51 protein-coding genes, 1 other RNA gene and 1 riboswitch (1 of these 53 running past the window's edge) are annotated in these 57,671 nt (G+C 59.8%); of the genes, 10 read left to right on the forward strand and 42 right to left on the reverse strand.

Annotated elements, in window-relative coordinates; genetic code table 11:
- Positions 1-477 precede the first annotated feature (477 nt).
- Both rnpB and rpsA read right to left on the reverse strand, forming a co-directional pair.
- An RNA gene (gene rnpB / locus DXB53_RS09060) (RNase P RNA component class A) lies at positions 478-839 on the reverse strand.
- 340 nt (positions 840-1,179) lie between these two features.
- Positions 1,180-2,346, reverse strand: a complete 1,167-nt coding sequence (gene rpsA / locus DXB53_RS09065; protein ID WP_022095232.1) for a 30S ribosomal protein S1 — start codon at positions 2,344-2,346, stop codon at positions 1,180-1,182.
- A gap of 315 nt (positions 2,347-2,661) precedes the next feature.
- Between rpsA and DXB53_RS09070 the strand changes: the two genes are divergently transcribed.
- Positions 2,662-3,420 (forward strand): HAD family hydrolase, encoded by a 759-nt coding sequence (locus DXB53_RS09070; protein ID WP_117584203.1) that lies wholly within the window; start codon positions 2,662-2,664, stop codon positions 3,418-3,420.
- A 303-nt stretch (positions 3,421-3,723) separates the two neighbouring features.
- Here the strand turns inward: DXB53_RS09070 and DXB53_RS09075 are convergent, their stop codons facing one another.
- A complete protein-coding gene (locus DXB53_RS09075) occupies positions 3,724-5,043 on the reverse strand; it encodes a serine dehydratase subunit alpha family protein (protein WP_117584204.1) in 1,320 nt (439 codons plus the stop codon).
- A 271-nt stretch (positions 5,044-5,314) separates the two neighbouring features.
- Here DXB53_RS09075 and rpiB point away from each other — a divergent pair, with 271 nt between their 5' ends.
- Positions 5,315-5,782, forward strand: a complete 468-nt coding sequence (rpiB, locus tag DXB53_RS09080; protein ID WP_117564619.1) for a ribose 5-phosphate isomerase B — start codon at positions 5,315-5,317, stop codon at positions 5,780-5,782.
- A 176-nt stretch (positions 5,783-5,958) separates the two neighbouring features.
- Here rpiB and ndk read toward each other — a convergent pair whose 3' ends face one another.
- From ndk to DXB53_RS09095, 4 genes are all read right to left on the reverse strand, one after another.
- Positions 5,959-6,363 carry a nucleoside-diphosphate kinase gene (gene ndk / locus DXB53_RS09085; RefSeq protein ID WP_055251725.1) on the reverse strand — a complete coding sequence of 135 codons (405 nt, stop codon included), beginning with the start codon at positions 6,361-6,363 and terminating at the stop codon, positions 5,959-5,961.
- Between the two features lie 377 nt (positions 6,364-6,740).
- Positions 6,741-8,171 (reverse strand): argininosuccinate lyase, encoded by a 1,431-nt coding sequence (gene argH / locus DXB53_RS09090; RefSeq protein ID WP_117584205.1) that lies wholly within the window; start codon positions 8,169-8,171, stop codon positions 6,741-6,743.
- A gap of 118 nt (positions 8,172-8,289) precedes the next feature.
- Positions 8,290-8,460, reverse strand: a complete 171-nt coding sequence (locus DXB53_RS09985) for a hypothetical protein (RefSeq protein ID WP_158548956.1) — start codon at positions 8,458-8,460, stop codon at positions 8,290-8,292.
- Positions 8,461-8,693: 233 nt separating this feature from the next.
- Positions 8,694-9,920 (reverse strand): argininosuccinate synthase, encoded by a 1,227-nt coding sequence (locus tag DXB53_RS09095; RefSeq protein WP_117584206.1) that lies wholly within the window; start codon positions 9,918-9,920, stop codon positions 8,694-8,696.
- Between the two features lie 553 nt (positions 9,921-10,473).
- On the opposite strand from DXB53_RS09095, the gene DXB53_RS09100 reads away from it, so the two are divergent.
- Positions 10,474-11,301, forward strand: coding sequence for a Cof-type HAD-IIB family hydrolase (locus DXB53_RS09100; RefSeq protein WP_117584207.1), 828 nt, complete (start codon positions 10,474-10,476; stop codon positions 11,299-11,301).
- 211 nt (positions 11,302-11,512) lie between these two features.
- On the opposite strand, the gene polA is transcribed toward DXB53_RS09100, so the two are convergent.
- Entirely contained in the window at positions 11,513-14,263 is a 2,751-nt protein-coding gene (gene polA, locus DXB53_RS09105) for a DNA polymerase I (protein ID WP_117584208.1), read from the reverse strand.
- 166 nt (positions 14,264-14,429) lie between these two features.
- Between polA and DXB53_RS09110 the strand changes: the two genes are divergently transcribed.
- Positions 14,430-15,827, forward strand: a complete 1,398-nt coding sequence (locus DXB53_RS09110) for an aminopeptidase (RefSeq protein WP_117584209.1) — start codon at positions 14,430-14,432, stop codon at positions 15,825-15,827.
- Between the two features lie 103 nt (positions 15,828-15,930).
- Positions 15,931-16,740, forward strand: coding sequence for a YaaA family protein (locus DXB53_RS09115; RefSeq protein WP_117584210.1), 810 nt, complete (start codon positions 15,931-15,933; stop codon positions 16,738-16,740).
- A 23-nt stretch (positions 16,741-16,763) separates the two neighbouring features.
- Here the strand turns inward: DXB53_RS09115 and DXB53_RS09120 are convergent, their stop codons facing one another.
- Positions 16,764-17,285, reverse strand: coding sequence for a hypothetical protein (locus DXB53_RS09120; protein WP_117584211.1), 522 nt, complete (start codon positions 17,283-17,285; stop codon positions 16,764-16,766).
- 63 nt (positions 17,286-17,348) lie between these two features.
- Positions 17,349-17,464: riboswitch (TPP riboswitch) on the forward strand.
- Here DXB53_RS09120 and thiC point away from each other — a divergent pair.
- The gene (thiC, locus tag DXB53_RS09125) at positions 17,457-18,791 is read left to right on the forward strand and encodes a phosphomethylpyrimidine synthase ThiC (protein ID WP_117584212.1); all 1,335 of its coding nucleotides are present in this window, start codon (positions 17,457-17,459) and stop codon (positions 18,789-18,791) included. (Overlaps the previous riboswitch by 8 nt.)
- A 178-nt stretch (positions 18,792-18,969) precedes the next feature.
- Positions 18,970-19,800, forward strand: coding sequence for a bifunctional hydroxymethylpyrimidine kinase/phosphomethylpyrimidine kinase (gene thiD / locus DXB53_RS09130; RefSeq protein ID WP_117584213.1), 831 nt, complete (start codon positions 18,970-18,972; stop codon positions 19,798-19,800).
- A 252-nt stretch (positions 19,801-20,052) separates the two neighbouring features.
- Here the strand turns inward: thiD and DXB53_RS09135 are convergent, their stop codons facing one another.
- The 4 genes from DXB53_RS09135 to DXB53_RS09150 form a co-directional block, all read right to left on the reverse strand.
- Positions 20,053-20,712, reverse strand: a complete 660-nt coding sequence (locus DXB53_RS09135; RefSeq protein ID WP_117584214.1) for an SGNH/GDSL hydrolase family protein — start codon at positions 20,710-20,712, stop codon at positions 20,053-20,055.
- A gap of 78 nt (positions 20,713-20,790) precedes the next feature.
- The gene (locus DXB53_RS09140) at positions 20,791-21,930 is read right to left on the reverse strand and encodes a TIGR02452 family protein (RefSeq protein WP_117584215.1); all 1,140 of its coding nucleotides are present in this window, start codon (positions 21,928-21,930) and stop codon (positions 20,791-20,793) included.
- Positions 21,931-22,071: 141 nt separating this feature from the next.
- A complete protein-coding gene (locus DXB53_RS09145; RefSeq protein ID WP_117584216.1) occupies positions 22,072-22,767 on the reverse strand; it encodes a Bax inhibitor-1 family protein in 696 nt (231 codons plus the stop codon).
- Between the two features lie 84 nt (positions 22,768-22,851).
- Positions 22,852-23,190, reverse strand: a complete 339-nt coding sequence (locus DXB53_RS09150) for a hypothetical protein (protein WP_117715971.1) — start codon at positions 23,188-23,190, stop codon at positions 22,852-22,854.
- 250 nt (positions 23,191-23,440) lie between these two features.
- Between DXB53_RS09150 and DXB53_RS09155 the strand changes: the two genes are divergently transcribed.
- The 3 genes from DXB53_RS09155 (at position 23,441) to DXB53_RS09165 (ending at position 25,995) form a co-directional block, all read left to right on the forward strand.
- Positions 23,441-24,490 carry an inorganic phosphate transporter gene (locus tag DXB53_RS09155; protein WP_117584218.1) on the forward strand — a complete coding sequence of 350 codons (1,050 nt, stop codon included), beginning with the start codon at positions 23,441-23,443 and terminating at the stop codon, positions 24,488-24,490.
- A 67-nt stretch (positions 24,491-24,557) separates the two neighbouring features.
- Positions 24,558-25,181, forward strand: a complete 624-nt coding sequence (locus DXB53_RS09160) for a DUF47 domain-containing protein (protein WP_117584219.1) — start codon at positions 24,558-24,560, stop codon at positions 25,179-25,181.
- Positions 25,182-25,464: 283 nt separating this feature from the next.
- Positions 25,465-25,995: a nitroreductase family protein gene (locus DXB53_RS09165; protein ID WP_117584220.1), complete on the forward strand. Its 531-nt coding sequence runs from the start codon at positions 25,465-25,467 to the stop codon at positions 25,993-25,995.
- A 165-nt stretch (positions 25,996-26,160) separates the two neighbouring features.
- Here the strand turns inward: DXB53_RS09165 and DXB53_RS09170 are convergent, their stop codons facing one another.
- The 29 genes from DXB53_RS09170 to argF form a co-directional block, all read right to left on the reverse strand.
- Positions 26,161-26,835: a DivIVA domain-containing protein gene (locus DXB53_RS09170; protein ID WP_006234242.1), complete on the reverse strand. Its 675-nt coding sequence runs from the start codon at positions 26,833-26,835 to the stop codon at positions 26,161-26,163.
- Positions 26,836-26,896: 61 nt separating this feature from the next.
- Entirely contained in the window at positions 26,897-27,184 is a 288-nt protein-coding gene (locus DXB53_RS09175; protein ID WP_040358293.1) for a YggT family protein, read from the reverse strand.
- 15 nt (positions 27,185-27,199) lie between these two features.
- Entirely contained in the window at positions 27,200-27,922 is a 723-nt protein-coding gene (locus DXB53_RS09180) for a cell division protein SepF (protein ID WP_089571591.1), read from the reverse strand.
- 59 nt (positions 27,923-27,981) lie between these two features.
- Positions 27,982-28,719: a YggS family pyridoxal phosphate-dependent enzyme gene (locus DXB53_RS09185; protein WP_117584221.1), complete on the reverse strand. Its 738-nt coding sequence runs from the start codon at positions 28,717-28,719 to the stop codon at positions 27,982-27,984.
- A 119-nt stretch (positions 28,720-28,838) separates the two neighbouring features.
- Positions 28,839-29,696 carry a PhoU domain-containing protein gene (locus DXB53_RS09190; protein WP_117584222.1) on the reverse strand — a complete coding sequence of 286 codons (858 nt, stop codon included), beginning with the start codon at positions 29,694-29,696 and terminating at the stop codon, positions 28,839-28,841.
- 92 nt (positions 29,697-29,788) lie between these two features.
- Positions 29,789-30,592: a phosphate ABC transporter ATP-binding protein PstB gene (gene pstB / locus DXB53_RS09195; RefSeq protein WP_089571588.1), complete on the reverse strand. Its 804-nt coding sequence runs from the start codon at positions 30,590-30,592 to the stop codon at positions 29,789-29,791.
- A 12-nt stretch (positions 30,593-30,604) separates the two neighbouring features.
- Positions 30,605-31,510 (reverse strand): phosphate ABC transporter permease PstA, encoded by a 906-nt coding sequence (gene pstA, locus DXB53_RS09200; RefSeq protein WP_055251684.1) that lies wholly within the window; start codon positions 31,508-31,510, stop codon positions 30,605-30,607.
- 3 nt (positions 31,511-31,513) lie between these two features.
- Positions 31,514-32,440 (reverse strand): phosphate ABC transporter permease subunit PstC, encoded by a 927-nt coding sequence (pstC, locus tag DXB53_RS09205; RefSeq protein ID WP_117584223.1) that lies wholly within the window; start codon positions 32,438-32,440, stop codon positions 31,514-31,516.
- Between the two features lies 1 nt (position 32,441).
- Positions 32,442-33,278, reverse strand: coding sequence for a phosphate ABC transporter substrate-binding protein (locus DXB53_RS09210; RefSeq protein ID WP_099431531.1), 837 nt, complete (start codon positions 33,276-33,278; stop codon positions 32,442-32,444).
- Entirely contained in the window at positions 33,275-34,075 is an 801-nt protein-coding gene (locus tag DXB53_RS09215; protein ID WP_117584224.1) for a polyphenol oxidase family protein, read from the reverse strand. Before DXB53_RS09215 ends, DXB53_RS09210 begins: the two co-directional genes overlap by 4 nt.
- Positions 34,076-34,285: 210 nt before the next feature.
- Complete coding sequence (ftsZ, locus tag DXB53_RS09220; RefSeq protein ID WP_055251674.1) at positions 34,286-35,440, reverse strand: cell division protein FtsZ; 1,155 nt, start codon at positions 35,438-35,440, stop codon at positions 34,286-34,288.
- A 199-nt stretch (positions 35,441-35,639) separates the two neighbouring features.
- A complete protein-coding gene (locus DXB53_RS09225) occupies positions 35,640-36,428 on the reverse strand; it encodes a cell division protein FtsQ/DivIB (protein ID WP_231501570.1) in 789 nt (262 codons plus the stop codon).
- A 424-nt stretch (positions 36,429-36,852) separates the two neighbouring features.
- Complete coding sequence (gene murB, locus DXB53_RS09230; RefSeq protein WP_117584225.1) at positions 36,853-37,764, reverse strand: UDP-N-acetylmuramate dehydrogenase; 912 nt, start codon at positions 37,762-37,764, stop codon at positions 36,853-36,855.
- Between the two features lie 5 nt (positions 37,765-37,769).
- Positions 37,770-39,188, reverse strand: coding sequence for a UDP-N-acetylmuramate--L-alanine ligase (gene murC / locus DXB53_RS09235; RefSeq protein WP_117584226.1), 1,419 nt, complete (start codon positions 39,186-39,188; stop codon positions 37,770-37,772).
- A 97-nt stretch (positions 39,189-39,285) separates the two neighbouring features.
- Positions 39,286-40,401 (reverse strand): undecaprenyldiphospho-muramoylpentapeptide beta-N-acetylglucosaminyltransferase, encoded by a 1,116-nt coding sequence (gene murG, locus DXB53_RS09240; RefSeq protein WP_117584227.1) that lies wholly within the window; start codon positions 40,399-40,401, stop codon positions 39,286-39,288.
- Complete coding sequence (ftsW, locus tag DXB53_RS09245; protein ID WP_055251664.1) at positions 40,391-41,884, reverse strand: putative lipid II flippase FtsW; 1,494 nt, start codon at positions 41,882-41,884, stop codon at positions 40,391-40,393. The genes murG and ftsW overlap by 11 nt, the downstream gene beginning before the upstream one ends.
- A gap of 36 nt (positions 41,885-41,920) precedes the next feature.
- Positions 41,921-43,327, reverse strand: a complete 1,407-nt coding sequence (gene murD, locus DXB53_RS09250; RefSeq protein WP_089571580.1) for a UDP-N-acetylmuramoyl-L-alanine--D-glutamate ligase — start codon at positions 43,325-43,327, stop codon at positions 41,921-41,923.
- Between the two features lie 9 nt (positions 43,328-43,336).
- The gene (gene mraY / locus DXB53_RS09255; protein ID WP_006234262.1) at positions 43,337-44,356 is read right to left on the reverse strand and encodes a phospho-N-acetylmuramoyl-pentapeptide-transferase; all 1,020 of its coding nucleotides are present in this window, start codon (positions 44,354-44,356) and stop codon (positions 43,337-43,339) included.
- Between the two features lie 3 nt (positions 44,357-44,359).
- Positions 44,360-45,784, reverse strand: a complete 1,425-nt coding sequence (gene murF, locus DXB53_RS09260; protein ID WP_117584228.1) for a UDP-N-acetylmuramoyl-tripeptide--D-alanyl-D-alanine ligase — start codon at positions 45,782-45,784, stop codon at positions 44,360-44,362.
- Positions 45,785-45,912: 128 nt separating this feature from the next.
- The gene (locus DXB53_RS09265; RefSeq protein ID WP_338134613.1) at positions 45,913-47,613 is read right to left on the reverse strand and encodes a penicillin-binding protein 2; all 1,701 of its coding nucleotides are present in this window, start codon (positions 47,611-47,613) and stop codon (positions 45,913-45,915) included.
- Between the two features lie 182 nt (positions 47,614-47,795).
- On the reverse strand, positions 47,796-48,266 hold the full coding sequence (locus tag DXB53_RS09270) for a hypothetical protein (RefSeq protein WP_117584230.1): 471 nt from the start codon (positions 48,264-48,266) through the stop codon (positions 47,796-47,798).
- Positions 48,267-48,356: 90 nt separating this feature from the next.
- Positions 48,357-49,322, reverse strand: coding sequence for a 16S rRNA (cytosine(1402)-N(4))-methyltransferase RsmH (rsmH, locus tag DXB53_RS09275; protein ID WP_117584231.1), 966 nt, complete (start codon positions 49,320-49,322; stop codon positions 48,357-48,359).
- 20 nt (positions 49,323-49,342) lie between these two features.
- Complete coding sequence (locus DXB53_RS09280; protein ID WP_006234269.1) at positions 49,343-49,777, reverse strand: division/cell wall cluster transcriptional repressor MraZ; 435 nt, start codon at positions 49,775-49,777, stop codon at positions 49,343-49,345.
- 462 nt (positions 49,778-50,239) lie between these two features.
- Positions 50,240-51,181: a site-specific tyrosine recombinase XerD gene (xerD, locus tag DXB53_RS09285; protein WP_117584232.1), complete on the reverse strand. Its 942-nt coding sequence runs from the start codon at positions 51,179-51,181 to the stop codon at positions 50,240-50,242.
- A 2-nt stretch (positions 51,182-51,183) separates the two neighbouring features.
- Positions 51,184-52,845 carry a CTP synthase gene (locus DXB53_RS09290; RefSeq protein ID WP_117584233.1) on the reverse strand — a complete coding sequence of 554 codons (1,662 nt, stop codon included), beginning with the start codon at positions 52,843-52,845 and terminating at the stop codon, positions 51,184-51,186.
- A 178-nt stretch (positions 52,846-53,023) separates the two neighbouring features.
- Positions 53,024-53,362, reverse strand: a complete 339-nt coding sequence (locus tag DXB53_RS09295) for a hypothetical protein (protein ID WP_040358312.1) — start codon at positions 53,360-53,362, stop codon at positions 53,024-53,026.
- Between the two features lie 256 nt (positions 53,363-53,618).
- Positions 53,619-55,100: a DUF1846 domain-containing protein gene (locus DXB53_RS09300; protein WP_006234276.1), complete on the reverse strand. Its 1,482-nt coding sequence runs from the start codon at positions 55,098-55,100 to the stop codon at positions 53,619-53,621.
- Between the two features lie 714 nt (positions 55,101-55,814).
- The gene (locus DXB53_RS09305) at positions 55,815-57,302 is read right to left on the reverse strand and encodes a YfcC family protein (protein WP_369831459.1); all 1,488 of its coding nucleotides are present in this window, start codon (positions 57,300-57,302) and stop codon (positions 55,815-55,817) included.
- Positions 57,303-57,440: 138 nt separating this feature from the next.
- On the reverse strand, positions 57,441-57,671 hold the 3' portion of the coding sequence (gene argF / locus DXB53_RS09310; protein WP_117584234.1) for an ornithine carbamoyltransferase. It continues 765 nt past the right edge of the window; the window shows 231 of its 996 coding nt (coding positions 766-996); its start codon lies off the right edge, out of view — the gene reads right to left on this strand; it ends in the stop codon at positions 57,441-57,443.

Here is a 57,671-nt window from a genome sequence, read left to right on the forward strand (position 1 = left end):
AGGCGAACGCGGCCACCGCGGCCGAGCTCGTGAGGTGGCTGTGGGCCCTCGGCGCGATGTGCCGGGAGGGCGCGGATAGACATAAGCCCCCGTCCCGGCGAGCCGGGCGGCCTTCGGGGACACCCCCGTTCTCGCTGTGCGCGCGGCGGCCGCCGCATGCGCGAAGACAGACTAGGGGAACCCCGCCGAAGGAGAGGATTGCGGGCCGCCGGAGCGGTATCCGCGGATATGAGACTGAGCCGAAGGCGTCGATGACATGCCGGGGGCGGACCGGGACGGGTTTAACGGCAGGCCCCGCCGACCGATTGCAAGCGGTCGGCGGGGCCATTGTGGCCCTTGACAGTGGATTGGGTCATATGAGCGAGACGGCGTCAGCTGAGTCGATTTGGCCCGAAAGAGGAGGGAGCACGCCTTATGGCGGCGACCGACGAATGAGCGCCAAATCGGCCAGCTGACGTCGTCGCAGCGTCAACAAGAAAGCTGAGTGAGCCTGTAAGCCGGGTTCTGTCGTGAACGGTCATTTATCTTGTCTGCACGTTACCGTGCAGCTCCACGCACGCTACCCGAACGCGGACCGGGCCGGCCCATAGCGTTCCTATTCGCGCTTGCTCCGGATGGGGCTTGCCAAGCCGCCGTGTTGCCACGACGCTGGTGGTCTCTTACACCACCGTTTCAGCTTTTCCCTTTACGCCTTGCGGCGCAGGTGGGAGTCTTCTTTTCTGCGGCGCTTTCCGTCGGATCACTCCGCCCGGCCGTTAGCCGGCATCCCGCCCTCTGGAGCCCGGACTTTCCTCACGCGTGCTGCAAGCAGCACATCGCGCGACCGTCTGGCCCACTCAGCAGTGCAAGAGTGTAGCACACCGTCGCTATTGGCAATGGCACAACACAAGCGTTCGACACGATAAACCAAGAACCACGCCATGCAGTACAATAGGCTTGTCGATGGGCAACGTCGTCAGTCGAGACGCGACCGCGCTCCGCACCCCTCCGTCTACTCAGTGCGTTCCCGCCTCCTCCCCGAGGCGGGATGTCGGCATATTTTATGCACCGACAAGCCAATAGCAAACGGATAGCCCGGACAAAATTGCGCCCGGGTAGCATCGTGCATTTCACCGCCAAATGTAAAAAGGGACCCGTCCATTACGGACGGATCCCTTAAACAAGTGATCGTCAACCGATTTACTCGGCGTCGGTCTCCTCGTCCTTCTTCTCGGAAGGCAGCGGGGTAACCTCAATCTCGACGCCCAGAGTCTCAGCAGCAGACTTCATGGACAGGGAGATACGACGACGGTCGAGGTCGATCTCCATGACCTTGACCTGAACCTTGTCGCCCACGTGGGTGACCTGAGAAGGCTGATCGACGTGCTTGTTGGCCATCTCGGAGATGTGCACCAGGCCCTCGATGCCCTCGCCCAGGTCGACGAAAGCGCCGAACGGGACAAGCTTGGTCACAGTACCCTCGACGATAGCGCCGACGGGGTACTTCTTGACCAGTGCGCGCCACGGATCCTCGGTGGTCTGCTTGAGACCCAGGGAGATGCGCTCACGGTTGAGATCGACGTCGAGAACCTCGACCTCGACCTCCTGGCCGACCTTGACAACCTCGGAAGGATGGTTGACGTGGTTCCAGGAGAGCTCGGAGATGTGGATGAGGCCGTCGATACCGCCGAGGTCGACGAAGGCGCCGAAGTCGACGATGGAGGAAACGGTGCCCTGGAGACGCATGCCAGACTTGAGCTTAGACAGGATCTCGGAGCGCTCGGCCTTACGGGACTCCTCAAGCACGACACGACGGGAGAGGACAACGTTGTTGCGGTTGCGGTCCATCTCGATGACGCGGGCCTCGATGCGGGTGCCCATGTAGGAGGTGAGGTCCTTGACACGACGGAGGTCGACGAGGGAAGCGGGCAGGAAGCCACGCAGGCCGATGTCGAGAATCAGGCCGCCCTTGACAACCTCGATAACCTCGCCCTCGACGTTCTCACCGGAGTTGAACTTCTCCTCGATGCGGTTCCAAGCACGCTCGTACTCGGCACGCTTCTTGGACAGGACCAGACGACCGTCCTTGTCCTCCTTCTGGAGAACCAGAGCCTCGATGGGATCACCGAGTGCAACGATGTCTGCAGGGTTAGCGTCCTTGCGGATGGACAGCTCGCGGACCGGGATAACGCCCTCGGACTTGAATCCGATGTCAACGAGCACCTCGTCATGCTCGATCTTAACGACAGTGCCGTTAACGAGATCGCCCTCATCAAAGTCGGTAATCGTACCGTCGATGAGGTTGTTCATCTCCTCCTCATTGACATCGTCAAGAGAGAAAATGGACGAGTTCTGAATCTCACTCAAAGGTGGACCCCTTTCGAACTACGGGGCCCCGATTGCTAGGACCTACAGAAGGGTGCGACAAGCACACAACGTTTAGGAACACTCGGGAGCCGACAGATACTAATGTGACGCTTATGCAATCACGTTCGTATAGGTTACGGGGAAATGAGTTCGATTTCAAGCGTGAACTGCGATTTTTTACTCGTGTGGAGACTTTTTCGTAATCTTATGAACACACGTCTCCGCAACTTGACGATAACCAGCCAGGCATTCGGCTTTGGGGTAAAGTATCCGGAGCCAACGATTCTAGATCGATTTTTCGAGAAAGGTGCCCGCGTGCTCAAAGCAGTCGTTTTCGATATGGACGAAACGCTTCTTAGCATCAACCTCAACGCGTTCATCCTTCGCTATTTTAAGGATGTCTCTTCGATGCTCGCGGATATCGGGCGCCGCAGCCGCGGTGGCACGATGGCACGCCTCGGCACCATCCTGGTCGACCTCAACGCCAATCGCCGCAGCGGCACGGACAACCGCACCAATCTTGAGTTTTACCAAGAAGAGGTCGAGCGCCGATGCGGGATCTGCCTCTCCGATCCCCTCATCTACGAGGCGTTTACCTACTATGACCGCGAAGTTCTTCCGTACAAGAACGACGATGTCATTAACGCTCACGCTATGCCGGGTGCGCACGCCGCGCTCCAGGCCGTACAGGACGCTGGACTGCGTTGCGCGCTCTTTACCAACCCCAGCTTTCCCCAGGGAGCCATCGAGTGCCGCATGGGCTGGGGCGACCTGGCCGACGCCCCCTTTGAACTCGTCACGCACATGGGAAACACCACCCGCTGCAAGCCCGATGCCACCTACTATCTAGAGCAGCTTCAGGTGATGGGACTCGAGCCGCACGAGGTCCTTATGGTGGGCAACGATCCCAAGCGCGACTTCCCCAGTCCCGCCTGCGGCATTCAAACTGCCTATGTTGGCCAGGGAAAACCCGGCCGAGCCACCTGGCGCGGAACCATGGAAGACTTCGCCCGCGATTTCAACGCCGTAGTAGAAGCCTTCTACGAACACCAAATAGCCGACGAACTGTCATAAGGGTTAGTCGTTGGGGACGTTCTTAAAAGACTGGTCAAACAAGAACGTCCCCAACGACTACCATGACAAGGAGTGTCCCAATGTGCCGGCAGATAAGGAACGTCCCTAAGTGCCGGCTTGGAAAAGGACCGCCGGTAGAACAAAAGTCAGCGAGCGGGTCGCATTTGAGGCAAGGTGCCGTGAAATGAAAGGGCGCTGACCTTTCGGTCGCGCCCTTGAAATTGAACGGCAGATTGTCCAAATGCGGCCCGCGCAGCGTCGGCCGGTCCGCCGTTCGGCAGAACGGCGGAACCTCAGGCGTAACTAGCAAACCCGTGTTTTGCCGATCATAATGTTGAGGATTTCGACGTCGGTGTCCTTCATGCCCACACGGCCCACGTAGCCCATGCTGGCGATTGTCTGCTCGACGGTATCCTGAATGAGGCCCTCGCCGGCGCGGAAGCCGCGACCCTGCATAGCCATATCGTGGCCCAGAATCGCCGCATCAACGGCAGCCGAGATCTTGGCGGCACAGCTCGCCTTGGCGCCGTCGCACACGATGCCGCCCACGTTGCCAAGCGTATTCGAGACCGTCGCGCCAATCTGTTCGCGCGTGCCACCGCACAGCCAGGCAATCGCAGCGCCGGCGCCGCACGCAGCGCAAATAGCACCGCAAAACGCCGAAAGCGCACCAATATAGCTCTTGATATGCACGGCGATAAGATCGGACAGCATCACGGCGCGCACCAGGCGCTCGTGGTCGCAACGCAGGTACTCGGCATACTCCATGACGGGCAATGCGCAGGTAATTCCCTGATTGCCCGAGCCGCACACAATGGCGACCGGCAGCGCGCAGCCGTTCATGCGAGCGTCGGATCCGGCGGCCGCACGGGCACGGGCACGGCAGGCAACGTCATCGGCACGAGCACCCAGCAGCGTACGACCCACCTCGGCGCCCCAAGCGTGCGCAAGGCCCTCGGCACTGATTGCGCCATTCAGCTCAATCTGACGCTCAACGGCAGCGCGGGCGTCCTCAATGTCACCGTCCTCGATAAAGTCGATGATGGACTCAATCGACATGGGCGTGTCGGCCTTATCCGCCGCCCGCTCGGCCACCACGCGCTCGGCGCATGCAGCACACTCCCCCGCCGACTTGCCGCATACCGGAATACCGTCGAGGGTATGGCACGTGACATTGGTGTGGTGGTCGGTAATCTCGACGACCGCGGTATGGCCCCCAGCCGTCGCAGTCACCTTGATGTAGAGGTTGGGTACACCCTCGACAAGCGACACGTCGCAGTAACCAGCATCGGCGAGGAGCTCGGCCACGCGAGCACGATCTTCGTCGTTAACGCACTCGAGCACCTCGAGCGCGCTCTTGGCGTCACCGCCCACGGCACCCAGTACGGCCGCTGCTTCAATACCGTGCATACCGCCCGAATTGGGCACGGTCACGCTCTTAACGTTCTTGATGATGTTGCCCGAGCAGGCAACGTCCATATGATCGGGCTCGCAACCGAGTGTCTGGCTCGCCAGCGCCGCTGCATAGGCAACGGCAATAGGCTCGGTGCAGCCGAGCGCACAGACAAGCTCGCGGTTCAAGACATCGCAAAAAGCGGCATCGCGGATGGAATCGGTAGGCATAGGTATCTCCTGCTTACATAACGGACTGGACTCTCGATAATAGTTAGCTCTTTTATTTGATAACAATGCATCAAAAACCGCAACCATAGTTCCGACGGACGGCGTTCAAGCGCAATCCGACGGCATTCATTCATGAAAAGCCGGTCTTGTTGCATGCTAAAGCGTTTGACCAAAAAACGCCCGAGCGTTTACACAAAAGTCGCGCTATCATGCAGTCGAACGCGGTAAAACCTTTAGCAATTCCGCCGCACGGACCAGAGAGGAACCACTCATGAAGATTGGTATCGGTAACGACCACGCCGCCGTCGAGCTCAAGAACATCATTTCCGAGCACCTGAAGGAGCGCGGCTGTGAGGTCGTGAACTTTGGAACCGACACCTCCGAGAGCTTTGATTACCCCATCGCCGGCTACAAGGTGGGTAAGGCCGTTGCCAACGGCGACGTCGACCTGGGCATCCTGATCTGCGGCACCGGCGTCGGCATCAGCCTGGCTGCCAACAAGGTGGAGGGCGTTCGCGCCGTCGTGTGCTCCGAGCCCTTCAGCGCCAAGCTCTCGCGCATGCACAACAATACCAACGTGCTCGCCTTTGGCGCCCGCGTCGTGGGCTCCGAGCTCGCCAAGATGATTGTCGACGAGTGGCTCGACGCCGAGTTTGAGGGCGGTCGTCACGAGCGTCGCGTCAATCTCCTCAACGAGATCGACCAGACGCGCGGCCTTAAGATCGTCGACGAAGCCTAAAGATTCACAAAGCCATACGCTAACGCCAGCCCCCGCCCGGAAGAAACATCCGGACGGGGGCTCTTTAGTAGATTTGTGGGCGTTTACCAAAATCTACTGGAATAAAAAGGGCGCCGCGGATGGAGTTCCGCGGCGCTCAAGCCACACGCTAACAGCTTTAAGGAGTCAAAGCTGGTTTAGCCAAAAAAGCGCTTGATCTCGATCTCGGCGTTCTCCAGGCAGTCGGAGCCATGGATCACGTTGGCGTTGACATCGACGGCAAAGTCGCCGCGAATGGTGCCGGGAGCGGCATCAAGCGGGTTGGTGGCGCCCATAAGGGTGCGCATCTTGGAGACAGCGGAGAGACCGGAAACGACCATCTTGACGACCGGACCGCTCGTCATAAAGTCACACAGACCGCCAAAGAAGGGCTTATCGGCCAGATGAGCATAGTGCTCCTCGACGGTGGCGCGCTCAAGCGTGGTCATCTCCATGCGCTCGATAACAAGGCCGCTGCGCTCGATACGAGCAACGATCTCGCCGATCTTGCGATCGCGCACGGCGTCGGGCTTAATCATGATGAAGGTCTTCTCGATAGCCATAAGGTAGCCTTTCAAGTAGGTTCGCGCGTGCCCAAGTCCCATTCCGGCACCCGCCTGGACTGCATCGTAACAGAGTTCTAGCTGCAGTTAAACAAAAAGCCGTTTATTGAAGCGTTATTATTTATTGAAGCGCTCCATATGTGTCACTTCTGTTCCGAAGCCCGACTAGAGTACCATCCGCCCCACTTCCAACTGCACCGAACAGAACGGACGGTCGATTGCCGCCCGTGAACGCACCCCCTTCACAACCTGCGCAAATGTCCTACAAAAGTTCTCGACAAGCTCTTTCCTTCTCTATAACAAAACGGGCGCCTACCGTAGCGGGCACCCGTAAAGGCAAGATATGGTGAACGCACCAGACAGACGCATCCAATAAGCTAATTAGCTCCGTGGCCCATCTCGACGACCTTAGTCAACGAGCCAAACACACCCTCATCGGCCGCAAGCTGCGCTTCGGCGCGCCCCAACTGCACGGCAACGGCGGCGGGAGCGGTGCCGCCCTCGGTCGTGCGCGCGGCGACAATCGACGGGATGTCAAGCGCCTCGGTAATATCGCGCTCAAAGAGCGGGCTTGCTTCCTGGAACACCTCAAACGGCAGGTCCTCAAGATTGCAGCCGCGCTTCTCACACATCAGGACCAAATGCCCCACCACGGCGTGCGCCTCGCGGAACGGCAGACCGCGCTTGGCCAGGTAGTCGGCAACGTCGGTGGCGGCAAGGTGACCCACGCCGCACTCGCGTGCCATGGCGCCCTCGTTGACGGTCCAAGTCGAAATCATACCGGCCATAACCGACAGGCACTGCATGAGCGTGCGGGCGGTATCGAGCGCGCCCTCCTTGTCCTCCTGCAGGTCCTTGTTATAGGCCAACGGCAGACCCTTCATGGTCACCAGCAGCTGGACCAGGTTGCCGTACACGCGACCGCTCTTGCCGCGAATAAGCTCGGCAAAGTCGGGGTTTTTCTTCTGAGGCATGATGGACGAGCCGGTGGAGTACGAATCGGACAGCGTGATAAAGCCAAATTCAGAGCTCGACCACAGCACGATCTCCTCGGAAAGACGCGACAGGTGCATGGCCATGACGGAGCCGGCGTAATGCAGATCGAGCAGGAAATCACGGTCGGAAACAGCATCGAGTGAGTTAGGAATCACACCCGCAAAGCCAAGCTCGGCAGCCGTCATCTGGCGATCGAGCGGATAGCTCGTACCGGCAAGCGCAGCAGCACCCAGCGGGCAGTTGTCGGCGGCATCAAAGGCGGCCTTCAGACGTGTAAAGTCGCGCGCGAACATCCAGGAATACGCCAGCAGATGATGTGACAGCAGCACGGGCTGAGCATGCTGCATGTGCGTGTAACCCGGCAGAATCACCTTGTCGTACTTCTTGGCCGCATCCACCAGCACGTGGCGCAACTGCAGGTTGGCCTCCATGAGCTCCTTGGCCAACGCCTTGACGCCCAGGCGCGTATCGGTCGCCACCTGGTCGTTGCGCGAACGCCCGGTATGCAAGCGCTTGCCGGCCTCGCCGATGCGACGCGTCAGCTCGCTCTCGATGGACATATGGATGTCCTCGTCGTTGATATCGAAGGTGAAGTTGCCGGCATCGATATCCTGTTCGATTCCGGTCAGGCCCTCGGCAATCGCCTGCTCATCCTCGGCACTGATGATGCCCTGGGCCGCCAGCATCTTGGCATGCGCCTTAGAACCGGCGATATCCTGCTTATAGAGATGTTTGTCGACCGGCAGCGACGCGCCAAACTCCTGCGTGACCTCGGCCACTCCCGCCTCAAAACGACCGCCCCAAAGAGCCATGGAACTGTCCCCTTTCTCCAAATACCAAAACAAGCGCCCAAAGCAATGCGCCATGTCGCTAAAGCGATTTTTCAACCGCCAGTTTTACACAATCCCTACCGTGCGCGGGACCATGTTGCTAATTTGCAAAGAAGTGACGCACCAGGCACTTGGCGCCCAACGTCTCCCTCCGGATGTTGCCTTGCGAACCATCGATCCAAGCCTTCAGGCTCACAGGAACGTCCTCGACCTTTGCAGCATCGAACTCGGGCGCGAGGGCAAGTAAGGCATGCGCGATAGCGTTGAACATAATGGATACTCCTCATATATATAGGCACAGAGCCGCCAAATTGATAGAAGGAGCCCCGCCGGACAACCCCGGCGGGGCTCGGACTCAGCCGCAGGCGCGGCGTCATATATGCGGGCGGAACGTAGGGGCCACCGATGTTAAGAAGTGTCAGCAAGCATAACGAAAGGTAGGGACCCCGTGCGCCCGTTTTGTATCACGCGGATGGGCCGCGCGGATACCAAGGAAAGGAGGCGCTAGGCCTGGGCGGCAGCGGAGCTGGGACCCTGGACCTTTGCCCACGTCTTGAGCGACAGCGTATCGATCTCGATAAAGCCGGCGCTGGCCTTCTCGTCAAACGTGGTGTCGCGGTCGTAGGTAGCCAGACCGTAGTCGTAGAGGCTGAAGGGGCTCTTGCGGCCGACGACATGACAGTTGCCCTTAAAGAACTTCAGACGGACGGTACCGGTCACGAACTTCTGGGTGTCGGCCATAAAGGCGTCGAGCGCGTTCTTGAGCGGGCTGTACCACTGGCCGTTGTACACGGCAGTGGCCCAATCCTGCTCGAGCTTAATCTTGGTCTTGAGCAGGTCGCCCTCGACGCAGATATCCTCGAGTGCCTTGTGGGCGGTGATGAGCGTCAGGGCGCCGGGAACCTCATAGCACTCGCGGCTCTTAAGGCCCACCAGACGGTCTTCGACCAGGTCGAGACGGCCAAAGCCGTTGTCGCCCGAGATCTTGTTGAGTGCGATGATGATCTCGGAGAGCTTCATCTTCTTGCCGTCGACGGCGACGGGCTTGCCGGCCTCAAACTCAATCTCGGTATACGTCGGGGTGTCGGGCGTGTCCTCGGGATTCTTGGTCATAACCCAGGCGTCGTCGAGCGGCTCGTTCCAGGGATCCTCCAGGTGGCCGCACTCAATGGCACGACCCCACAGGTTGTCGTCGATGGAATAGGGGTTGTCGTTGGCACCCTCGGGAACCGGCACGTTGTGGGCGTGAGCATAGGCGACCTCGTCGGGACGGCACTTAAGATCCCACTCGCGAACCGGGGCGATAACCTTAAGCTCGGGGTCGAGGGCCTTGACGGCAGACTCAAAACGAACCTGGTCGTTACCCTTGCCGGTGCAGCCGTGAGCGACGTAGGTCGCGCCAAACTCGTGAGCGACCTCGACAAGCTTCTTGGCGAGCAACGGGCGGGACAGGGCGGAGAGCAGCGGATACTTGTTCTCGTACATAGAGTTTGCGGCGATAGCCTTAGTCAGGAACTCATCGGAGAACTCGTCGCGCAGATCGAGCACCTGGCAATCCAGAACGCCCAGGTCGAGGGCCTTCTGCTTCTTGGCGTCCAGACCGGTCTCCTCCTGGCCCACGTTGCCGCAGACACAAACAACATCGAGATTCTTCTCGTCCTGGAGCCACTTGACACATACGGATGTATCAAGACCACCGGAATATGCGAGAACGACTTTTTCCTTGCTCATGGCTGTTTCCTTTCGCCCTTGGTAGCTAGTTAGAACATCGGTCAGTTGCAAGTCATTTCGAGGTCAAAAACCGTGCAATATCAGGTAAAATAGCAAAAAGCAGCACAACATGCCCTAGAAACATGCAGCAATGTCGTGCTAAAACCCAACGACCTCAAAATGACTCTGTTGAGGCAATTCGCCCCATACGGACAGAGACGATTGTTATCGTCGTCGGGAAATTGCGCGCTGGCGTCGGATGGCATTGTCTGCAGTAGTGATGATCTTTACGAACTGCATCTGCCTCTCCTTTCACCTATCGCCGGGCGCAATTCTAATATCGCAAACGGTACCTTTTCCTCGGTAAGCGGTGCTTTTGCCGTCTCCGTTTTCGATGGTCGCTATATTACGCTAAAGTGCCTGCTGTACAAGCGACAAATTCAAATTTCTGAAAAGTTTTTTCATTAGTTTGTGAATTGCAGTGCAAGTACGCACCATTCCTGCGAAAATACGCTCGATTACATAGCAGAGGGTCATTACGCCCGAAACAATCTGGAAACGGAAAGGCGCATTTATGCAGACTTATGAATCAGACGCCAACATCGGCAACATTAAACTCATCGCCGTCGACATGGACAAGACGCTGCTCACCGACGAGCGCGTGTTGCCGCAGGGTCTTGATGAGCGTCTGGACAAGCTCGCCGACGCCGGCATCGTATTCTGCCCCGCCAGCGGACGTCCCGCTCCCAAGCTCGAGGAGATGTTCGAGGGCATCAAGAACCGCCTTGCTTTTTGTCCCGACAACGGAGCCTGCGTCATCTATCGCGGCAGCTATATCTATAAGAGCAACATCGATGTGGCGCTGTATCAGCAGGTGCTCGCTCGTGCCTCGGAGGACCCGCGCGCCGTTCCCGTCCTGTGCTGCTACGACGAGTTCTATGTGCTCGCCCGCGACCATCAATTCCACGACGAGATCAGCGTCTACTACAACACGATCAACTACGTCGACACCTTTGAGGGCATTGATATCGAGTCCAATAAGATCTCGATCTTTTTCCCTGCCTACGATGCCGAGCCCGCGTTCCGCGAGACCTATAACCCCGCGTTCTCGGATCAGCTCTATGTCACCAATGCCGGCCGCGAGTGGATCGACTTTATGAACCTGGGTGTCGACAAGGGCGCCGGCGTCGCGCATCTGTGCGAGCAGTTGGGCATTGATATCGCCGATGCCGCCGCCGTGGGCGATACCTACAACGACATCCCCATGCTTGAGCGCGTCGGACACAGCTTTATCGTGGACAATGCCGAGGAGCACATGAACGCGCATGCCAAGTGGCGTATTCCGAGCAACAACGACGGGGGCGTACTGACGCTCATCGACGCCATCTTGGCGGCTCGTTAACGGGGCTCGTCGGACCCAGCCGGGCGCCAAGATGGCGTCTTGAGTGTCTAGATACTTAGCTGAAATGATTTGAGCAGAGGGGAGCTCCTTGTTGGGAGGGGCTCCCCTCTGTTTTGGTTACTGTGGGACAAATTAATCAGTAGTGTTTGTCCCAAATCTTAAGTATGTGGGGGCTTGCGTCTTGGGCGAGCTTGCCTTACGGAGTGCTTCCCTATTTCGCGTCGGCCCAGGTTATGCCGGTGCTGGCTTCGGCGATCAACGGTACGCGGAGGTCTACGACGTGTTCCATGACGTCGCGGACCATGGTGGTTAGGCGCTCGACTTCGTCGACGGGGCACTCAAAGTCCAGTTCGTCGTGTACCTGCAGGATCATGTGAGCGGCAAAGCCTTCTTCTTCCAGACGGCGGCTCACGCGGGCCATCGCAATCTTGATGATGTCGGCGGCGGTACCCTGCATGGGGTGGTTCATGGCCGTGCGCTCACCAAAGCCGCGGAGCTGCGGGTTTTTGGCCTTGAGCTCAGGAATATGGCGACGGCGGCCGTACATGGTCTCGGCGTAGCCCGTCTGCTTGGCACGTGCCACCACATTGTCGAGGAACGTGCGCACGCCCGGGTAGGCCTCGTAGTAACGGTCGATCATGTCGCGTGCCTCGGCCATCGAGATATGCAGCGACTGCGACAGGCCGTAGGCCTGCTGACCATACACGATGCCAAAGTTCACGGCCTTGGCGCGGCTGCGCAAGTCGGGCGTCACCTCGGACACCGGCACGCCAAACACGCGCGCGGCCGTCTCGGCATGGAAGTCCTCGCCCTCGTTAAAGGCGCGCACCAAGTGCTCGTCACCCGAAAGATGTGCCAGCAGACGCAGCTCGATCTGCGAGTAGTCCACCGCCAAAAAGACGCTTCCCTCGCCTGCCGAAAACGCCGTCTTGACAGTACGCCCCAGCTCCGAGCGAGTCGGAATATTTTGCAGATTGGGGTCGCTCGAAGACAGACGCCCCGTCGCCGTGATGGTCTGGTTGTACGTGGTGTGCACACGGCCGTCACCACGGCGCAGCGGGCCCAGGGTGTCCAGATAGGTGGATTTGATCTTAGACTTCTCACGCCAGTCCAAGATCAGACGCACGATTTCGTGGTCACGCGCAAGGTCGCTCAGCACCTTGGCGTTGGTCGAATAGTAGCCGCGCTTAGTCTTCTTGAGGCCCTTGGTCGGAAGCCCCATCACATCAAAGAGCACATGCGACAGCTGCATGGGACTGCCAATATTAAAGGTCTCATCACCCGCTAGGTCGCGAATGCTGCGCTCGACCTCGGTGATCTGGGTCGCCAGGCCCTCGGACAGATTACGCAGGCGGTCGGGATCCACGAGCATGCCCGCGCGCTCCATCTTGGCAAGCACCGGCACGAGCGGCATCTCGATGCCATCGAACACGTTGGCAGCGTTCTCACGGGCCATGCGGTCGCGCAGCGGCGCCACGAGCGTCAGCGTCAGGGCCGCAGTGCGGGCAGCGGGAACAGGAGCGTGCTCGCCGGCACCCTCCGCGCCGCGCGCCGCAGGCAGCGCCATCTGCAGATAGGTATCAGCCAGATACGCCTCATCAAACTCGGAGCGGTCGGAATCCAGCAGGTAGGCGGCGACCACGGTATCGAAGATGCGCGTGGAATCGACGGCCAGCGGATCCATAAGCTCGGGCTCAGAAGAATCAATGGGCGAAAGCTCATGCAGCAGCGCCTTCATATCCGGGCTCGCCACACGGCCCTCCATAAACAGGCGCGCGAGCACGCCAGCGATCACGCCGCGGACGAAGTTGAAGCCCTCAACCTCAGCCGCCGCACCGCTGTCGCCCTCCTCGAGCGCGAACAGGCCCTTGGACGTCGCCAGCCACAGCGTGCGCGTCAGTCCAAAGAGCGCGCCCTCTTCCTTGTCGTCGTCCACCACGGCGGCGACCCACTCGCCGGCATCAATCGCGCGGGAGACCTCAGCCGCAACGGCGCCAAGCGCGTCGGCATCGCCGGCGGCGGCACGCGAAACGGCAGGCATCTCAAACGCGCTGCCAGCGGCCGCAGCCCCACCCTCGCCGCCAATCAGCGAGAGGAAACGGTTCTGCATGGCCGTGATGCCGAGCGTGCCCAGCGCCGCGGACACCTCGTCGGCAGAAAACGCCGGGAAGGACGTTGCGTCAAAGTCGAGCTCGACGGGCGCATCGGTGCGGATGGTCGCCACCTTACGGCTCAGCAGCGCGTCGTCGATGTGTGCACGCAGGTTCTCGCCCATCTTGCCCTTGACCTCGTCAGCGTGCGCAATGACCTCGTCCAGGCTGCCGTACTGTGCAATGAGCGCACTCGCCTTTTTGGGGCCGATGCCCGGTACGCCGGGAATGTTGTCCGACGTATCGCCCTTCAGACCGTAAAAATCGGGCACGAGCGCCGGCGTAATGCCGTGATACAGGTCGTCTACGCTCTCGGGCGTCATGATCGCCACGTCGGACAGGCCCTTGCGAGTCGAGACCACGTTAACGTGCTCGGTCACAAGCTGATACATGTCACGGTCGCCGGTCACCAGCAGCATGTCACAGCCGGCCTGCTCGCCCAGGCGCGCCATAGTGCCCAGGATGTCATCGCCTTCCCAGCCCTCGGACTGCAGAATCGGCACATTGAGCGCACCGAGCAGCTCCTTGATCATCGGAAACTGCGCATGCAGATCGGGGTCCATGGGCGGGCGTTGCGCCTTATACTGCGGCAGCATCTCCATGCGCACGCGCGGTTTGCCCTTGTCAAACGCCACGACCACACCGTCGGGGTTAAAGGCATCGATCATCTTAAGAAACATGTTCAGAAAGCCAAAGATCGCGTTGGTGGGGCGACCGTCCGGCGCGTTCATGGTGGGCGGCACGGCGTGGAAGGCGCGGTGCATGAGCGAGTTGCCGTCGATAACGGCAAAAGTGCGGCGCTTGTCAGACATATTAAATACCTCGCTTTGGACTGGGCACGGTTTGCTCACTCCAGTTTACACGCTCCCCGCCCCGCGGCCACCGCACATCAAGCTCCCCCGCCACCGTGAGCCCGCGCGTGATACGATGGCTCACGGTACATCAACCAGCACGATCGATCCGAAAGGAGCCTGCGTCATGGAGCGTCCCTGCGCATGGAAAAAGTACACGCCACAGCAAGTCGAGGAGCTCGAGGAGCTTTGCCGCGGCTATAAGCAGTTTTTGAGCGAGAACAAGACCGAGCGCCTGTGCGTCAAGACCGGTATCAAGATGGCCGAGGAGGCGGGATACGTCGACCTGGAGACTGTGATCGCCGAGGGACGCGCGCTCAAGGCCGGCGACAAGGTGTACGCCGCCAATCACGGCAAGGACCTCATGCTCGTCAACCTGGGCACCGCCCCGCTCGAGCAGGGCTTTAACATCCTGGGCGCCCACGTTGACTCGCCGCGCCTGGACCTTAAGCAGAACCCCGCCTTCGAGGCCGGCGACATGGCTTATCTCGACACGCACTACTATGGCGGCGTCAAGAGCTACCACTGGGTCGCTTCCCCGCTCGCGCTCGTAGGCGTCATCTGCAAAAAGGACGGCACCACCGTCGACATCAACATCGGCGACAAGGCCGACGATCCGGTCTTTACCATCTCCGACCTGCTGATCCACCTCTCGAGCGAGCAGATGGCCAAGCCCGCCAAGGACGCCGTCGACGCCGAGATCCTCGACGTGATCGTGGGCGGCCGCCCCGTCAAGTTTGACGAGGACGACAAGGACGCCCCCAAGGAGCCCGTCAAACAGATGTTCCTGGACATCCTCAAGGAACAGTACGACGTCGAGGAGGAGGACTTCCTCTCTGCCGAGATCGAGGTCGTGCCCGCCGGCCCCGCCCGCGACATGGGTCTCGACCGCTCCATGATCTTGGGCTATGGCCACGACGACCGCGTCTGCGCCTACCCCTCCATGCTCGCTCAGATCAACGTGGCAGACGTCGAGCGCACGAGCATCACGCTCATCGTCGACAAGGAGGAGATCGGCTCCGTGGGTGCCACCGGCATGACGAGCCGTTTCTTCGAGAACACCGTCGCCGAAATCATGACGCTCGCCGGCGAGAGCAGCCCGCTGGCCCTGCGCCGCGCACTCGCCCGCAGCCGCATGCTCTCCTCTGACGTGTCCGCCGGCTTTGACCCGGGCTACGCCGGCAAGTTCGAGACCAAGAACGCAGCCTTTATGGGTCGCGGCCTGTGCTTTAACAAATACACGGGCAGCCGCGGCAAGGGCGGCTCCAACGACGCCGACGCCGAGTACGTGGCCCTCATCCGCGACATCATGGACGAGGCGGGCGTTGACTTCCAGACCTGCGAGCTCGGCCGCGTCAACGCGGGCGGCGGCGGCACCATCGCCTACATCATGGCCGAGTACGGCATGAACGTCATCGACTCCGGCGTTGCCGTCCTGTCCATGCACGCCCTGTGGGAGGTCGCTAACAAGGCCGATATCTACGAGGCCTATCGCGGCTACAAGGCCTTCCTCGAGCGCGCCTAACCGACCCTTCATCAGTTGCGGTGAAATACGGACTAAACTGGCCCATAAACGGCCAAGACAGACCGTATTCCACCGCAACTTCCTTCTTGGCAGAGGAGAGTCCATGCTGCAGGTCATCATTTCGCCCGCCAAGCAAATGCGCGCGGCCCAAGATGCTTTTGAAGTCCAGGGCATTCCACCCTCTGCGCACGAGACGGCTCGCCTCCACCGCGCATTGCTAGATATCGAGCGGAATGAAGGCAGCGGCGGCCTGCAGGCGCTGTGGAACGTGAGTGACAAACTGCTGGGACCTTGCCTCAACACCCTGCGTGAGTTCCGGCCCATCCTGAATAACGGCGATCTTGACAATCCCGCACTCGCCCGTCACCTCTCCCCTGCCGTCATGTCCTATCACGGCATTCAATACCAGAGCATGGCGCCCGAGGTCATGGATGCCGCACAGCTCGCATGGCTGCAAGACCATCTGTGGATCCTCTCGGGCCTTTACGGATGCGCACGCCCCTTTCATGCCGTTGAACCGTATCGACTGGAGATGGGCGCGAAGCTCGCCGTCGACGATGCCCGAAACCTCTACGCGTTTTGGAGCGACAAGCTCGCGCGGGCTATCGCCCCGGCAGGCTCAAACACCACGATCGTCAACCTCGCCAGCGTAGAGTATGCCAAAGCCGTTCTGCCCCACCTCGCGGGCGACGCCACGGTCGTCACATGCCTCTTTGGCGAAGGCATCCGCAACGGCAAGCCCATCCAGCGCTCGACCGCCAGCAAAAAGGCGCGCGGCGCCATGGTGCGGTGGATGGCAGAAAACAAGCTCGAGGATACAAGCGAACTTACCGCATTCAACATCGGCTATCGTCACATCCCCGAGCTTTCAGACAAAGACTCCCTGGTTTTCATGAACGCGCGGGCACAATAGGCCCACCGTTTCCAAACACCCCGTTACTCCGCCAAGCCATCGGCCTTTGCAATCTCGCTCGTCGAGCCATCTTGATAAGTAATCTTTACGTGCTCGACCTCGGACACCGTAACACCCGCAGGAGGCTCCAGACGCCATTCCGTCAGGGCGATATCCATGGTCGTGGGGACGTCTCCCCGGTCTTTGAGCTGCACCGTCAGCGTTTTAAGCGCCACGTCGTAAGTCACGCGTTCGATTTCTTCACCAGGAATCGACCCACCACTCAACTGCAGCTGCACAAACTCGTCGCGCGGATACCAATAGTCGCCTGGAACGGCGAGCGTATTGGCATTACCGCCAGTACTCCTCACCGTCATAATCGGTAGGCTATCATCAGCCTCGAACTCCCATGCAGCGCCGCCGTGACCGCCAAACGTCCAGATACAAAAGGCAATCACCAGCACGGCAAGCACCGCAAAACCAATCGCGACAAGGCCATGGTGCGCACGGCTTTCCTCGGCCGATACATCCCATTGCGTCTCTCGATATAGATGCTTGTCTTCCATGTTCGCCTCCCCACAGGCACGCTCGTTAGGCCAATCGTACCCATTCGAGCTATACTTGAGCCCATTACATAAACGGGGAGCTTGCAGGACAAGACGGCAGGCTGAGACTGGGCGCGCCCGCCCTGACCCGCAAACCTGATATGGGTAATGCCAACGAAGGGAGCCGTGCCAATGAGCACACAGACCGAGCCCAAGCTCGTCACGCAAATCGACTTCGCCCGCGCCGGGCAGATCACGCCGCAGATGAAGGAAGTCGCCGAGCGCGAGCATCGCGACCCCGAGTACATCCGCGAGCGCGTGGCCGACGGCCGCATCGCCATTCCCGCCAACATCGTGCACATCAAAAAAGGCATGCGCGCCTTTGGTGTCGGCGAGGGCCTGTCTACTAAGGTCAACGTCAACCTGGGCATCTCGGGCGATAAAGCCGATGCCGCCGAGGAATGGAAGAAGGTCAAGATCGCCGAGGACTTTGGCGCCGACGCCATCATGGACCTTTCCAACTCGGGCAAGACGCGCCAGTTCCGCCAGCAGCTCATCGACGAGACGCCGCTCATGGTGGGCACCGTCCCCATGTACGACGCCATCGGCTACATGGAAAAGCCGCTGGTCAAGCTTACCAAGGATGACCTGTTCGAGGTCGTGCGCGCGCACGCCGAGGACGGCGTGGACTTTATGACCATCCACTGCGGCATCAACAAGTCGGTCACCAAGACCTTTAAGGAGACCGGCCGCTTGATGAACATCGTGAGCCGCGGCGGCTCGCTGCTGTTTGGCTGGATGGAGGTCACCGGCAACGAAAACCCCTTCTACGAGTACTTTGACGAGCTGCTCGAGATTTGCCACGAGTACGACGTGACGATTTCGCTCGGCGACTCCTGCCGCCCGGGCTGCCTCTACGACTCCAACGACGCCACCGAGACCGCCGAGATGATCGAGCTGGGCAAGCTGTGCAAGCGCGCTTGGGCCGCCGGCGTCCAAGTCATGGTCGAGGGCCCGGGTCACATGGCGCTCGACGAGATCGCCGCCAACATGAAACTGCAGAAGCGCCTGTGCCACAACGCCCCGTTCTATGTGCTCGGGCCGCTGGTGACCGATATCGGCGTGGGTTACGACCACATCACCGCTGCCATCGGCGGTGCCATCTCCGCCAGCTCCGGTGCCGACTTCCTGTGCTACGTGACGCCGGCCGAGCACCTGTGCCTGCCCAACGCCCAGGACGTGCTCGATGGCCTCATGGCCACTAAGATTGCCGCGCACGCCGCCGATATCGCCAAGAAGGTACCGCACGCCCGCGACATGGACGACAAGATGGGCCAGGCACGCCGCAAGCTCGACTGGGATGCCATGTGGAAGTGTGCTCTCGTCCCGGTCACCGGCAAGAAACGCTACGAAGAATCCCCCGCCGCCACCGAGGGCACCTGCACCATGTGCGGCAAGATGTGCGCCGTCCGCACCGTTAACAAGGTGTTCGAAGGCACGACGATCGACCTCGGCATGGAGGACTAACTCGTCACCGGAGCCACAATCGGTAACATGGTGTTCGTCAATTGTTGACGTGTGAACATTTGCTTACATTTGCGTAAAGATTGCATCGCCCGCCCGGGTTCGACATAGAGTCGGCCCGGGCATCTTTATAATGCTGGCTTAAAGACCCATTTGATTCCGACCGAACAAGGGAGCAAACATGGATCGCAGTAAGGTACCTGCCGTCCTGTCCATCGCAGGATCCGATTCCAGCGGTGGCGCCGGCATTCAGGCCGACATCAAGACCATCACGGCGCACCGCCTGTATGCCGAGACGGCCATCACCGCCATCACCGCACAAAACACGCTCGGTGTCACCGCCGTGCAGAATATCTCCCCTGATATCGTCGCTGCGCAGATCGACGCCGTATTTGACGATATCCGCCCCAGCGCCGTCAAGATCGGCATGGTTTCCTCTGCCGAGATTATCGAGGTTATCGCCGACCGCCTGAGCGCCTGGAACGCGACAAACGTGGTCGTCGACCCCGTCATGGTAGCCACCTCGGGCGCACGGCTGATTACCGAAGATGCCGCCGAGGCGCTCACCCGCCGCCTGTTCCCACTAGCAACCGTCATCACGCCCAATATTCCCGAGGCCATGGCCCTGCTTGACTACGAGGTCGACTCCGAGCGCACACAGCAAAATGCTGCCATGCTCCTCACCCGCCGCTTTGGTTGCGCATCCCTCGTTAAGGGTGGGCATCTTGTCAACGAGGCTAACGATGTATTGGCCGAACCCGCGCCACTCGATGACGAGGGCAACCATCTGGGCGATCCGCTCACCACGTGGTTCCGCCACAAGCGCATCGAGACCGACAACACACACGGCACCGGCTGCACGCTTTCGTCCGCCATCGCCTGCGCGCTGGCCCAGGGCATGGATCTTGCCGACGCCGTCAACGGCGGCAAGGCCTACCTAACCGGCGCTCTGGCCGCCGGCCTGAACATGGGCAAAGGCTCCGGCCCCGTCAATCACATGTGGCAATATTAAGATTCGCAGCCCAAAACCGCCGCAAAGGGGACAGGCACCTTTGCGGTGGCTCCCACAAACATCTCGATCTGTAACAGTAACTCGGCAAAATCGACCCTAGATGTTACAGATCAAGACAAACAATCGATATCGACCTAAATAATCTTAATCTGTAACATCTAGCCCGTTTTCGGCCTTGGAACTGTTACAGATCAAGACAAACAAACGAAACAAGCCCCCGCAAGGGGAACTCTGTGGTGGTTTGGGGCCGTGCTACTCACCGAGCATCTCTTGGAGCTTGGCTGCCACGGCATGTCCCAAGCTCTCGTGGCTTTCGGGCATCATATGCAGATAGTCGATATCGCCCGGCTCGGCAAACTCGGCGGCATTCAAAAAGTCGCAGCCAAACTGCTCGGCCACGTGCGCATAGTACTCGCCAAAATGTTCAGATGCCTCGACGGAACGCTCGTCAAAATCGGTCATATATACATCGGCGATCTGCGGCTTGATCTTGATAGGAGCCATCAGCAGGATGCGCGGGCAAGGCGCAGCGTCGGTCCACGGAAACGCGCGGACGGCGCGAATCAGCGCCATGGCGCCACGGGCGATATCGGAAGCTGTCACGTTAAAGACCGTCTTACAGTCGTTGGTGCCCAGCATGATCACAATGGCGTCCAGCGGCTTATGGGCCTCGAGCAGCATCGGAAGCGCGCGAATGCCGTTGAGGTTAGTGTCCAGATGGCACATGTCGTCGCGTACCGTCGTGCGGCCGTTGAGGCCTTCTTCAATTACATGCCAGCCCTCGCCTAAGTCACGTTGGACCACGCCACACCAGCGCACATCCTGCGCATAGCGCACCGCGGTACCGTCGCGCATGCCCGCCGGATCATAGCCATAGGTGTTGCTGTCACCAAAGCACAGAACGTTTTTCATCTTGAGCTCCTCATTCAGTAAAAAGCCGACGGGGGCAACCCCTCCCGTCGGCTTGGCATATCACATCGCGCGCACCGCTTACAGGTACTTGCGCCAGTCATCCTCGTCCTCATCATCCTCGACTGCTGTCTGGGCCTGCTCGGCGGCGCGAGCGGCTGCGGCGCGGGCGGCAACCTGGGCATAGGACTCCTCGTTGCGCTCGGGGAAGTTTGCCAGCACGTGCTCGAACTTGGCAAAGTCCTCATCCCAGCGCGTAGAGGGCACGGCAAAGAAGACCTGCTTGACCTTGAAGTCGCCCGACGCGAGCTCCTTGCGGAAGAGCTCGGCCACGGCCTCGGCATCAAAGCCGTTGTTCTCGCAGCCCCAAGCACCCAGCACGAGCTTCTCGCGACCAAGCTCATCGCAGATGGCAAGGACAAAGCGGATGCGGTCGCGCAGGGCATCCAGCAGAGCATCGTCGCTCACGCGATACTCCTGGCGGGCGCGCCTAACGTTGGGCGCGGCGGCCACGATCACGTCGGCGTATGCATGCACGTGGTTGCGGTCGAAGCGCACCGCAGGCACCACCAGCGCACGGTTGCGGTAGAGCTCGCAGTTGATGTTGCGGCGACGGTTCTCGCCGTACCACTTACGCTGCTTATCGAGAACGTTGTACAGATACGAATCGGCGCACAGCGTGGCCTCCTGGCCCAGATAACCCTGAATATATCCACCGCCCGGATTGGTAAACGAGGCAAAGGCGAGCACGGCCATGTCGCAGAACTGCGCATAGCCGCGACCGTTATCGAGGATTGCCTGCGTGGCGGAGGCATCAAGCACAGTGACCTCGGGCAGGACCGGAGCGGGCTCCTCAGCAGCAGGCGCGGACTCGACTTCGTCGGTCTCCTCTGCGGGCGCAGGTTCAGCCGCAACCTCAGCCTCGGCGGACGCAACCTCAGCCTCGGCGGACGCAACCTCAGCGGACTCAGACTCCTCGGCAACCGGCTCCTCGGCAGCCGCAGCCTTCTGGGCCTTGGCCTTCATCGCCGCGACAAAGCCGGCAGGCATACCGTCGAATTCGCGAACGCCGGCAAGCGAGCGCTCGATATCCTTGGCACACGCCTCGGACACAGTTGCCACGTGACGCTCGGCGGCCTTGGCGCGGGCCTCGCGCTTGGGGTTGGGCTGTCCCGCGCGGTTGGGCCTGCGGTTACGGTTCCTGTTGTCGACGTCTGCCATACGTGGCCACCTTTCCTGTCGCTGCCGCTATCGGCTTTTTCCCATCCATGATACCCCGCCGCGCACAAAAAAGACGGCCCCGCAGGACCGCCTTTCGCATCGTTTTACCGCGTCCGACAAGAAACGCTGCAATCCCCCGCGCTAGTCGCGACGACCGAGGATGTTCAGGATGCGCAGGAACACGTTGATAATGTCCACGAACAGGTTGGACGCCATGAGCACCGCATTGGGCAGCGTGGGTGGCACCGTCGTGGCAACATAGGTGTCGTAACCAATAAAGCCGGCGAACACCACGATCACGATCAGGTCGGTGATGGTCTGCGAGACGCCCATGAACATCAGCACGATCTCAACCAGAATCGTGGCGAGCAGAATGCCAAAACCGATGCCATATACGCGCTGGAAAAACTTGGGGAACGTCACGCCCAAGGCGCCAAAGACAAAGGTGATGGCGGCCGTGGCGATAAAGGCAGTGTTGATGGTGGGCAGGTCGTAGTTGGCAAGGCCAAACGACGCGGTCAGGCCAAAGGTACTCGCAAAGATTACGTAGCCCACAAGGGACAGGCCCACGGACTGCTTGCTGGCGGCAGCTGACATCATGACGATGCCGACAATGGTCAGGATAAACGAGCCAAAAACCAGCGGCAGGGCGGCCCCGCTCATCATCATGCGCGCAAACGACATGGTGCTCGTAAAGTAGGCGCCGGCGCCCATGGCGCAAAAGCCCAAGAAGATCAGGGCAGACATGGCGAGATTGTACGCGCGCGGCGACATCTCCTTGGCGCGGCTTGCGCCGGTCTCGACGGGGCCGTTCTGATAGCCCTGGATATCGTTCATAGCTTCGTCCTTTCAAAAAGCGCCGCGAATGACGGCGCAGCAGATGACAAGATTCCTACCATTGTACCCGAACGCCGTGCGTCCCTACCTACGGCGCTCGCCCTCGAGCGTGCGGTCAAACGCCCAGACCCACCAACGCATCACGTGGGCCTGCGAGCCGTCCGGCCGTTCGCGCGCCTGGTCCTCCAGATACAACTCGGTCGCGTGCCCGCCAAAACGCACCTTATAGGTTGCCGTACGAATGCCGTGAACCGTCAGGCCAAACCCAGTGGTCGAGACAATCTCGTCAATCGTAAAGCAACGACCGTCGACCCAGCAGACGGTGACCGGCACGACCTGTCCGCCCGCGAGGATGCGAGCCACGACGTCCACATACTGCTTGTGCACGCGCCGAGTTTTGCCATCTGTCTGTCGATATTCCATGCCTCCTATTATCGAACGCATGTTTGCATGTTGTAAAGCGAACAGGCTGTGGTTTTGGGGTGTTGGGGCGCGCGCACGTGTCCTCATGGTGTGTTAGCAAAAAGAACACCCACGGTCAACAGGGCTAATATTCATTTTTAGTGCCAAAAAATTCACTGCTCCCATCAGAACTCGGTAAAGAAACCCGCAGGAGGTGATACGATTTATCATGTTTCTGTAACGTGCCTGCAAACTTCGAGAAAGCCCATATATGGACGTAACGTTCTCAACCTTCCTCGGCCAACTTGTGTCGAACCCAGTCCTTGCCGTCACCGTGATCCTCGCGCTCGGCGCCATCTTCGTCAATGGATGGACCGACGCACCCAACGCCATCGCGACCTGCGTCACTACGCGTTGCATGCCCGCCCGCGCCGCTATTCTCATGAGTGCCGCATTCAACTTCCTTGGCGTGCTCATCATGACGCACTTTAACGCGAGCGTCGCCAACACCATCTCCCATATTGTCGACTTTGGAGGAAACAGCACCATGGCGCTCGCCTGTCTGTGCGCGGCGCTGTTCTCCATCGTCGTCTACGGCGCCACAGCGTCGCGTTTTGGCATCCCCACCTCGCAAAGCCACAGCCTTATCGCCGGCCTGACCGGTGCCGCCATCGCCCTCGGCGGTGCGAGCAGCGTCAACGTCCACGAGTGGATGAAGGTCATCTACGGCCTGGCGCTCTCCATCGGTCTGGGCTTTGTCATGGGCTGGGTCCTGTGCAAGCTCGTCTCGATTCTTTTCGCCGCCGCCAACAGGCGACGTGCCAATGTCTTCTTTAAATACGCTCAGATCGCGAGCGCTGCGGCCATGAGCTTTATGCACGGCGCGCAGGATGGACAGAAGTTCATCGGCGTGCTCTTTTTAGGCGTGGCCTTTGCCAGCGGCCAGACGAGCGTCGGCGATGCCGGCATCCCCATCTGGATTATGCTGCTATGCTCGGCCACCATGGGCATCGGCACCAGCGTGGGCGGCGAGCGCATCATCAAGTCCGTTGGCCAGAGCATGGTCAAGCTCGAAAAGTACCAGGGCTTCTCCGCCGACCTGGCGGGCGCCGCGAACCTGCTGCTTGCCACCCTTACCGGCATCCCCGTGTCCTCCACACACATCAAGACCTGCGCCATCATGGGCGTCGGTGCCGTCAAGCGCCTCTCGGCCATCAACTTCGGCGTCGTCAAGGACATGATGTTCACCTGGTTCTTCACCTTCCCCGCCTGCGGACTCATCAGCTTTGTCATGGCCAAGCTGTTCATGATGTTCCTCTAGTCAAACCGAACGTCCATCTGGACCGCAACACTTCGCCCACCCGTCTTCACCTCGAAAGGACCCACCCATGGCAAAGAAACCCGATTCGTTCTACTTTGACAACTACGTCGCCTGCGCCGACCTTGCTGTCCAGGCCGCAGAGTTGCTCATCAAGATTTTCGAGAACTTCGATCCCGCAAAGATTCACGATATGCTCGACAAGATGCATGCGATCGAGCATGCGGCCGACAAGAAGCACCATGAGCTTGAGGACGCCCTGCTCACCGCCTTTATCACCCCGCTTGAGCGCGAGGATCTGGACCTGATGAGCTGCTCGCTCGACACCGTGCTCGACCGTATCGAGGGCGTCGTGCAGCGCGTCTACTTCACCAACATCCAGAGCATCCATCCCGATGCCATCGTGATCGCCCACAAGGTGACCGACGCCTGCCGCGCCATGAAAGACCTGATGGTCGAGCTGCCTAACTACCGCAAGTCCAAAACGCTGCGCGAGCTCGTCATCCAGATCAACACCATCGAGTCCGAGGCCGACGAGCTCTATATCAACGCCATGCGTAACCTGCACGTTAACGGCAAGGACCCGCTCGAGGTCATCGCTTGGCGTGACGTGTACGCCTTCCTGGAGTACTGCGCCGACTGCTGCGAGAATGTGGCCGATGTCGTGGATTCGATTGTCATGAAGAACAGTTAATTGGGGGTACGTGTCCCGGCGGCGAAGGGCCGGCCACGGTTTGCTTTCTCACTCCGGCTGCTTTGCAGAGTCGTTCGAAAGTAAACCGTGGCCGGCCCTTCGCCTTACGTACCACCATTGGGAACTTTGGCTGATAGATTTAGCGCGATGGGGGTTTGGCTGAAGGGACCTTTGGTATCCGTTCGGACACTTTGGCCCTTGATGAGCGTTTGGCTGATTGCTGCTTTGGGTACTCTTTGGGTTACTTTTGGTTTGTTTGATTTTTAATTTTAGGAGGGCTTGTATGTCTTATTTGGATCTGGCTCGTGGTCGGTATTCTTGTCGTTCTTTTGAGGACCGTCCTGTTGAGCAGGCTGTGGTGGATGCCATTGTTGAGGCTGGGCGTATTGCTCCTTCTGCTTGTAATAATCATCCAGCCCGTGTGATGGTGCTGGATACGCCTGAGCTGTTGGAGAAGGCTGCTGCTTGTCAGCCTCGGTTTGCTCGTGATGGGTCTATCTTTGGCGCTCCGCTCATCTTCCTTATTTGCTGCGTTACCGATGATGCTTGGGTACGCCCGTATGACCAGATGAATTCCAGTGAAATCGATACGTCCATCGTGTGTGATCAGATGATGATGGAGGCCACCGAGCAGGGCCTAGGAACGTGCTGGGTATGCCATTTTAAGCCTGAGGTGGCACAGGAGCAGTTCAATCTGCCCAAGGGCGTCTATCCCTATCACATGCTCGTCTGTGGCTATCCCGCCGACCACATCGCCGATCCCGAGCATCGCGAGGCCCGCACTATTCCCCTCTCCAACTTCCTCCTCAAGTAGTTTTTGGACATACCTTAAAATCTACCCTTGACCGCTCACCCGTCGCTGAGTTCTGCGCCACTATGTGCAGGGCTCGGTTTTTTTATGTTACGCACCCCGGCACAGTCATAAAAAAGGACCCGCAAGCTGCGGGTCCTTTCTAGGCACTAAATTGTAGGCCGAATGTTAGTCCAGGTCGTCGGCAGCAAAGTTGTCGATCGGGGCAAAGGGATCGGCCACGGGGACAACCGGGTCAGCGACGGGCAGCGGCTCAGCGGGAACAGTCACCGCAGGAGAAGCGGCAGAACCGACCGGCGTGGAGGCCATGAGGTCGGCCGGGAAGGAGTTCTGGGCATCGTCCATGAAGTGCTGGATGAGCTTGAGGTACTCGGCCTTGAACTCCTCGCGGGAAGCCTTGAGACGATCGATTTCCTCGAGCTCGGCCTGCTTCTCGGTCAGAGCCTGGCGGATAACCTCGCGGGCCTTAGCGTCAGCCTCGTTGCGGATACGCTCAGCGTTCTCGTTGGCATCGTTGACGATGGTCTCAGCGGTCTGCTGGGCAGCGATCAGGGCAGCGGAAATCTGGCGCTCCTGAGCGGAGAAGTCAGGGGCGGGAGCAGCCACGGGGGCGGCAGGAACGGCTTGGGCGGTGGCATCCTGAGCCTGGGCAAGCTGAGCCTGCGCATCGGCAAGCTGCTGCTCGGTAGCAGTCAGGCGACCCTTAAGGTCGACGATCTTAGCGAGCATAGCGTCAACCTCGGAGGACAGCGTCTCCAAGAAGACGTCGACCTCGGCGGGATCGTAGCCACGCTTGGCCTCAGAGAAAGTCTGAGCCTGGATGTCTGCAGGGGTAATAGCCATAACAAGTCTCCTTTTTCATCGCCTCGGCGCTACACGCCCGACGTAAGTTACTAAGTCAGTTCTATACGAGTATACCTATAAGAAGCTGCAGAACCAGCCTCTGCACCAACTGCAACGCAATAATCGCAACGACCGGCGAAAAATCGATACCGCCCATCGGCGGGATGAAACGACGGAACAGGTTGAGCCACGGACCGCACACGCTATCGAGCACCGCAGCAATATCCTGAAGCAAACCACCCTGCTTCATGGGAATCCACGTCATAAAGCAGTAGACGACAATGAGCGTGGAATAGAAGTTGAACAGCGTGTTGACCAGCTGGACGATAGTGTAGATGTTGATGGGAATCTCCTCGTCTTGTCTTTACTTAAGGTAGCCGTCGGCACGAAGCTTCTTGAGATCGGAATCTTTGACCTCGCAACCGGCGGGCAGCACCATGAACACGCGGTCGCCCACCTCCTTGACCGTGGCGCCCAGACCGCAGGCAAAGCCGTAAGAGAAGTCCAAGACGCGCTTGGCAACTTCGGTGCGTACGCCCACAAAAATCAGTGCGACAGGCTGCTTGGTGCGAACGCGGCGCACCACGGTCTCCACGTCGTCATAGCTCTCGGGGCGCAGGACATAGGCCGGCAGCTGCGGCGTGGCGTTGATGATATTGCTCGCATAGGCCGAGGCATCGCTCGGTGCAGGCGCGGGTGCAGCGGCGGCACGGGCGCGGGTGTTCTCGGCGTAGCTCGACGGCGTGTCATAGGCACCAGGACGATAACCGCTCGCAACGCTGTCCTGCGAGCGCGAAGGCGGGTTATACGTCGTGGCATGGCGGGAGTCATCGCCGACCAGCTGACCGGAGCGCGTATACACGGCAACCGACTCAGCTTCACCGCGGCGCGTCTGACCAAGCAGGCCGTTGCTCGGCTCGTCTTGGGTGTAGAAGCCCTCGCCCGAAGCACCGCCGTAGCCGTTGCCCTGATAACTATCGTCATAGCCGTCATCGTAGCCGTAGTCGTCGTCCTGGCCATAACCCTGGTCGTAACCCTGCTGGCCGCCCAGGTGCATCTTATTTTTAATCTCGTCAAGGAAGCCCATGGTTGTGTCCTCTCGCGGTTTAGTGCAGGCGCCCCGATAATCAGTGCGCACTTCAGAGCCTATTTTACTGCAAACTCCGGGCTAAATACTACCCTGCCCAGGCGAACGAGCGTAGAGCCCTCCTCAAGGGCAGGCTCAAAGTCCTCGCTCATGCCGCAGGAAAGCTCAGGCAGGTTCAAATCGGGATGCGCCGCCTCCAGCTCATCCCTCAGCTCACGAAGCCCCGCAAAGGTGCGGCGTGCCACATCCTTATTCCCCCGGGGCGCCATAGTCATAAGCCCCTGCACGCAAATTCCCTCAAGTTCCGCAAGCTCACCCGCGGCGGCGCGAATCTCATCGGGCGAAAAGCCTCCCTTCGACTCCTCACCACTCACATTGACCTCAATGAGCACACGCTGGGGGCCGGCGAGCTCGCCTGCCTCAATCTTGCGGACAGCACGGCTCGAGATCGCCTGCGCCAGATGCAGCGAACCCACCGAGTGAATCAGCTCGGCTGAGCCCAGCACCGCATTGATCTTATTGGTCTGCAGGTTGCCGATCATATCGAAGCGCACCTCGGGCAGCTCCGGATGCTCCGCCAGACCCGTGAGCTTGCGAACCAGCTCCTGCGGGCGGTTCTCGGCAAAATGGCGATACCCCGCCTGGATGGCGGCAACGGTCTCATCGACACCAACGGTCTTGGACACGGCAATGAGGCTCGCGGCGTCGTGGGGACGGCCTGCGCGATCGAGCGCCGCATAAAAACGTTCCAGAATCTGCTCGCGGCGAGCGCGCATCAAGTCCAAATAGTTATCCATTGCCAATCGCCTCCGCTGACGGCCAAACAAGTAGTCCCATGCTAACGCAAGAGCGCGGCCCCGCATGTGCAAGGCCGCGCTCACTTAGGTATTTACAATCTTTCGACGAACGGGATTACTTACTCCTCGTCGTCCTCGTCATCGTCCTCGTCCTCAAGATGATCGAGCAGGTAGCGAAGTCCCTCGCTGACCTCGTTAACGGGCACCTTGGCAACGTAGCGCGCATCGACGGCGGGCCTCATGATGACGCCCTCGCCCGAAGGCACGCGCATGCTCTCGAGCTCGTCCTCGTCCGTGCGGGCGATATCGCCGGCATTCATGCGCTGACCAGTCAGCAGGAAGGTCAGGCGGCAGGCGGCATCGATGGAAATCGAGGCGATGCGATCGAGGTAGCGCGAAACCATGATGGCGCGGCGCAGGTCGTCATAGTTGCTGTCGTCGTCCATAAAGTCGCCCGTATCCATACGGTTAAAGGTGCGGAAGAACTTCTCGTAGGCGGCGTGCACTGGCTCGTCCTCGACGGCCAAGTTGCAGATGATGGACATGTCGTTGGTGACGAGCGCAGAAAGCGAAGAGCCCAGCACCTGGTAGACGGCCTCAGCCTCGGCCTCGACCGTGCCGACAAGCTCCTTGGGCAGCGAGATGTCGGCCTTGATCATATGACGCGTGGCACGGCAGATCTGACGGACCTTATCGGTCATGCGTTGCAGGTTAAAGTCGACGTAGATGATCGTCTGAAGCAGGCGGAAGTCGGAGGCGACCGGTGACTGCGTGGCAATCAGGTTGTAGCAGACGGCCTCCAGGTTGGCGCAGCGTGCGTCAATCGAAAGCGTGCGCTTCTTGGTCTTGGTGGCGAGCTTGCGGTCGTCGGTCACATAGGCCTTAACGGCATCGTGGAGGGCCAGATCGACGGCCTCGTAGATGCTCAGCATCTCGTGGCGGGCCTCGATGAGCTGACGGGAAAACAGTTTACGCATGGTTCACTCCAATCAGTTGGGTGCGGTCATGCCGCCCGCACAGTGAATACGCACCGGACCAGGTCCGATCGGCTTGGGACTAGTCGCACCGATCAGCCAAAGCGGCCGGTGATATAGTCTTCCGTCCGCGAGTCCACCGGGCTGGTGAAGATCGCGTCGGTTTGACCATACTCGATGAGCGTGGCAGGCTCACCGGCAACTTCCTGCAAGAAGAATGCGGTGTAGTCGCTGATACGAGCTGCCTGCTGCATTGAATGCGTGACGATGATGATCGTCATCTCGGGCGCCAGCTCGGCCATCAAATCCTCGACCTTAGAGACGGACGTGGGGTCGATGGCGGAGCAGGGCTCGTCCATCAGGAGGACATCGGGTTGCACCGCAAGCACGCGCGCGATGCACAGACGCTGCTGCTGACCGCCCGAGAGCGCCAAACCATCCTTGTTGAGCTGATTGGATACCTCTTTCCAGAGGTTGGCGCGCTTGAGCGATTCTTCCACGATGTCATCGAGGTCGCTTTTGCTAGTCACGCCCTGCAGACGAGGGCCAAAGGCGACATTCTCGTAGATGGATTTGGGAAACGGGTTGGGCTGCTGAAAAATCATGCCCACGCGGCGACGGAGGTCGACCGGGTCGACGCCCTCGGCATAGATATCGTTGCCGTCGAGCGTCATGGTGCCCTCGACGCGCGTACCCTCGATCAGGTCATTCATGCGGTTGATGCAGCGCAAAAACGTCGACTTGCCGCAGCCCGAAGGGCCAATGAAGGAGGTGATGGCGTTTTTGGCGATGTTGAGGTCGAGCCCCGTCAGCGCATGAAAGTCACCGTACCAAAAGTTGAAATCCTTGGCCGTAATGGCCGCTTGCTCCAGCGTGGGAGCGGACTGATAAACGGACATGGGACTCCTTAACTAGCGACGCTTGCGCGACAGGAAGCGCGCAAACAGGTTGAAGGCCAGAATGATCACCATCAGCAAGAGCGCGGTGCCGTAGGCTGCGTTCATGTTGATGCCGTCGTTGGCAAGCAGGTACAGGTGAACGGTCATGGGGCGGCCGGAATCGAGCGGCGAGATAGGTAGATTGATGGCCTGGCCCATGGTGTAGAGCACCACGGCGGTCTCGCCAATGGCACGGCCGATGGCAAGGACAATGCCCGTGGCAATACGGCCAAAGGCAGAAGGAAGCACGATCTTGGAGACAACCTGCCACTTGGTGGCGCCCAGGCCATACGCGCCCCAACGGATATAGCGCGGAACGGCGCGAATGGCCTCTTCGGTGGTGCGCATGACGATGGGAAGCATCAAGAGCGCAAGCGCCAGAGCGGCCGAGACCATCGAAAGGCCCAGACCCATAGCCTCGACAAACAAGGCGTAGCCAAACAGGCCCATAACGATGGAGGGCACCGAGGCCAAAGCGTCAGCAGCGTAGCGAATGAGCTCGACGATCTTGCCCTGCTTGGCGTACTCGGCCAGATAGACGGCTGCCAGCACAGCGATCGGCGTGCAGATAAGCATGGCGAGCGCCGTCACATAGACGGTCGAGACGATCGTGGGCCAAATACCGCCCTCGGCGTTGACGCCCTGGGGCCAACCGAAGATAAAGTCGAGCGAGATATGCGGCAGGCCGTTAATGACCACATAGGCAATGATAGCGACCAGCACCAGCGTGGTGATGTAGGCAGCCGCGCGGAATACGCCGAGCATGATCTTGTTGGACAGGTCCTTGTTGATGCGACCCTTCTTGCCGTGGGAAAGGGCACGCTTGATGCGCTCGCGCGACGAGGTCGTATCGACCGTCGTGTCAACGGAATCGGACATAGCCTACCCCCTCTTCTTCTTGGAAACCAGGCGGACGATGCCCACCAGCGTGGCGGAAATGATAAACAGGACCACGCCCATGCCGAACAGCGCCGAGCGATGCAGACCCGAGGAATAGCTCATGTCGAGCGCAATCTGGCTCGTGAGCGTCGAGATGGGGCTCGCAATGCTGTCGGGAATAACCGGGGCGTTACCCACGACCATGAGCACGGCCATGGTCTCGCCGATGGCACGGCCCATACCCAGCACGATGGCATCCACGATACCCAGCTTGGCGGCAGGTAACACGACCTTATAGATAGTCTGCCACTTGGTGGCGCCCATGGCATACGATGCCTCGCGAATGCCCATGGGAATGGAATTGAGAGCATCGATGGTAAGCGTCGTGATGGTGGGCACGATCATAATGGCGAGCACGAACCACGCCGTCAGCGCGCCAAAACCAAGACCGCCGGTCAGTTGTGCGATAAACGGGCGGATGATGATCATGCCAAAGAAGCCATAGATGATAGAAGGGATGCCGGCCAACAGGTCAACGGCAGGGCTGATGAGCTTGCGCACGCGCTTGCTGGCGATCTCGACCAGATACACGGCCGTGCCCACGCCTAGGGGCACACCCATGGCGAGTGCACCGACGGTCACCAGACCCGAGCCGGCAAGCAGCGACACGATGCCGTAGTGACCCTCAGAGGGCGCCCACGTAAAGCTAAAGAAGTCCGCCAGACCGATGTCGGTAAAGACGGGCAGCGCCGAGTACGTGGTAAAGACAAAAATCAGGATGACGGTAACGACCGCCAAGAACGCGCAGGCAAAGAAGATCCACTGCAGCGCCTTCTCCTTGATATAGGTACTGCGCGATACGAGCGCCAGCTCGCGCTTCTTGGGCGTCTGAACATTCCGCTCAGTCTGGGAGTTTTCCTGTGCTTCCATGCTACTCACTCCCCTTCTCGTCGTTGGTGACGGGGATAAAGCCCGCCTCGCGAATCTGCTTGTCCATCTTTTCGGACGTCACATAGTCGATGTAATCCTGCGCCTGCTGCGAAGGCGCACCCTTCACAAAGAAGTAAAGGTCGCGTGAGATGGGATAGCCGCCGCTCGCGACCGTCTTCTCGGACGCCTCAACATGATTGACCGAGACGGCCTTGACCGAGGTCTTGGCGTTGAGGCTATCGACGAAGCCCAGCGAAATGTAGCCAATGGCACCGCGCGAACGAGATACCACGTCGCGCACCTGGCCCGTGCCCGAAAGAACGGCGGAGCGGCGATCGAACGGGGTGCCGTCCATCACGATGGTGCGGAATGCTTCACGCGTGCCAGACGCCTCGTCTCGGTTGATGACCTGAATCTTCAGGTCCTCGCCACCGACCTCTTTCCAATTAGTAATCTTGCCGGCATAGATATCGCGGAGCTGCTCGGTCGAGAGGTTATCGACCGGGTTATCGTCGTTCACGATGACCGCGATACCGTCGTGGGCAATGACGATGGGAGTCAGGCCCAGATCCTGTTCGTCGGCATTGAGTCCACGGGAGGAGCTGGCGATATCGGCCGTGCCAGCGCTGACGGCTTCGATGCCAGCGGAAGAGCCCAAACCGGAAACGAGCACGTCGATGCCGGTCTCCTCCTTAAAGCCCTCTGCCGCAATCTCGGCGATAGGAAGGCAGGTCGTGGAGCCGGCCACGGTAATGGAAGAGGTAGAAGATCCCGAAGAACAGGCGCACAGCGTAAGCGTAAGCACAGCGGCGCTCAGGACCGATACGATCTTTCTCATAGCATCACGCCGATCGCAGCATGGCGCCCACAGGTGCCGTCCTCGTTACGGTAGGAATAAAAGCGGTCGTTCTGACGCACAGTCGAAAGCTGGGTATCCACGATATTATCCGCGTCCACACCGATATCTACCAACGCCTCACGAATGGCGGCAGATAGATCGAGCATGCGAGAAGCGCCCGCATCGATGCACGAAAACTCGGCGGCAAAGCGGTCCATGAGTTCCTGGGATACCTCATATTCGTCAGCCAAGATATGGGGGCCGATATAGGCGGAAACGTCGCTCGCATCGCAGCCGGCAGCATCGCAAAGCGCCTGGCACGCCTTGGCAGAAATACGTGCAATCGTGCCCTTCCAACCGGAGTGCACCACGGCAAATCCGCCAGGGGCCACCAGCACCACGGGAACGCAGTCGGCAAAGCAGAGCAGCACGGGCACGTCATGAGCCGTACAGACGATGGCATCGCAGCCCTCGGCAATCTGCTCGCGAACAGCCTCAAGATCGTCGGCACCGTTCGAAGTCACCGTAACGATATGGTCACCATGTACCTGATTGGGCACGAGCAGATTATGCTCGCACTCAGTGGCGCCCATAGCTTCGAGCGCTCGACGACGATTTTCTTGAACAGCAAAGGGGTCATCGCCTACATGCGAGCCCAGGTTGAGCGAGGAGTACGCATCTTCAGAAACGCCACCGGTGCGCTCGGTAAAGGCAAAGCGGACATCGGATGTCGCGCCCTCCACCAACGTAACTCCATCATGGTCGACACGCGAAACGTTGTCCGCACGTGCTGCCATACTAAAGCCTCCTAATAACACAAGTACCGCGGCGTCGCCGCGCAGTCCGCGTTTATACGGCTGTCATACTTCCTTAAAAGGATACCCGCAGCGGTAGGGACCAAACGTAAAGGGAACGTAAGGAGATTGGAGGCTTTCGTTTACAAACGAGAAACAAAACGGGGTGCATCCAAATGGACACACCCCGTGCAGGTCGTTGAGAAAAACGAACTAGAAGCTACCGCGCTTCAGGAAGTCGGGAAGCTCGAACTGGTCGTTGCCAAAGTTGGGCAGCTCGGTACCACCGACGTTGCGGGTCGGAGCTGCCTGAGCCGGGCTGGCAGCCGGGGCGGTGCGCTGCGGCTCAGCGGAGGCAGCGGCCTTGCTCTGAGACTGCTGAGCAGCAAAGAGCTCATCCTGACGGTTGACGTTGGAGTCGGAGAAGCCCGTAGCGATGACGGTGATACGCACCTGATCGCCCAGGGACTCGTCGACAACGGTACCGAAGATGATGTTGGCCTCGGGGTCGACGGCGTTGGCGACAACGTCGGCGGCGTCGCTGATCTCCTGGATGCCCAGGTCCTTGGAACCGGCGATGGAGAGCAGCACGCGCGTGGCACCATCGATGGAGCTCTCGAGCAGCGGGCTGGAGATGGCCTGCTGGGCAGCGTCGACGGCACGAGTATCCCCAGAAGAGGTACCGATACCCATCATGGCGGTACCGGCCTGCTTCATGATGGTCTTAACATCGGCGAAGTCCAGGTTGATGATACCGGGGACGGTGATGAGGTCGGTGATGCCCTGGGTGCCCTGGGAAAGGACGCCATCGGCAATCGCGAAGGCCTCGAGCATGGTGGTCTTCTTCTCGGCGATGTCGAGCAGCTTATCGTTAGGAATGACGATCATGGTGTCGACGCAATCGGAGAGGGTCTTGATGCCCTCCTCGGCGCTCTTCTTACGCTTGCGGCCCTCGAAGGTGAAGGGCTTGGTCACGACGGCGACGGTCAGTGCGCCGACCTCGTTCATCGCGATATCGGCAACGATGGGAGCAGCGCCGGTACCGGTGCCGCCGCCCTCGCCGCAGGTGATAAACACCATGTCGGCGCCAGCGAGCGCCTCGGCGATGTCGTCGCGGGACTCATCGGCAGCCTTGCGGCCAACCTCGGGATTGGCGCCGGCGCCCAGGCCGCGGGTAAGGTCGGTGCCGATGTGCACCTTGATATCGGCATCAGAGATCGCGAGTGCCTGAGCATCGGTGTTGATGGCAACAAACTCGACGCCGCGGATGCCCTCTTCGATCATTCGATTGACCGCGTTGGTACCGCCGCCGCCGACGCCGACCACCTTAATGACGGCAAGGTAGTTGTTGATCTCTGTCTCGTGCATGTCGGTCCTCCGAACAAAGGTTATAGCCATAGCATGGGTCGACCCCTGCGCACATTAACCTTCAGGTTGAAAGTAAATGCAAAGGTAAACCGTATTATGTTTGCACATTATGAACGTATCAGTCAAATAATTGACCGTGAAAACCAAACAAACCAGATAAACGGCGTGGTATGGCCCCTCAACAAAGCATCAACCAGCGCTACGAGGTCGGAGCATTCCTAAATGTGTAGTTGCCCGGAGAGCGCACATTGATATACGTTACGCCCTCTACCTGCGAAAGCAACTTGGTGACTACGCGTTCCTTCTTGGCGATATCGTCCGAATCGCCCAGCGACACCTCAATGCCGTTATTGAGGTTTGCCGAGATGGCTTCGACCGAAGGCGTGGAAATATCCTTGACTTGTCCCAAGAACTCGCTCGAAAAACCACGCACATAATCCAGGCCGGCCTTAACGGCTTTGGAGTTCACCGCCTGGCCGGAAACCGGAGCGACATCCGCCGAGACATCAGTCAATAACACCGCGCCATAATGCTTGGCGAGCGCCAGCGCGGCATCGATTCCGGTCAAGGTATTTGAGCCCTGCCCTGTCGTGATGACGTTGCCCTGGTCGTCCACTTCGACCGACGTCGACAGCGGGGCGATCCAGGTGTCATCGTCTCCGATAGCCCAGGCAAGGTCGTCGGAGCTGATATACGCAATGGCGATAACTTTACGCTCCGTCGGCGTGATGATAAGCGTATGGGGAAACTGGCGCTGGACATCCACGCCCGAAACCCACGGGTTCTGCTTGAGATCCTCGGTAATCTGGTCGGGATCGACGTTAAAAAGCGACGTTCCCTCGGGCAAGTCGATCAGCTGGATAGCATCGTGCTTCGTCACATGCTCGCTGCCTTGAATCTGAATATCAGTGGCAGTAAACAGTCCAGAGTTGATCACCACGATGGCAACGACGACGAGCACGGCCAAGACGGCCAGAACGCCGCCCACGATTTTGCCTTTGCCTGTAACGACAGAAGCGGCATCTGATGTTTTATTTGCCATCGCTCCAAGTGAAGATAACGGGTTGAAACCTTTTTTACTCGAAGGCTTCTTGGCGGTAGCCGGCACCGATGTCAGCGAGCGCGGTTTCGATGCGCCCAGCGTGAGACCTGGACGCGCCGCTTTAGTTCCCGTCGAGGGCTTGGGAGCTGCCATGGGACGGGCAGGCTTGGCGCCCATAACAGGCTTTGACGTCACCGAGGGACGCGAGGACTTTTTTGCGGCCGGACGATTACCGAGCTGCGAGCCGACGACCGGACGACTGGTCTGTCGAGCATGCCTGACAGACTTAGAGTGCGCGACGGTATTGCGTTGAGGTTTGGCAGGCGCGCCGGAACGCCCTCCGGCGCGGCGGAAGGTGGGTTTCGATGCTCTAGAAGCCGAGGAATTTAACTTCCGGTCTGAGCTCGATGCCATACGCCTCCCTCACCTTTCCGTGCACATGTCTGATAACCGCGGCAACGTCATCGGCCGTGGCAGTTCCGTTATTAACGATAAAATTAGCGTGAACGGGCGAAACTTCCGCGCCGCCAATCGAAAAACCCTTTAATCCACAATCCTCGATAAGCTTGCCCACACTCGCATCGGGCGGGTTGCGAAAGACAGACCCGCAGGATGCGCGACCCATGGGCTGCGTACGCTTGCGCCTTGTAAGGTACCGCTCCATGCGCTCGCGAATGTCGGCCTTGGGCGCCGGTTTAAGCTTGAGCACGCACTCGAGGATGATCTCATTGCGGGGAAGGCTACATTCGCGGTAGCCCCAAGAGATCTCGGACCCCGCATAATGCTTGATACCGGATGCCGGGTCAAACGTTACGACATCCTCAACCAGCGAGCCAATCCACTCGGTCCGCGTGCCGGCATTCATAGATATCGCACCGCCGACCGAACCAGGAATGCCAACGGCAAACTCAAGGCCCGAGAGGCTACGCGACAGGGCATCGTTGACCAGGCGCGCAAACATCACGCCCGCACCGACCGTCAGCGTACAACCGTCATCGGCAACAACCGTGCGCTGGAACTCACGTCCGAGCGAAATGACGGCACCGCGATAACCGCCATCGGCAACCAGCAGATTGGAGCCCTTGCCGATGATGACCCACGGCACCTGCTCGCGATCGAGCACCGCCACGGCGCGGCGGAGGGCATGATAGCTATGGCACGTCACAAAGAGGTCGGCCTTGCCGCCGATACGATAGCTCGTATGACGCGCAAGGCGCTCGTCCTCGATCACATCCGTGTCGATCATGCCCGAGAGCGCCATGACGGCGTTAAACAGACCCATTAGACTTAAGCGTCTTTCTTGGCAGTCAGATACTCAATGAACTCGGGACCGACGGTCGTAACGTCGCCGGCACCCATGGTGAGCAGCAGGTCGCCCTCGCCCACCATCTGCTCGAGCTCCTGATTGAGCTCAAGACGGCTGGAGCAGTACACGACCTCCTTGCCAGGATGCTTGGCGCGCACGGTATCGGCGAGCATCTTAGAGGTGACACCCGGAATGGGCATCTCGCCAGCCGAGAACACATCAATCAGCAGCAGTTTATCGGCATTGGCAAATGCATCGGCAAAGTCCTCGCACAGGGCCTGCAGGCGCGAATAGCGGTGCGGCTGGAACACGACGTCGACGTGCTTGTAACCCAGCGACGAAGCGGCAGCAAGCGTCGCCTTGATCTCGGTGGGGTGATGGCCGTAATCATCGACCACGGTGATGCCATTGATATCGCCCACGTGGGTAAAGCGACGGCGGACGCCCTCAAAGCTCGAGAGCGCCTTGGCGGCGGCGTCGATGTCAAGGCCCAGGACATGGGCGACGGTGAGCACCGCCGTGGCGTTGAGCATGTTGTGGCGACCGGGATTGCTCTTGATCTCCACAGCGCGCTCAGTGCCGTCCTCAAAGCGAACGATAAAGTCACTCTGGATGCCCTTGACATCCGGGTGCATGCAGACGATGTCGTTGCTCTCGGCAAAGCCGTAGGAAAGCACGTGACGGCCCGTCGACTTGGCGAGCTCGACCAGATGCGGGTCCTCACCGCAGACGATGACGGTGCCGTCCTCGCCCACCAGGCTCATGAATTTGGCGAAAGTTGCCTCGATCTCCTCGATACCCGAGTAGTGATCGAGGTGGTCGGCCTCGACGTTGGTCACAATGACTACGTTGGGGTTCAGGAACAGGAAGGAGCTGTCGGACTCGTCGGCCTCGGCGACAAAGTAGTCGCCCGAGCCGTTCTTGCCGTTCGTGTCATAGCCCTCGACGATGCCACCGATCAGGAAGCTCGGATCCAGACCCATGCGGTCGAGCATGGTGGCACACATCGAAGACGTGGTGGTCTTGCCATGCGTGCCGGCAACAGCGACGGTGGTGTAGCCGTGACCCAAAGCAGAGAGCATCTTGGCACGGGGCCACACGGGAATACCAAGCTCGCGAGCGCGCACGAGTTCAGGGTTGGACTCCGGAATAGCGGTGGAGACAACAACCACGTCGGGCTTGACCTCGTCGATCGTGGCGGCCTCATGGCCCACATGCACCTTCACACCAGCGCGGGTAAGCTGGCGGATATAACGTGACGTCTTAAGGTCGGAGCCGGTAACGGCATAACCGCGCTCGTGCAGAACGAGGGCGATGCCGCTCATGCCGGCGCCGCCGATACCGATAAAGTGGGCGCTCTTAAACTCGGGCGCGGAGGTTGCAGTCTGGGAATCAGCCATGTGCTCGTGTACTCCTTGCGTAAACACTGCCTGTAACCCGTTAACTGTACCGCACCTACCGCATCAGCGCGAGGGCGACCGAAGATATCCCGTCTAACTAACGCAAACCCTCTACTGCATCCGCCAGAAGAGCGGCGGCTCTATCCTGAGCCAGACCACGCGCCGCCTGACGCATGGCGTCGCGCGCCGCCGCGTCATCGACCAGGTGCAGCAGCTCATCGGCAAAGGCAGAACCGTCGATATCGGCATCGGCGCAGAGCACGCCGGCCCCGGCGTCGACCAGATAACGGGCATTGGTGGTTTGGTGGTCGGCCGTCGCATGCGGGTACGGCACGAGCACCGAAGGCACGGCGAGCGCAGCGATCTCGGCCACGCTCGATGCTCCCGAACGCGATAGCACCAAATCGGCAGCAGCCAGCATGTCGCCCATGTTGTCGATGTAAGGCTGGACGCGGTAACGCTTCGCCTCCTCGAGCGTCAGCGCCAAAGCGCGCTCGGTCTCCTCAAAGCCGTCGGCACCCGTCGAATGCAACACATAGAGGTTCTTGCGCGAAAGCAGCTCGTTTTTGAGCGAAGCCACGCGCTCGTTGAGGTGCTGGGCGCCGAGTGAACCGCCAAAGACGAGCAGCAGCGTAGCGTCCTCGGGAACGCCAAGTGCCTTGCGGCCGCGAGCGCGATCGCCCTCGATCACCGAGCGACGTACGGGGTTGCCGGTCATGAGCACGTGGTCAGGGTCACCTTCGCGCTCAAAGACCGAGCGCGCTGCCGGCACCGAGATGCACACGCGAGCGGCGTGGGAGTTCATCATCTTGTTGGCCAGGCCCGGAACAGAGTTCTGCTCATGTAGCAGATACGGAACGCCTGCGCCCTTGCACCACCCCAGCAGCGGAACCTCGACATAGGCACCAAAACCGATGGCAGCATCGGGCTTGCCGACCTTTGAGAAATGACTGGCGAGCGCACGCTTGGCCTTGTTGACACGCCACAGCGAGGTCAGCGCCGTCCAGGGACGGGAGCGGTCGAAGCCCGTGACCGTAATGGGCACAAAATCAAACCCAGCCTCGGGGACCAGACGACCCTCGAGCTTGCGCGACTGGCCCACGAACACAACGTGGTGGCCACGGTCATGCAGCTCCTCGGCCAAAGCGAGCGCGGGGTTAATGTGTCCTGCCGTGCCGCCGGCTGCAATAGCAACGGTCATCTTATCGGTCATGGTAGTCCCTTCGTACACGCGGTCCCTGGTCGTCGGTGCGCAAACGCGCCGACGGGTCCGAGTTCAAATCGATTCGATTATATCCGCCGCCCGCGCTGCGAGGGCTGGGGCGCTGCGGACGACCTTGCGGCGCCGTTCGCTGACGCGGACGGGCTGCCGGCTCGGTCGCAGAGCCATCCAGAACGGTAAAGCCGTTACGCGAAGATCGCTCGCCGCGTACGTGGGGCACGCCGGCGGTACTCTCATCCATAACGGCAAAGCTCTCGCGGCGACGGTCGTACTCATCGCGACGGGCGCTCTCGTACGAAACGCGCAGGATCAGACCGGCAAGCATAAGCGACACAATAATCGACGAACCGCCGTAGCTAATAAACGGCAACGGTTTGCCCGTCATGGGAAACACGTTGAGGATGCCCAGCGCATTGATCAAAAACTGCACCGCGAGAATGACCGCGGAGCCAGACGCCATGAGCGCGCCCCGACGATCGGTCGCCTGCTCGGCAATGCGAAACGCCGAGTAGATCAGCATCGCAAACACCAAGAAGAACAGCACGGTTCCGACAAAACCGACTTCCTCGCCAATGATGGCCAGGATGTAGTCATTGTGCGCCTCGGGCAGATACGAGTACTTCATGGTTGAGTTGCCGATGCCACGGCCGAACAGACCGCCCGAGGCAAAGGCCATGATGGCAAGCGTGGCCTGATAGCCGTCACCATACTCGTCGGCCCAAGGGTTCAAGGCAACCTGAATACGCACCATACGGTACGGCTCTGCAACAAGCGCAATCACGATCACGAGAATGCCGAAGATTATCACGCCGATGATAAATTTGGGGTCGAGACCCGCAAACAACGCCATGCACATGAGGGTCAGCAGGATGATCAGGACGGTACCGAAATCGGGCTGGATAAAGATCAGAAAGAGCGGAATGCCCAGGTAGATGCCCATCTTGCGAAGGAATTCGTTGATGTTGCCACCGGGCGAAAAAAAGCGATCAAGCATGATGGCCGAATACGCAATGGCAAATGGCTTTAAAAACTCGGAAGGCTGGAACTGAATGCCGGCGATGTTGAGCCAGCGCGTGGCGCCACGGCTGCCGCTGCCCACCAAGAACACCAGAAACAGTAGCCCTATCATGCCTATGAGGAAGATCCTGAGCACATCCTCCCCAAACCAGCTGTCCGGCAAAACGCGCACGATGGCAATCAGCGCCAGAACACCGACCACGGCAAACGCAGCCTGTCGACCCAGAAAAAACGTCGCTGAGCCATTCTCGTGCAGCGCCTCGACCGAAGACGCCGAGTACACCATCAGCAGGCCAAAACACACCAAGATAAACAGACAGGCCATGAATATCAGACGGGGGCGCATGATGCGGGCGGGAACGCCGGCAATATAGCGTTCGCTAAACGACTGCCCGCCGCGACCGGAACGCGGTGTGCTACGCCGCGAGGAAGCACGGTCCGAGTCGGGCCTCCTCATACCTTGTCGGGGGCTCTCCTCTCTCACCGGCAACCCCTATTCCATTTGCGATTTCGCTGCAGCGGCAAGCTGGGCCACATAGTCCTTAAACACGCGGCCGCGCTCCTCATAGCCCGAGAACTCATCGAACGAAGAGCAGGCAGGAGAAAGTAAGATCACGTCGCCACGGCTCGACAGCGAACGAGCAACGTCCACGGCATCGCGTAGGTCATCCGCCTGGGCGATATCCACATCGCCATCGACATCGGCCTCGTCCATAGCGGCGGTGAAGCGCTCGCGCGCATCGCCAAAGCAGACGACCGAGCGCACGTTATCCATAACAACGCGCGCGAAGTCCGTGAGCGGCGTGCCCTTATCGTGGCCGCCGAGCAGCAAGATCACGTCGTCATCGGGAAATGCCGTCAGCGCCTTCTCGACCGCGTCGGTGTTGGTCGCCTTGGAATCGTTGACGTAGCGCACACCGTCAATCTCGCCGCACGGCTCCACGCGATGCTCGAGCGGCTGGAACGAGGCCAGACCGCGGCGGACACCATCGACATCGGCACCGACGGCCAGAGCAGCCGTGGCGGCACATAAGGCATTGATGACATTGTGATGGCCCGAGATCTTGAGCTCGGACGTGGCGACAAGCTGAGTCTCGACGCCCTTTAGGCGCACGACCATTTTGCCGTCGCGCACAAAGGCGGCATCTGCACCCTCGGGCTCGTCAAAAGCGACCTTGCAGATGCGGCGACCCGGCGTATAGATGTACTCATCGAACTCGTGAATGCCGGCGTCTTCGACGTCGACAACCACCAGATCGTCATCGACCATATTGTCAAACAGCTTGATCTTGGCAAGCGCATAGTTCTTATGGCTCTTATGCCAGCCCAAGTGGTCGGGAGTGATGTTGAGCAGCACCGCCACGCGAGGGTGGAGCTCGGTGGTCGTAGCAATCTGATAGCTCGAGAGCTCAGCCACAAACCACTCGTTGTGGGCTCGTCCGTCAATCTCGTTGACCGGCGGCTCGCCGATGTTGCCGACAGCTACGCTGGCCTCGCCGGCAGCCTTGAGCAGATAATCAGTCAGCGACGTGGTGGTCGTCTTGCCGTTGGTGCCCGTGATGGCAATCCAGTTATCGGGCGACAGGCGATAGGCAAACTCGGGCTCACCCATAATCTGGGCGGCATGCTCGCGCCCGGCCTTAAAGAAGCCCGAGAACTCCGAGATGCCCGGGCACGTCACGCATACGTCATAGGCGCCCTCGACCTGTTCGGTCCCATAGACAAACGACGCGCCAGCAGCCTCGAGCGCACGCGTGGCGTCATTGGGCTCAGAGGTGCCGCCGCCATACACGGTAACGGCGCTTACGCGCTCTGGATGTGCCAGCGCCCAGCGGGCGACATCGAGACCGGATTTGCCCTGACCCAAAACGAGCAGGCTAAAGACATCAGCAAGAGGCATGAAAGACCACTATCCCAACTGGAAGAACAGAGCAAGGCCAACGGCACCAAAGGCCGCAGCGATAATCCAAAAACGGATGACGACCTTGGTCTCGGCCCAGCCCTTCTTTTCGAAATGATGATGGATGGGCGCCATAAGGAAGACGCGCTTGTGCGTAAAGTGGAAGTAGACAACCTGAATCATGACCGACAGAGTCTCAACGATAAACAGGCCGCCGATGATGAGGGAGACGACCTCGGTGTTAGTCATGATGGACGTACAGGCAAACGCGGCGCCCAGAGCAAGCGAGCCGGTATCGCCCATAAAGATGCTCGCCGGATAGCAGTTGAACCACAGAAAGCCCAAGCAGGCACCGGCACACGCGGTGCAGAAGATGGACAGGTTCACGTCTCCGTGCAAAAACGCCATGGCAGCCATGGCGAGCATGGCAATCATGGAGGTGCCGCCAGCAAGACCGTCAAGGCCATCGGTCAGGTTCACGGCATTGGAAAGACCAGCGATCATCAGCCAGCAAAAGACAATATAGAGCCACGGGAACGAAAGGCCGCAGATGGTGGTCGAAAGCACGCCAAGGTCGATCGTCAGGCCGCCGGGAAAACGAATCTCGGGGGCGACGCCGCACCAGTTGACGGCAAGCACCGTAAAGGTGACACAGATAATGGTTAGGCCGATCATCTTGGCATGCGGCGTCAGACCGAGCGAGCGCCCATGCGTAACGGAGGTCAGATCGTCGATCAGGCCCAGCACGCCGGTCGCCAGCGTGGCGAGCAGCACGAGCACGAGCTCGGTGGTGAGCTTGCCCATCAGCAGGCAGGTCAGCGAGATCGCGACGAGGATGACAACGCCACCCATGGTGGGCGTTCCCTGCTTAACCAAATGACGCTTGGGGCCGTCGGCACGAACCTGCTGGCCGATACCCTCGACCTTGAGCAGCTTAATCCACCACGGCATGAGCAGCAGCGCAATGGCTGCGGCGATGCCAAGCCCCAAAAAAGCCTGATACGTTGGATACGAGGGATTGCCGAACATGGGCTAGCACACACCTTCCACAAAGCGGTCGAGCTCAACAAAGCGGGAACCCTTGACCAGTACAACATCATGTTTTTCAAGCGCGCCGCCCATGCGGTCGAGCACCTGCTGATAATCGGAGAACACCTGGATGCGGTCCTCGTCCATGCCCATCATGCGCGCGGCATCGGCCATAAGCTGGGCCAGCTCACCACCCACGCACGCCAGCATGTCGAGCTTCTTGGCGGCGGCATAGGCGCCCACGAGCTCATGCATGCGAGGAGCCTCATCGCCCATCTCGCCCATCTCGCCCAGGATCGCCATGCGAGACCCCGTGCATGAAAGCGAGCACAGCAGATCGAGGCCGGCTGCCATCGATTCGGCGCTGGCGTTATAGGAATCGTCGATGATGCGTGCACCGCTCTTGGCGCGCTTGATCTCCTGGCGGTGCCCGGTGATCGTAAGACCCCTAAAGGCAGCATCGATCTGCTCGGGCGTCACGCCCAGGCGATAGGCAACCGCGGCGGCCTTAACGGCATTAGGAACGGACTGCACGCCGGGGATGGCAAGCATGGTATCGATTGTCTCGCCCTGACCAAAATCGAGCGTAAAGACCGGACGGCCCTCGTCATCAACGCGAACGTCGCGGGCGCGGACCTCATCATCGTCAGAGACACCGGCCAGCATCACGTCGATACCAGCAGGCTGGGCGAACGTATCGCGAATGAACGGCGTAAAATCGTCCTCGCCGCCCAAAACCAGCAGCGGCAAATAGTCGCCGGCGGCGCACATGCCCTGGACAATCTCGGCCTTAGCGCGGGCGATGTTCTCGCGGCTGCCCAAAATGCCGATATGAGAGGTGCCGATCTTGCTCACGATGGCAAGGTTGGGATTGGCGGACTGGGACAGGCGCTCGATCTCGTGGAAATGATTCATGCCCATCTCGAGCACCAGGACCTCGGTATCGGCCGGAGCGGAAAGCACCGTGAGCGGCATGCCGATCAGGTTATTGAAATTGCCCTTGGTGGCCCAGACACGATAGCGCTTGGCGAGCACAGCGGCGAGAACGTCCTTGGTCGTCGTCTTGCCGATGGAACCGGTAATGCCAACGACCAGGCAGCCAAGCTCCAGGCGATACGCGTGCGCCAAACGCAGCAGAAACTCCTCGGGATCATCGGTCAGCAAGATGGCACAGCCCTTGTCCTGCGCCAGCGAGACCAGCTCGGCCTCGGGCTCACGCGTCATCACGACGGCGCCGGCACCCGACTGGACGGCACGGGAAGCAAAATCATTGCCGTCGACGTTTTCACCGGGAAAGGCGACGAAAATCGTCCCTTCCTCGACCTGGCGCGAGTCGATAACGCACCCGCGGCATACCCGATCGACTTCTCCCGTCACGGTTCGGGCCCCTGTTGCGGCCGCGAGGTTGTTGACGGCGATCTCTATCATTGCAGCTCCCCTGTAAACCTAAATAATGCTATCGGCGTATTGTATCCCAGCGCCGCGCATGCGTGGTGCAGGGCATGTGAACACCCCTCATATGGGACAACAAACCACGCCCCAAAGATTGTAACCCCCTACTTCGTGTGTGGGATACCCAGCACGTCGAGCGCGTTGGCCATAATGGACTGGAACGGCACCGCAGCGGCATCTGAGCCGCTCGGCGTTCCGTCGAGCGTGATATAGCACAGCACCTTGGGCGATTGTGCCGGTGCAAAGCCCATAAAGGACGACATGTAGTTCTCCTTGAGGTAGCCGCCGTTCTCGTCGGCACGTTCGGCCGTACCGGTCTTACCCGCCACGTCATAGCCGTCAACCGCGCCGCCAACGCCCGTTCCCTCCGACACGACCGTCTGCATGCACGATGTCACCTGGGATGCGGCGTCCTCCGAAATCGCGCGCTCGCCTTCGCCCCAGTCCTTCTCGTCGCCTTTGCTGGACTTATAGAAGTGCGGGGTCATCATCACGCCGCCGTTGGCGATGCCGCCCACGGCACGTGCGATCTCAATCGGTGAGACAGACAGCGCCTGTCCAAAGCTCATCGAGCCCAGCGTGGCGCCGTCATACTGGTCACGCTCCTTGACGATGCCCAGGCTCTCGCCCGGAAAATCGACACCAGAGCTGTGACCGATGCCCCACTTGTCCACATAGGCGGCAAAGTCGTCGGCACCGATCTTGCGCCCCACCAGGACAAATCCCACGTTGGACGAACGGCGCATCATCTCGCGCACATCCATGGTCATGGCGTAGTCGCGCTTGTCGGCATCGGTGACGGTATCGTCGCCCACCTTGATGCTCGCCGGCACCTCAAACGACGTACTCGACCGCACGACACCCAAGTCGAAGCCGGCGCCCGCCACGAGCGTCTTAAAGACCGAGCCGGGCTCGTAGGCGTCGGTGACCAGGCGCAGGTTCATATCCTCGGTCTTGGCGTTTTCCAAATTGGTCTGGTCGTAGGTCGGATACGAGCAGGCTGCCAAGATCTCGCCTGTCGTAGGATCGGTGACCAGCGCCGAGCCGTTCTTGGCCTTTGTCTTCTCGACAGCCTCTGCCAGGGCATCCTCGGCCGCACGCTGGATATTGACGTCGAGCGTCGTCACGAGATCAACGCCGTCGACCGCAGCCACCTTTTTATAGGCACCGCCCGCGATATAGCTGCCGTCCCTCGCGCGCTCGCGTACGAGAGAACCGTTCGTGCCGGTTAGAAGCTTGTTGTATTGCTTTTCGAGACCAGTCAAGCCGTCGTTGTCTACATTCACTACACCCAGCACCTGCGATGCCAGATTGCCGTATGGATATACGCGCTTCATGGCCTGCTCAAAAAGCACGCCGGGCAGGTTCTTCTTCTCCAGCGCCACAGCATCGTCTTCGTCCACCTGGCGCTTGATATACACCCAGGTTCCATCGGACTCAACGAGCTTGCGGCAGGTCTTTTTATCGATTCCAGTTGCCTTGACCAGCGCCGACACCGTCTTGTCAACATCCTCGACAAGCTGCGGGTTCACAGCGATGTTGCGACATTCGACCGACGACGCCAGCACGTTACCGTTGCGGTCGTAGATGGTGCCACGTTTGGCATAGAGGGTCTGCGCAAGCAGGCGACGCGCATCGGCACGCTCGCGCAGTTTATCGGCTTCGACAATTTGATAGTCGGCAAGGCGAAAGACGCCCAAGCCCAAGCCAAGCCCAATGAATCCCATGACGGCTTTGCGGCGAGGCAGCGGCGTGCCTGTGAGCCATTCGGTCGACGAACTCTTGCGCGACCTAGTGTTATGCACTTGAGGGCCGCCCGAGCCGCGAAGTCGCGACGCCGGGTCGTTGCCACGGGACTGCCCGGCGTTGTAAGATTGCCGACCCGTTCCTTGATAACCAGAACGTCCCCGCGACGAGGGACGTCCAGAACCGCGGCCCCCATCGGAACCGCGGCGATAGTCATTTGTCATACTCAGCTACCGTCTTGCTACTGAGCGGTCGCGGTCGCGTTGGCGCCCGCGGCTGCATCCTGCGAAAAGTCAAGTGTAACGCTCTCGCTGGGCTCCACCATGCCATAAGCGCCCGCAAGGTCGCGAATGCGCGTGTCGGCGCCATAGACCGAATGCATGACCTCCAGGTCGGAGCTCTCATCGGTCGCCTTTTCGAGCGTGTTGGTAAGCTCGGCGTTGCTGTTGAGCACCTGGGCCGTAACGCCGGCGAGCGCCACGCGGGCGACGCCGATCGTCATGAAGATAGCCGCAATGATGCAAAACGTTTTAAGAACGCTCATGAAAACCGGGCTTACCGCCTGGTTTGCCTGACGGCCCGCGCCCGTGTAGACATCAAAGCGCGGCGTGCGCTGCTCACGGGGAGCAACGGGGGCCTGCGGCGTCTCACGATAGGCGGGCATGGCGTTCATATCATAGGCGAGTGCTGCGTTTGAAGTGTTGTAGCCCATGATATGCCGCCTCCCATCCCGAGTACGTTGGTAGTGTGTTTAAGCTTCGTTTATGGTGCGAGCGGGAGGTCCAATATCGCGCGGTCGCGCCTACAGACGCTGCGCCACGCGGATTTTGGCTGATCTCGCCCGAGGGTTGCGCTCAACCTCATCAGGCTGGGCAACCAGGGGTTTGCGGGTGATGACCTTGAGTATCGGCACGTTGCCGCACACGCACACCGGAATCTCCGGCGGACACGTGCACCCCTGGCTCATCTCCTTAAAGTGGTTCTTTACGATACGGTCCTCGAGCGAGTGATACGAAATGACGCAGATACGTCCGCCCGGGTTGAGCCACCTGGTGGCGGCATCAAGCCCTCGTTCGAGCACATCGAGCTCGTGATTGACCTCGATGCGAATGGCCTGGAAACTTTTCTTGGCCGGGTGTCCACCATGCCGACGAGCGGCAGCTGGGATACCCGCCTTGATGATCTCGACAAATTGGCCGGTGGTTTCGATCGGTTCTTGCTCGCGGCGGCGCACGATCTCGCGCGCGATCTGCGAGGCGAACTTCTCTTCGCCGTAGACGCGTAGAATCCGGGCGAGGTCGTGTTCGTTATAGGTGTTGATGACCTCAGCTGCGTTTAAGGTGTTATTGCCCGGATCCATCCGCATGTCCAATGGGGCGTCCTCGTTATACGAAAAGCCCCTGCCAGGGATATCGAGTTGCGGTGACGAAACGCCCAAATCGAACAGGAAGCCATCGACCCCGGGCACCTCGGCCGAGCAAAGCAGCTCGTCCAAGTCGCCGAAGTTGCCCTTCAGCAGCTGGTGCGGTACGCCGGGAACCTCGCGGTCCAGACGGGCGCCAGCGGCCTCGAGGGCCATGTCGTCCTGATCGACGCCGAGCAAAAGGCCGGTCTCCCCCACCTGCGCGGCCATCTTTACCGAATGGCCGGCACCGCCAAGGGTGCAGTCGCAGACGACGGAGCCGCTCTTTAGCTGCAGCGACTCAAGCACTTCGCCGAGCATGACAGGTTCATGCCGATATTCTTGTGTCAAGATCCCACGCTCCATCCGTTACCCGTGCCTTGCCCTTACGAGAAGAAGAGGTCCAGCAGGGCCTCATCGTCATCGTCCTCATCGGCCGCGGCGCGATCCCAAACCTCAAGGTGGTCGTAGTTGCCCACAACCGTGACCTCGCGGTCGAGGTTCGCCTGCTTGCGGAGAGACTCAGAAAGACCGATACGACCGGCGCTGTCCACGTCCATCGACGTGGTGCGCTTGTTGATCGCCCTCATGAGCTTCTGGTCGTTGATGTCGCGCGGGTTAAAACCCTCGTGGCCCTCACGACCCGCGAAGAGTCCTTCGACCCACTTATCGAAGGCCTCGGCAGAGAACACGTACAGAGCATCGACATCCAGGGCTTTGAACACGCGAACGTGCTCTCCAAGCTCCTCGCGAAGGGGTGCAGGCAGGGACAGACGACCTTTTGCATCGAGATTGCGCTCATATGCACCAGTCATTCCCATGTGCGCCCTCCCCTCGGTTACTCAGATGGCACGTACGCGGGGAACCACCCCGCCTGTCGACGTCATCAATAATATGGGGAACCGCCCCATTTTTCAACACCTTTCCCCACCCCTTCCCCCACCCCTCCCCACCATTCCACCCCCAATATGTTGTAAAACACCCCCGAGCATATGTTCGAAAACACAATATGTTGTGTTTGCAGCAAAGGCGGGATGCCACCTGTAGAACCACGCCCGCGAACCTCAACCTTCAAGTTGACCTTGAGGCGATTTTTACGTCCCTTTACACGCCGTTCACATCGCCCCCAAACTCCCCCACCCACGGTACACACGGCCCACCGCCGCGTCGGTGTCTAGCGAAAAATGGGACGAGCCCCAGATTGCCCATGCGCGCGCAAAAGCACGCCGCGGCAATCTGGGGCCCGTCCCCAAATACCTATAGATATGCAGGCCAGCGATGTGTTAACGATGTGCCAGCGGGTGCGCCGCCAGATAGACCTCGGTCAGTTGCGTACGATCGACATGCGTGTAGACCTGCGTGGTCGATATATCGGCATGTCCCAAGATCTCCTGTAGCACACGGAGGTCCGCACCGCCCGCAAGCATATGGGTGGCAAAGGAGTGACGCAGCGTATGGGGATGGAGTCCCACCAGCCCCACCTGGCGCCCGTAGCGCTCACAGATGGCATGGATGCCCTGGCGCGACAGACGGCGGCCGTTCTTATTTAAAAAGACCGCCGAGGTCTCGGTTCCGTGGGCATGGGCCGCCAAGCGAGAACGCCCCTTAGTTATATAGCGCGTCAGAGCTCGCGCCGCGCTTCCCACCAACGGGGACAGGCGTTCCTTTGAGCCCTTACCGCGAACGAGCACAAAGCCATCGTCGATATGGATATCGCCCACATCGAGCCCCACCAACTCACTCACACGCAAGCCGCATCCGTAGAGCACTTCCAAGATGGCATGGTCGCGCAAGCCCATCTCGCCCTCGGGGAAGTCTTGATCGAGCAGCGCCGAGACATCCTCCACCGATAGATACTCCGGCAAACGCTCAGCCTTTTTAGGCAGGCGCAACGCCGCCGTTGGATTTTGGGCCACAATCCCATCGCGCACCAAAAAGGCATGCAGGCCCTTCACGGCCGCAAGCGCACGCTCCACCGAGGCATCGGAATAGCCCCCATCGCGACGGTCGGCGACAAAGCCCTCCACGACCTGACGAGTCACCTCATCAAAAGACATGATGCCCGCCCGCTCCAGATACGCGCAGTACGTCGTCAGGTCACGACGATAGGCCGCAATCGTGTTGCGCGCCAAACCCCGCTCGACCGCGAGGTAATCGAGATACTCCCCCGCCGCCACGGCGAGCGACGAGGGAGTAGCTTCGGTATGTTCTTTGTTCGCCGGCACCCTTAGTCCGTAGCGAGGTTCATGGGCGTCACCTGCAGGCGATCGACACCCTCGTGCTGACCGATCGAGGCACGCACGAACTCTCGGAACAGCGGCTGCGGGTTGGTCGGACGGCTCTTGAACTCGGGGTGAGCCTGGGTTGCCACATACCAAGGATGCACGTCGCGCGGCAGCTCGACCATCTCGACCAGGCGCTCGTCGGGCGACAGACCCGAGATAACCAAACCGGCGTCCTCAAGCTGGTCGCGGAAGGCGTTGTTAAACTCAAAGCGGTGACGGTGACGCTCGTAGACGAGATCCTCGCCATATGCCTCGCGAGCGAGGGTATCGGCGGCGAGCTTGCACGGATAGGCGCCCAGACGCATGGTGCCGCCCTTCTCGGTCACGTCCTCCTGCGAGCTCATCAGATCGATGACGCTAAACGGGCCGTCCGGATCGAACTCGGAGGAGCTGGCGCCGGCAAGGCCGACGACGTTGCGGGCGAACTCGCACACGGCCACCTGCATACCCAGGCAAATGCCCAGATACGGAATCTTGTGCTCACGGGCAAACTCGGCCGCGAGGATCTTGCCCTCCAGGGCGCGCTTGCCAAAGCCGCCGGGGACCAGGATGCCCGAGGCGTCGCCCAGAACCTCGGAGACATTCTGCTCGTCGAGGCTCTCGCCGTCGACCAGCTGGACGTCCACATGGCGATCGTAGAAGACGCCCGCATGGTGCAGGGCCTCGATAACCGACAGGTACGCATCGGGCAGCTGCGTGTACTTACCCACGACGGCAATCTTAACCTTATCGGCGTGATGGTTGGCATGGTTCTGCTTACGCAGGAACTCATTCCACTCGCTCATGTCGCGCTCACGCGGGTCCAGGCCCAGGCGCTCGCAAATACGCAGGTCAAAGTCCTGCTCGGCAAGCAGCTGCGGCACGTCGTAGATGCTCGCGCAGTCCTCATTGGTAAAGACGCAATCGGTGTCGACGTCGCAGAAGCTTGCGATCTTTCCGCGGATAGCGTCATCGATATGGTGGTCGGAGCGCAGCACGATGATATCGGGCTGGATGCCAAAGCTGCGGAGCTCCTTGACGGAATGCTGCGTGGGCTTGGTCTTGACCTCGTGGGCGGCGGCAATATAGGGAACGAGCGACACGTGGATGTAGCAGACGTTCTCGGAGCCGGCCTCCTTGCGGTACTGACGGATGGCCTCGACAAACGGTTGGGACTCGATGTCGCCGATCGTGCCGCCCAGCTCGGTGATGACTACATCGGAGCCGGTCTGCTCCTCGATGCGGCGAAACTTGTCCTTAATGGCATTGGTGACGTGAGGAATCACCTGCACGGTACCGCCCAAAAAGTCGCCGCGACGCTCGCGGGCGATTAGGCTTTTGTAGATGGCACCGGTCGTAAAGTTGGAATCGCGGGTCAGGTTCTCATCAATAAAGCGCTCGTAATGACCCAGGTCCAGGTCGGACTCGTAACCATCCTCGGTTACAAAGACCTCACCATGCTGGAACGGGCTCATGGTACCGGGGTCGACGTTCAGATACGGGTCGGCCTTCTGCATCGTTACTTTGTAGCCACGCGACTTGAGCAGACGGCCCAGCGAGGCCGCGGTGATACCCTTGCCCAGGGACGAAACCACGCCACCGGTTACGAACACATGCTTGGTCATATTGAGTTACCTGCGCTTCCCGTAGAAGTTGTTTATCCACATCTTACGGGTCTTCATTGTAATACTCGCGCCGCGGACCGTCCGCAATTTTTCTCGCGTGCGATTGCATTTCTCAATCTTGAAACAAAACGCCGCCCGGTTTCCCAGGCGGCGTCGCTATGGCAAGGGTTACATGCTGCTATCGATCAGCAACCTCGTCCTCAAGCATTTCTTGAACGAGCATGCCGGTACGGACGCCCTCAAGATACCACTCGCCACGTTCGGTGAGGCAAATGCCATTTGCAAGCTGACCGCCGTCGTCGCTATAACGCGAGACGACATCAATCATGCCTTCGGAATCCAAGCGATCGATTGCCGCGCGGGCACGATACGGCGAAACCCCCACGCGCTCGGCAAGCGTTTTGCGCGAGAAACCATACGGCCCGCCATTGTCTTCGGTTTGCTGGTCGATCTCCATCAACACCAGCACCTCGACACGCTTCATATCGTTGACACTCGCACGACCCTTGCCCGCCATAGCAGCCTCCTCAAACCGAGCACGAGCATCTAACGCGCCGTGCGCGACCGACACACCTCACGATGGCAGGTAATATCCATCATGCGGCATCCCGCTAAGGATGAAACAGTTACGGTTATTGTATACCGCTCAAATTGTTTCTAGGCAGGTAAACAGCTATTTTTCGCCGAAATAGACGCTTTATTGATCAAAAAGCCGTACCGGGCGCTAACCCGATACGGCCAAAATGCAATGCAATTACCGCGGTGCTTCAAACTTAGCGATGGAAGAAACCGCGGCGCTCAAACTTGGGCTCGCAGCACACGTTGATACCCAGTTTGCGCAGTACCGTCTCGTCCGTCGGCGAGATAATCACGCTAAAGAAGGCATCGCAACCGCGCAGCTGCTCCAGGCCCGAAAGGACGCGAGCGGCCGTCTCACTCGTGGCCGAGGTGATCGACAGCGCCATAAGCGTCTCGTCGGTGTGGAGGCGCGGGTTTTTGCTGCCCAGGAAATGCGTCTTGAGCTTGCTGATGGGCTCGATCGCCTCATCGCTAATGACCTCGAGCTCAAGGTCGACGCCCGAGACATGCTTGAGGGCGTTCATAATGAGCGAACTTGCGGCGCCCAGGCGCGTGGAGGTCTTACCGGTCACCACGGAGCCATCGGGCATGACCATGGCACCCACGGGACCACCCGTCAGCTGCTCCCTGGTGAGGGCCGCCGAGCGCGCCGGTGAGTAGTTCTTATCGATGCCGGCTTTCTTCATAATAATCTTGAGACGGTCGACTTGCTCATCGCCCACGCCGGTACGGCGCACATTTTCGACCGCGGTAAAGTAGCGGCGGACGATCTCCATCTTGGAAGCGTCGCGGCAGGCATCGTCATCGGTGATGGCAAAGCCGACCATATTGACGCCCATGTCCGTAGGGCTCTGGTAGGGGCTCTTGCCCAGGATCTTTTCCATCAGGGCACGAACTACCGGGAAGGCCTCGACGTCGCGGTTGTAGTTGACCGTGGTCTTGTTGTAGGCCTCAAGGTGGAACGAATCGATGATATTGGCGTCGTCGAGGTCAGCCGTGGCGGCCTCGTAGGCAATATTGACCGGATGCGTCAGAGGAAGATTCCAGACCGGGAAGGTCTCGAATTTGGCATAGCCGGCGGCGGTACCGTGCTTATGCTCGTGATACAGCTGCGAGAGGCAAGTGGCGAGCTTGCCCGAGCCAGGACCGGGCGCCGTCACGACGACGAGCGGACGGGTGGTCTCGACAAACTCGTTCTTGCCATAGCCGTCGTCGGACACGATCAGGTCGACGTCGTGCGGATAGCCCTCGATGGGATAGTGGAGCTTGGCGGGAATGCCGAGCGCGTTCAGGCGGTTGCGGAACACATCGGCAGCGGGCTGGCCGGCGTACTGGGTGATGACCACGGCCGCGACAGCAAAGCCGTTGCCGCGGAACAGGTCAACCAGGCGCAGCACATCCTCGTCATAGGTAATGCCAAGGTCACCACGAGCCTTGTTCTTCTCGATGTGGTTCGCGTTAATGGCGATGATGACCTCGACGTCGTCGGCTATGCTCTTGAGCATGCGAAACTTGCTGTCCGGCTCAAAACCCGGCAGCACGCGGCTCGCGTGATAGTCGTCAAACAGCTTGCCGCCAAACTCCAAATACAGCTTGCCGCCAAACTGCGAGATGCGCTCCTTAATATGAGCGGCCTGCAGCTCGATATACTTCGCGTTGTCGAAACCCTGGCGCATATATGGCTCCCGTCCCGTTTCCATTTAATGTCTTAGGCGATTATAACGGAGCCTGCCCTCCCCGATGCCCAGGCCATCAACAGGCACCAACCAAACACGCCATCGATAAGTTGCGGTGAAATAGCTCCTGTTTAACCCCTCAAGACGGCCAAACGGGAACTATTCCACCGCAACTTCCCCTTTTGGCGCAAAGTAACCTGACCCCTTTGCACCAACAGCAGAAACGTCGCGGGCAGAGAACGGACAGCGAACAGGCACCAGAGCGAGCAAGCCGCCCCCTGCGCCAACAATGGCAGCGCCGCAGGTTGAGCATAAGTCAGCGAAAGCCCACCAGAGCGAGCAAGGTGACGTGAAAGAGGAGGGCATGGCGCAAAGCAATCTGACACCTTTACACCAACAAAGGCAGCGCCGCAGGATGAGCATAAGTCAGCGAGCGCCGTCCAGGACGTACAAGTTGGCATGAAAAAGGCAAGGCATAGACCTTTTGGTCATGCCTTGCCTTTTGAATGACAAATTGTCGTCCTGGGCGGCGCGCAGCGTCGACCGGTTCCGGCGTTTGGTAAAACGCCGGAACGCAAGTCGCCCCCTCCCGCGCACGGAACGGGAGGAGGCTAAAGGTAGGAGTCTACCGGTGGGGTTACCCCACCGGACAGACGATGACCAGGTGATCCTTTACAGGATCGTCATGGTTTCCGTGGGGTACCCAAGGGGTAGTTAGAGCATCACGCAAGCGACGGTCAGGATGATGGCGCAGACGACGGAGAGAGCGACGATGAGCTTAAGAGCAAACTTGAGCCAGGTCGTCCACTCGATCTTGGCCAGAGCAAGACCGCCCATGATGGCGCCGGAGGTCGGGGTGAACAGGTTCACGACACCGATGGCGGCGGAGAAGATCATGACCATGACCTCGGGCGAGAAGCCGAGCTTAACAGCCAGCGGTCCCATGATGGGCATGGAGACAGTAGCCATACCGGAGGTCGAGGGGATCAGGAAGGACAGGCCGAAGTAGACCAGGAAGCTCATGGGAGCGAAGATCACGCCGGACAGGCCAGCCAGAGCATTGGCGGCAGCGTCGAGGACGTAGACGTCGAGGCCGGTGCTAGCCATGAGGACGGAGATACCACGGGCGAGGGCGATGACGAGGACAACGGACATCATGTCGGCAGCGCCGGTGATGAAGGTGTTGACGATCTGCTTCTCGGACAGGCCGCCGATAATACCGATCAGGACAGCCATGAGGAAGAACCAGGTGGAAGCCTCGTCGAAGTACCACTGACCAATGGGCAGGCCGGTGATCAGGGCAGACCAGCCCTGAACGATGGCGTTACCGTCGGCGTCATAGACAGCGCCAGCATCGAAGAAGTTGGCGACGCCCTCGTTAAGGTCGGCCAGCGGGATGAAGCCGACGATCATGACGACGAAGGTGAAGGCAAAGGCGATCAGAACACCCTTCTGACGACCGGTGAGCTTGACCTCCTTGTGAACCTCGGAAGCAGCCTTGCCGTGAGCCTCTTCGGCGTCCTTGAGCTCCTGCATCGAAAGGATGGTGGAACCCTTGTCAGCCTTGACCTTCTTGGCATAGCTCATGACGAAGAGGATGGACATAACAGTGGTAACAATCCACAGGACGGCACCGAGGCCGATGATGATGGACTGGTTGACCTCAATGCCAACGCCAGTCAGAGCGTCAACGGCAGCACCGACGGCAAACGGGTTAACCGTGGAGCCGAGGCAGCCGCAGCCAGCGCCGAGCAGGACGGTGGCAGCGCCGACCATGGGGTCGAAGCCAGCAGCCATCATGGTGGCGGCGAGCAGGGCGTAGAAGGGAACGGTCTCCTCGCACATACCATAGGTGGTACCACCGAGGGAGAAGATGAACATCAGCACGGGAATGAGCATGATCTCATTGCCCTTAAGCTTCTGCACCAGAACAGCAATGCCGTTGTCCAGGGCGCCGGTCTCGGTCATCATGCCGAGGAAGCCGCCGAGGATCATAACGAAGAGGCAGACGGGCAGAGCGTCAGCGAAGCCCTTGACCGGGGCGGTGCAGAAATCGCTCAAGCGGGCAGCGGTAACCGCGCCACCGGACGTACCGGAGACGATAACGGTAACAACCGCGACGATTGCCAGCAGAGCAAGAAGAATGGTGAACGATGAAGGCATACCGCGCTTTTTCTTAGCGGTCTCAGTCATAGTTCTCATCCCCCCTTCATAAATCATTTACTGATCTCGCCCGAAGCGGCTCTTCCGTGCCGTGCATGTCGCTCGGTGCGAGATTTTTACCAGACAAAAGCGCTCGGGGTGCGCAGCAATGCACCCCGAGCGAGATGCTAGATGCTCTTACTTGAGCGTAGCGTACATGACAGCCTTGATGGTGTGCATGCGGTTCTCGGCCTCGTCGAAGACCTTGGAAGCGGGGCTCTCGAAGACCTCGTCGGTGACCTCCTGCTCGGTGATGCCGAACTGCTCGCACTTCTCGGCGCCAATCGTGGTGTTGGTGTCGTGGAAGCTGGGCAGGCAGTGCAGGAAGATGGCACCCGGGTTGGCCATAGCCATGACCTCGGAGGTAAC

It is taken from the genome of Collinsella sp. OM04-5 (assembly GCF_003439125.1).
Classification (GTDB): Bacteria; Actinomycetota; Coriobacteriia; order Coriobacteriales; family Coriobacteriaceae; genus Collinsella.

Bases quoted from the DNA above. Each gene is read 5' to 3' on its own strand.
- DXB53_RS09210 (WP_099431531.1), bottom strand. From the start codon at position 33,278: ATGAGAAAGATCGTATCGGTCCTGAGCGCCGCTGTGCTTACGCTTACG.
- polA (WP_117584208.1), bottom strand. From the start codon at position 14,263: ATGTCTGACAAGCGCCGCACTTTTGCCGTTATCGACGGCAACTCGCTC.
- pstA (WP_055251684.1), bottom strand. From the start codon at position 31,510: ATGTCCGATTCCGTTGACACGACGGTCGATACGACCTCGTCGCGCGAG.
- DXB53_RS09985 (WP_158548956.1), bottom strand. From the start codon at position 8,460: ATGTTCAACGCTATCGCGCATGCCTTACTTGCCCTCGCGCCCGAGTTC.
- DXB53_RS09280 (WP_006234269.1), bottom strand. From the start codon at position 49,777: ATGGGAATGACTGGTGCATATGAGCGCAATCTCGATGCAAAAGGTCGT.
- DXB53_RS09305 (WP_369831459.1), bottom strand. From the start codon at position 57,302: ATGAGAACTATGACTGAGACCGCTAAGAAAAAGCGCGGTATGCCTTCA.
- murD (WP_089571580.1), bottom strand. From the start codon at position 43,327: ATGCCTCTTGCTGATGTCTTTAGCCTGCTCGTTTTGGGTCAGGGCAAA.
- DXB53_RS09145 (WP_117584216.1), bottom strand. From the start codon at position 22,767: ATGAACGATATCCAGGGCTATCAGAACGGCCCCGTCGAGACCGGCGCA.
- DXB53_RS09190 (WP_117584222.1), bottom strand. From the start codon at position 29,696: ATGCGTAAACTGTTTTCCCGTCAGCTCATCGAGGCCCGCCACGAGATG.
- DXB53_RS09185 (WP_117584221.1), bottom strand. From the start codon at position 28,719: ATGGATAACTATTTGGACTTGATGCGCGCTCGCCGCGAGCAGATTCTG.
- DXB53_RS09100 (WP_117584207.1), top strand. From the start codon at position 10,474: ATGCAGACTTATGAATCAGACGCCAACATCGGCAACATTAAACTCATC.
- DXB53_RS09290 (WP_117584233.1), bottom strand. From the start codon at position 52,845: ATGACCAAGCATGTGTTCGTAACCGGTGGCGTGGTTTCGTCCCTGGGC.
- ftsZ (WP_055251674.1), bottom strand. From the start codon at position 35,440: ATGCACGAGACAGAGATCAACAACTACCTTGCCGTCATTAAGGTGGTC.
- thiD (WP_117584213.1), top strand. From the start codon at position 18,970: ATGGATCGCAGTAAGGTACCTGCCGTCCTGTCCATCGCAGGATCCGAT.
- DXB53_RS09180 (WP_089571591.1), bottom strand. From the start codon at position 27,922: ATGGGCTTCCTTGACGAGATTAAAAATAAGATGCACCTGGGCGGCCAG.
- pstB (WP_089571588.1), bottom strand. From the start codon at position 30,592: ATGTCCGTTTATCAGTCCGCTCCCACGCTGGAGCAAGCGGCCATTACG.
- DXB53_RS09165 (WP_117584220.1), top strand. From the start codon at position 25,465: ATGTCTTATTTGGATCTGGCTCGTGGTCGGTATTCTTGTCGTTCTTTT.
- DXB53_RS09135 (WP_117584214.1), bottom strand. From the start codon at position 20,712: ATGAAAAACGTTCTGTGCTTTGGTGACAGCAACACCTATGGCTATGAT.
- DXB53_RS09110 (WP_117584209.1), top strand. From the start codon at position 14,430: ATGGAGCGTCCCTGCGCATGGAAAAAGTACACGCCACAGCAAGTCGAG.
- DXB53_RS09095 (WP_117584206.1), bottom strand. From the start codon at position 9,920: ATGAGCAAGGAAAAAGTCGTTCTCGCATATTCCGGTGGTCTTGATACA.
- murG (WP_117584227.1), bottom strand. From the start codon at position 40,401: ATGACCGATAAGATGACCGTTGCTATTGCAGCCGGCGGCACGGCAGGA.
- DXB53_RS09270 (WP_117584230.1), bottom strand. From the start codon at position 48,266: ATGGGCTACAACACTTCAAACGCAGCACTCGCCTATGATATGAACGCC.
- DXB53_RS09170 (WP_006234242.1), bottom strand. From the start codon at position 26,835: ATGGCTATTACCCCTGCAGACATCCAGGCTCAGACTTTCTCTGAGGCC.
- DXB53_RS09150 (WP_117715971.1), bottom strand. From the start codon at position 23,190: ATGGAATATCGACAGACAGATGGCAAAACTCGGCGCGTGCACAAGCAG.
- DXB53_RS09155 (WP_117584218.1), top strand. From the start codon at position 23,441: ATGGACGTAACGTTCTCAACCTTCCTCGGCCAACTTGTGTCGAACCCA.
- DXB53_RS09120 (WP_117584211.1), bottom strand. From the start codon at position 17,285: ATGGAAGACAAGCATCTATATCGAGAGACGCAATGGGATGTATCGGCC.
- murF (WP_117584228.1), bottom strand. From the start codon at position 45,784: ATGATAGAGATCGCCGTCAACAACCTCGCGGCCGCAACAGGGGCCCGA.
- ndk (WP_055251725.1), bottom strand. From the start codon at position 6,363: ATGGCTATCGAGAAGACCTTCATCATGATTAAGCCCGACGCCGTGCGC.
- murB (WP_117584225.1), bottom strand. From the start codon at position 37,764: ATGGGTCTGTTTAACGCCGTCATGGCGCTCTCGGGCATGATCGACACG.
- DXB53_RS09160 (WP_117584219.1), top strand. From the start codon at position 24,558: ATGGCAAAGAAACCCGATTCGTTCTACTTTGACAACTACGTCGCCTGC.
- pstC (WP_117584223.1), bottom strand. From the start codon at position 32,440: ATGGAAGCACAGGAAAACTCCCAGACTGAGCGGAATGTTCAGACGCCC.
- DXB53_RS09140 (WP_117584215.1), bottom strand. From the start codon at position 21,930: ATGGCAGACGTCGACAACAGGAACCGTAACCGCAGGCCCAACCGCGCG.
- mraY (WP_006234262.1), bottom strand. From the start codon at position 44,356: ATGTTCGGCAATCCCTCGTATCCAACGTATCAGGCTTTTTTGGGGCTT.
- argH (WP_117584205.1), bottom strand. From the start codon at position 8,171: ATGGCTCTTTGGGGCGGTCGTTTTGAGGCGGGAGTGGCCGAGGTCACG.
- DXB53_RS09115 (WP_117584210.1), top strand. From the start codon at position 15,931: ATGCTGCAGGTCATCATTTCGCCCGCCAAGCAAATGCGCGCGGCCCAA.
- murC (WP_117584226.1), bottom strand. From the start codon at position 39,188: ATGGCTGATTCCCAGACTGCAACCTCCGCGCCCGAGTTTAAGAGCGCC.
- DXB53_RS09215 (WP_117584224.1), bottom strand. From the start codon at position 34,075: ATGGCAGCACGTGCGGACAACGTTTCGCGTGTCGACCATGATGGAGTT.
- ftsW (WP_055251664.1), bottom strand. From the start codon at position 41,884: ATGAGGAGGCCCGACTCGGACCGTGCTTCCTCGCGGCGTAGCACACCG.
- DXB53_RS09075 (WP_117584204.1), bottom strand. From the start codon at position 5,043: ATGCCTACCGATTCCATCCGCGATGCCGCTTTTTGCGATGTCTTGAAC.
- DXB53_RS09300 (WP_006234276.1), bottom strand. From the start codon at position 55,100: ATGCGCCAGGGTTTCGACAACGCGAAGTATATCGAGCTGCAGGCCGCT.
- rpiB (WP_117564619.1), top strand. From the start codon at position 5,315: ATGAAGATTGGTATCGGTAACGACCACGCCGCCGTCGAGCTCAAGAAC.
- rsmH (WP_117584231.1), bottom strand. From the start codon at position 49,322: ATGGAGCGTGGGATCTTGACACAAGAATATCGGCATGAACCTGTCATG.
- thiC (WP_117584212.1), top strand. From the start codon at position 17,457: ATGAGCACACAGACCGAGCCCAAGCTCGTCACGCAAATCGACTTCGCC.
- DXB53_RS09295 (WP_040358312.1), bottom strand. From the start codon at position 53,362: ATGGCGGGCAAGGGTCGTGCGAGTGTCAACGATATGAAGCGTGTCGAG.